A 57,671-nucleotide genomic window follows, 5' to 3' on the forward strand; every position below is an offset into this window, starting at 1 on the left:
AGCAACATTTAAGACATGTACTTTTTCTTTTTCCTTAGAAAGTAGTGATTCTAGCTCTTTTATTCGTTGTTCTGGAGTATTCTTTTGTGACATAGATGGTAATTCTTTCCAATCTAAGATACTATGTTTTCGCATCCAAACCAAAACAGTGCTTCTACCTTGAATTCCATACTTTTTTTGAGCTTGTTTATAGGTTAACTCGCCTTTTTCTACTTCGGCAACTACTTGTAATTTAAAAGCTAGGCTGTAATCTCGTTGACTACGTTTTTGTCTTTGCGGGGATTGTGATTCCATAAATTAAGTTGTTTGAGTGACAACCTATTTCAGGACGGGACAGTATCCATAAAAAAAGCGTTTGCTAAGGCAAACGCTTTTTTGTTTAATGATTATGTTAAACTATTAAGCAAGTAAGATTGATTAATAAATACGTAATAATAAAAATTACCTTAATGGTTGAAAACCTTTTGGTGTTTTAACGAATTGGCAAAGGGAAAATTGGCAAACTGGAATGTCCTAATGCATCAACGGCTTGAACAGTGAAGAAAAAGTTATCTTTAGAATACGGAATTTCAGCTTTAGTATCTTTTACAAATATTGTTTTTTCCCAATGTTGTGATGAAGTTTCTCTAATAAGAATGTTGTATCCATAAACCGATTTTCCTTCAGGAGCGGTCCAAACTAAAGTAGAAAAATTAGTCAGGTCCTTTACTTCAATTCCAACGTTTGTTGGCGCTTTTGGAGACCAAGCCAAATTGCTGAAAGTAGCCAAGTTAGAACACGTTACTTTCTTCATGTATTCAAAGTCCATAAATTCGGCAAGATCGCCGTACTGGATGTTGTTTTCTTTTCGAACGTTTTGATGTTGGTGATCGTAATTTTCATTCATTTCACAAAAACGAATGGCGGTAAATCCATTTTGACTAAAAGGAGTATGATCGCCACCACGCAAGAAACGGTCGTTGCGATAGACTAAATTGATGTCCAATTGCTCTACATATTGATTGGTAACCGTTTTGATGTATCGAGCTAATTGTCTGGATGGACTGTCATTATCACGATTGGTCGATTTACGCATTTTTGATTCGGCTTCCGTTTCTAAGAACGGAATTGTTTCACTGAAAACACGAACTTTAGTATTGTCTCTGAGTAAAGTACCACTGGATAAACTGTTTCCAATCATATCATTATTAATCATGGCTATTACATTCCATTTTCCTTCTTTGGCAACATCAGCTAAATGCTTGGCTCCGTACAATCCTTGCTCTTCACCAACTACTGCCACAAAAATCAGTGTAAAAGGGAATTCTCTCTGACTCATTATTCGGGCAAGTTCCATCATTGCGGCTACTCCAGAAGCATCGTCATTAGCGCCAGGCGCATCTGATTTAGAATCCATAACATCGGAAGCACGGGAATCTAAATGGCCGCTTATAATTAATACACGATCATCTGTAAGATCCGTTCCTTTTAAAGTTGCCATAACATTACCCAACTGACTGTCGGTGGCGATGCGTCTTCCACCGGCTTTAATGGTGAAAAAATCAATAACCGAAGTCAGTCTTCCGCCTGATGCTAAGGCATATTTATCAAATTCTGATTTTACCCAGCGTTGCGCTGCGCCAATGCCGCGGGTGTTGCTTTTAGTGTCGCTTAACGTATGTCGGGTTCCAAAAGATACGAGTTTACGAACTGTAGCTTCCATGTTTTCCGATTTTACCTCGGCTACCATTTTTTTTATTTCTGGGTCGTCAAATGTGGTTTGTGCGTAATTGGTATGGGAAATGAATAGTAGTAGGAATAAATAGAAAATTAAGGCTGGTTTCATTAATAGGATTTTTTAGTTTTTTCAAAGTTAGTAAAAAAGAAAAGGAAATTGTGGGGAAATTGGATTTTAGGAATTGTTTAGTCTCAAGATGCTTTGTTTTTTATCTAATAAATTACTATGAGAAAGAACCTTTTAATCTTTTTTATAGATGCCAAGCGAGATAATGTAATGAAGCTTTTTATGGATTATGTTTGCTAAATCTGTCTATTAAAAACTAATGTAATAAATAGAAAACTATATTTCCTATTATCACAATTGCCCGATTTCTTTTATGGTAGAAGTTTTACATTGTAAATCCTAGGTCTGAAAATCGATGCTTAATAAAGTCATTTATAGGAATCAATAAATTAATCTTAAATATCAATTTTATAATTTGTTCTTGAAGTAATAATTGATCCTGAAAATTTAAATCGTTTGATGAATCTTTACTCAATTTGATTACAATTCTATCTTTATTAATAATGGAGTAGATATCAAAAATCTCTATTGATTGGTTTTCTTGTGTTTGAAATCCAGCATTATGCATTGTATTTCTCATATAGCAATAAAATTAAAATAATTTAAAATCATTTTCATTTAGAGAGCTGAAAAGAGAAGTTTTATTTGTATTCATTAGATTTAGAAATGTTTTTGTTATGCTGGTGACATTTATTATATTATTTGGATTTTCATATTTTAAAGCAATTTGTCTAATATGGTTTTCCACATAAATAAATGAATTTAAGAAAAAAGCATTTTTTATAAATCCATCATAATTGTAGATTATAGTTGATAAATCGCTAATTTCAATTTCAAATGAAAAATTAGATTTGCAATAAGAAATGTCAAATAGATTTTCGGATAAAATTAGTGAAAACCAAAAATTTTGAGCGGTTTGAGCCAATGTATGTGTAGTAATACTTCTTACATCTTCTTTAATTTTCAAAAATATCATTACTAGAAATATAATTGACTAAGTTCTTTACGCTTAAAACTCTTTTGGTATGTTCTGTCATATCTTGTCGTTAATGAAATTGCTTTAAACTTCTTTTTACTCACTATCTATGTAGTAGTGGCTTTCCATCTATTCGTAGATTCTACGATTACATAGTTGAATACTTTTCAAAAATATAAAAAAATATTAGAAATTTTAATTATCTCTTTTGAATTAATTATAGAAAAAGTGAAACTTTGTTGATCTTGAAAAAAAGTCCTAATTTAGCCGCGATGGGAGCAAGTATCCTTTTTATAAACGCTTATAACCCTTTCAGAGTTTTGAACTCTGAAAGGGTTGCGTTTAAAAAAGATACTGCGGACAGCGGGACAACTTGTGATAGAAGAACGCAAAGTTATGCTCCAAAAAAAGAAAATAATCGTCGGATTTGGGCTTTGTGTTTTTGTGGACAGTTTCTTTATTACTATTTTCAAACTTCGTACATTTGCGCTTTAGAAATTGAAAGAAAATGATTGAAATAGGAAAATACAATACGCTTACCATTTTACGCGACACCAAAGTGGGTTTGTTTCTGGGAAATCCAGAAGAGGATCCCGAAGGAATTCATGATATTCTATTGCCTAACAAATACGTGCCAAACGAATTTGAAATAGGCGAGGAATTGATTGTTTTTGTGTATTTGGACCACGAAGAAAGACCCGTCGCCACGACATTAGAGCCGTATATATTATTGAATGAATTTGCACTTTTGCGTGTGAATTATACCAATCAGATTGGTGCTTTTATGGATTGGGGAATGGAAAAGGATATTTTGGTTCCGTTTAAAGAGCAGGCGCGTCCTATGGAAAAAGGGAAACGCTACTTGGTGTATCTTTATATGGACGAGAAAACCAATCGTTTGGTCGCTTCCAGTAAATTGAATCAGTTTTTAAAAAATGATCACTTAACGGTTGAAAAGGGGGAAGAGGTAGATTTAATCGTTTCCCATATCACTGAATTAGGAATAAACGTAATCATTAACGAAAAGTACAAAGGTTTGATGTACAAAGATGAAGTCTATGATGACGCGATTCGTACGGGAGACCGCATGCGTGGATACATTAAGACGATTCGTCCTGACAATAAAATTGATGTGGCTTTGCAGGTACAGGGATATCAGAGTATAGAACCGAATGCGGAAAAAATTCTCGACGAGCTAAGAGCTAGTAGAGGTTTCTTGCGATTGACTGATAATTCGCATCCGGAAGACATTAAAACGGTTTTGAAGATGAGTAAGAAAACCTTCAAAAAAGCCATTGGCGCTTTGTACCGAGAGAAATTAATTGAAATCAAGGAAGACGGAATTTACTTGGTTAAGGAATAAAAAAAAAGAAAGACTAATCGTAACGGTTAGTCTTTCTCTTTTTAATGCTGTTATAGAATATTAAATTCTAGCAGCACTAATTTGATTTTACTTTCAAAGTATATTTATCTACCTAATAGGAACAACAGTATGCTCTATACTATTTTAAAGTTATTAACTTAAGCGTAAATTACTTTAAAGAATAATTTGTCTTTAAATGTACAATCACTTGCTTACGAGTTAAGAAATAATGTAACGATAAGGCCTTTGGTTTTTCTATGCGTTGGAAGATAATTTTCTAAAACAATTTTTTATTAATGCCTCACTTCCGCAAGAGCAAGGAAAATAAATCTTTAATTTAACCGTAGGTGTTATTTTATTTTTTTTTGCTGGGGCAAATACTGGTATCATTTGCTCCTTTATCGGGGACTTTAAAAATGTTTATATAAGTTATTACCGTAGAAAAAGGAGCGACAATAATTTTAATCGTATTCAATGTATTCTTTTTTTAGGTTAATAAATCAGTTAAGAATCAATAATTAATCAAGATAAATAATTTGTATTCATCTGATTAGCTTATCCTAAAATTAAAAATAATTTGAATTGGCAACTGTTAAAATGCTGATTTTTTATTGTTTTTTAACATTGTAAAGCCTTTAATCAGAGAAGGATTACCATAAGCTTATCGAAATAGAATAGATAAAATGTAAAAAATGATTTATTTTTACACTAAAATAATTTAAATCAATTGTAATGGATTGGATTACTGCCAAAGAATACGAAGATATCACTTATAAGAAATGCAATGGCGTTGCCAGAATTGCTTTCAACAGACCAGATGTGCGAAATGCGTTCCGTCCAAAAACGACTGCCGAATTGTATAATGCATTTTATGACGCGCAGGAAGACACATCGATAGGAGTAGTTTTACTTTCTGCCGAAGGGCCTTCTTCTAAAGATGGTGTGTATTCTTTTTGCAGCGGTGGCGATCAAAACGCACGCGGACATCAAGGATATGTAGGCGATGACGGACAGCACCGTTTGAACATATTGGAAGTTCAACGTTTAATCCGATTCATGCCAAAAGTAGTTATTGCTGTAGTTCCCGGTTGGGCTGTAGGCGGCGGACACAGTTTGCATGTGGTTTGCGACTTGACTTTGGCGAGTAAAGAGCACGCTATTTTCAAACAAACGGATGCCGATGTAACTAGTTTTGACGGTGGATACGGTTCTGCTTATTTAGCTAAAATGGTGGGGCAGAAAAAAGCGCGCGAGATATTCTTCTTGGGACGAAATTATTCTGCTCAGGACGCAATGGATATGGGAATGGTAAACGCTGTAATTCCGCATGCTGAATTAGAAGATACGGCTTATGAATGGGCACAGGAAATTTTGCAAAAATCACCAATGGCTATTAAAATGCTGAAATTTGCCATGAATCTTACCGACGATGGAATGGTTGGACAACAAGTTTTTGCCGGTGAAGCTACAAGACTTGCGTATATGACCGAAGAAGCTAAAGAAGGTAGAAATGCTTTTCTTGAGAAAAGAAAACCAAATTTTGAAAAAAAATGGTTGCCGTAATGGAGTAATCAGTGTTCAGTTCCGAAACTTCGAGATTAGTATTCAGTCTCAAAATAATGCATAAAAAAACGTAGCGCCTTGGCGTCTTTGTGGCAAAAAAAACAGTTTAAATGGAAAATTTCACAAACGAAACAATTGATACTAGCCAACTTCCTAAATTTGAGGAAGTCACTTTTACGAAATTGCATCCTAAATACATTAGAGTGGTATTGATTAGTTTGGTGAGAATTATTGCAATAGTAGTTCTGATTCCAATACTACTTTCAATGTTTAAACCTGAATTGTTTTCAGGAAGAGTCTGGTTGATTTTGGGGATTTTAATTCCTGTATTTTCGATTATGTTAGTTGTGTTTTCTATTATTGGATTCAAAAAAAAAGGATTTGCATTCAGGGAACATGATGTGCTTTTCAGACACGGAATTATTGCTACGAACACTATCGTAATTCCTTACAATAGAGTGCAACATGTGGCATTGCATGAAGGGTTTATTTCGCGTTATTTTGGACTTGCCAAAATAGAAATTTTTACTGCCGGCGGAAGTTCCAGTGATATTGAAATTCCCGGAATCGAGAAAGAACAAGCCGAAAATATTAAACAATTGTTGATGGGTAAAATACAAAAGCAATTGTAATGGGAGCCGATTTTAGTCAGCCACAGAGGCAATCTTCAATAGGGATTTTGGTGATGTTTTTTTACACGCTTCAGCAATACGCAAGAGCGTTGTGGCCCATGATTGTGATTTGGATTTTTAAGTTTGACGAGATTAATAAACTGTATCTTACCCTTGGAATGATTACTGTCTTTGTAGGTATTGGAGTCGTTTCTTATTTGAAATATCTGAATTTTACTTTCTTTTTGGATGCTGAAAACGAGGAATTCATTATTACAGATGGTGTTTTCAATAAAACCAAAACTGCGATTCAGCTTCGTAAAATTCAACAAGTAAATATTAATCAGTCTTTTATTCAAAAGTTAATTGGCGTTTATGAACTTGATGTAGATACAGCTGGAAGCAATAAAAAAGAAGGCGCCATCAAAGCAATCTCGCATGAACTGGCTTTGGAGTTGAAATTCCGTTTGTTGGAAAATGAGACAATAAAGAGTGAAATTAGAACTGAAGAAACTTCATTGGAGGAAACGGAGCAAAAATTATTTGAGGCGGTACATCCTTTCATCAAAATTAGTTTTTTGAGTTTGCTAAAAGTAGGCGTTACGTCTAATTACGGAAGAACTATTGCTTTATTGGTGATTTTCTTTAGTACGATTTACGAAAATTTTCAAAACTTTGGAGACGAAAACAATGTTTACAAAGAAGAATTAGGTTCTTACATTGATAAAAACCTAGTGTTGCAAACTATTTTAATATCGATAGCATTTTTGTTTGGGATCGTTTTAGTTATTAATGTAATCCGAATAGTTTTTAAATATTATGATTATAAAATCGCAAGACAAAAAGGGTCTTTATTATTGTCTTTTGGCTTGTTAAATACAAAAAGCACGATAATTAAACCTGAAAAAGTTCAGATTACAACGGTTACGAGAAATTATTTCCAAAAGAAGATGGGAATTTTGGAACTAAAAATAAAACAAGCAACTAGTGGCGAAAAGGAAGAACGAAAATCAATAATAGAAATTCCCGGATGCAGTGAGACCGAAAGAGATTCGATATTGAAATTATTATTTCATCAAATTCCTCAAAAAGGATTAATGCTTCAGCCTAATTTTCGCAAACTTATTTTTTCTATTTTTCTGTCAATAGGATTACCTTTGTTGGGGTTTTTGGCGATTGGTTATTGGCTTGAAGCTGTATTTTTTGAATACAGTTATGTAGTGCCGGTTTATGTAGTTATTATTGGATTAATCCAATATTTTAAATTTATAAATAACCGATTATTCATCCACGATAATTTTATAATAAAGCAAAGTGGTGCTTGGGATATTAGCAATGATATTATTGAGCCCAATAAAATACAAGCAATTACAACTTCGCAGCTCTTCTGGCATAAAAAGTTGAATATTGGTTCGATAACATTGCATACCGCAGGAGGAAATATAGCTTTTCAGCTGGGGAATTATTTAATACTAAAACAACAAGTCAACCTTTGGTTGTACGAAATAGAAACTTCCGATAGCAATTGGATGTAGTTTTAAGAGATTATTCGATTGTTTGTTTAATGGTTTAACCGAATATCAAATAAGAAATGAGCCAAATAAACAGCTAAAATTTTTAAATAGAAAGATATGAAACATTGGATTGAAGCCGCGCGATTACGTACATTACCTTTATCGGTTTCTGGAATAATAGTTGGAAGCATGTATGCTTTAGCGCACCCAACAGACAATATATTAACGCCAACGGAAGTCTTTAATTGGCGATTGTTTGGTTTTGCAATATTAACAACATTAGGATTGCAAATACTTTCAAATTTTGCTAATGATTACGGTGATGGAATGAAAGGAACGGATAATGCGGATCGAGTAGGTCCTAAACGCGCCATACAAAGCGGTTTAATTACTCCTCGAGCCATGAAACGAGCCATTATAATCACATCTGCATTGACATTGCTGTCGGCAGTATTACTGATTTATTATGCCTTTACCGATACTAATTTATGGTATTCCTTGTTTTATTTAGTGTTGGGAATTTTATCAATTGTATCTGCGATTCGATATACGGTGGGAAATACAGCTTATGGCTACCGTGGATTTGGGGATGTATTTGTCTTTGTGTTTTTTGGGTTGGTAAGTACTTTAGGTGTGAATTTTTTATACTCTAAGCAATTGGATTTTGAATTGGTTTTACCCGCAATTGCTATTGGATTACTAAGCGTTGGTGTTTTGAATTTGAATAATATGCGAGACGAAGCATCGGATAGAAAATCTAATAAAAATACAATTGTCGTAAAAATTGGCGGAGCCAAAGCAAAAATATATCATTATACTTTGATTGTAACTGCAATGATTTTGGTGGTAATTTTTGCAATTATAGACGATTTTCACTTTGATCAATACTTGTTTTTATTGGCGTATATTCCTTTGAGTAAACATTTAATTACTGTTTATAAAAACAAGAATCCTAAGGAATTAGATCCTGAATTAAAAAAACTAGCACTCAGTACTTTTGCACTTTCGGTGTTGCTGGCATTGTGTATGATTTTCTTCTTTTCGGATTTGATCGTGAATAATTATTAAACTCAAATTAATCTATTTTAAAATTTAATTCAAATGAAAATAACATTTTACGGACACGCTTCATTGGGTATAGAAATTGGGGGCAAACACATATTAGTAGATCCTTATATTTCGGCTAATGCAAAAGCAGCGCATATCGACATAGCAACTTTAAAAGCGGATTACATCTTAGTAACGCATGCGCACGGAGATCATATTCTGGATGTTGAGGCAATTGCGAAAAGGACCAATGCGGTAATTGTTTCCAATGCTGAAATTGCCGGTTATTATGGCGCTAAAGGGTTTCAATCGCATCCGATGAATCACGGCGGAAGCTGGAATTTCGATTTTGGGAAACTTAAATATGTAAATGCCATTCATTCCAGTTCTTTTCCTGACGGAAGTTACGGAGGAAATCCGGGCGGTTTTGTCATTGAAGGTGAACATAAAAACGTTTATATTTCTGGTGATACGGCGCTTACTATGGATATGAAACTCATTCCTATGCGCACCAAACTCGACTTAGCAATTTTGCCAATAGGTGATAATTTTACCATGGATGTCGAAGATGCGATTCTTGCTTCTGATTTCTTGGATTGCGATAAAATTCTAGGATATCATTACGACACTTTTGGTTATATCGAAATCGACCATGAAGAATCCATTCGCAAATTCTTCGATAAAGGAAAAGATTTGATGTTATTGGAAATAGGGGATTTTATCGAATTGTAATTTTTATTTGGAGCTAATCCAGCTATTCGTTGCAATCTTTTATCACTATTTCAGGGTTCCAAACCCTGAAATAATGATAAAAGGATTTTCACTGCTATCTGGGCTAGGGCTTGATAGTGTAAATTGATAAGTGAACTTTGCGAAAACTTCGTGCGCTTAGTGTTTAAATTTTATATCAATCATGCATAAAAAGAATTTCATCGTTTTATTTCTGTTTCTAATTATTTCAAATACCGTTTTCTCTCAACAAGACGGCTATTGGGATAAAACTCGCGCTACAACCGAAGAAATAACGGTTTCCGCCAGAGACAGAATCATTATAAAAACACAAGATTTCCCTGAAGGAACCACTGAAGTCGTATATAGAATAACGCTTTTGGATAAAAATCAGCAAATGGCAGGTAGTTTAGTATCGGTTTTAAAAGCCATTCCGGATCCTACAGGAATCAGTCAAGGTTCGGCAGGAGCGGTTTTTATCTTGTCTAAAATCTCTGGAGAAGACAAATGCAAGTATGCGGTTTTTTCAAGCGCTGACTTAACCACAAAATACAAAGAAAACGGAAAAACAGATGAAGCTTGTTTACTTCAAGATATGCCAATCAGCAAAGATGCCAAGCGACTTTCTGTAGAAAAATCTGCTTGTATGCAATCGAATTCCGGTAATTTATGGTTTGGTTTCGAAAGTAAAAACTGGATCATGAATCAAAAAATTATTCTCGAAGTGGTGCCGTGGGTCGATAACAAACTGAGTCGTGGCTGGACGCTTGAAAACAGAAAAGCAATTATTGATCAATGTAAGACCTCTAATTTGGCTCAAAAAATGACCAATTCAGATGATTTTTGCGTTTGTATTCTCGATAAAATCCAATCGAAGTACAAGTTTAAGGAATTCCAGAAATTATTGGCTGTAGAACGTGCTAAATCGTTCAAGGATTTTGGTATTAGTTGTTTTGGTGAAAGTAGTCTTTCTAAAAGTGTTTATGACGATTTACGCAAGCAAGCTACTGTTTTAGCAAAACAAGGAAAGCAAGGCGAAGCTATCACCAAATTGACTACAATAATTAATGATGGAAAAGCAACTGCTTTGGATTACAATGCAATAGGAAATAGTTATCTTTTGACAAAGCAATACGGAAAAGCAATTAAATTCCTGCAAGAAGGCGAGAAGCTGGATGTTACAGAGTTACTGATACAAATGAATTTGGCGCACGCCTATTTATTGAGTGATAATTATTCGTCAGCAAAAGCGATTTACAAAAAGTATCATTCGCAAAATGTAATGGACAGTTTGAGCTGGACTCAAAAAGTAAAAGAAGATTTCGCTGCTTTCAAGAAAGAGGGAATAACTTCCAATGATTTTGAAAGAGTTTTGAAGTTAATGGATAAATAGATTTAAGTTTTGATAAAATTAGTCAGATACAAGTTTACTAGATTAAAATAACTCATAATTCATAATTTCTTGAAAGCAACGTGCCACAAATACATCCTTAATTTCAAACGTCCATCAGGAACTTCTCGTGGCGTTATGACTGAAAAAGAAACTTGGTTTATTATTTTGGAAAAAGACGATAAAAAAGGAATAGGAGAATGCGGAATCCTTCGCGGATTGAGTATTGATGATCGACCTGATTATGAAGAAAAATTACAATGGACTTGCAACAACATTCACCTTGGAAAAGACCAACTTTGGGAAGCGTTATTGGAGTTTCCTTCGATACAATTTGGAATGGAAATGGCGTTCCAATCTTTGGAGAGTGAAACTCCTTTTTTGCTCTTTCCTTCGGAGTTTACAAAGGGTGTAAAATCCATCTTAATAAACGGTTTAGTTTGGATGGGCGAGGAGTCGTTTATGAAGCAGCAAATCGAGGAAAAATTAGCGCAGGGTTTTCGATGCATTAAACTTAAAATTGGAGCGATAGATTTCGATAAAGAACTGCAATTATTACGGTTTATTCGGCAACATTTTACTCCGGAACAAGTAGAAATACGCGTCGATGCCAATGGTGCTTTTGCTATAGATTTAGCTTTAGATAAAATAATTCAATTATCTGAATTTAAACTACATAGTATTGAGCAACCAATACAAAAAAACCACACTGACAGTATGGCAGAGCTGTGTAAAACTACTCCTTTTCCTATTGCTTTGGATGAAGAGCTGATCGGTGTGTTTACTTTGGCAGAAAAAGAGCAATTACTGGAGAAAATCCAGCCACAATACATTATTTTAAAACCAAGTTTTGTGGGCGGTTTTCGAGGTACTCAAGAATGGATTTCATTGGCTGAAAAGCATAAAATTGGTTGGTGGATTACCTCCGCTTTAGAGAGCAATATTGGCTTGAATGCAATCGCACAATGGACTTTTTTGCAGCACAATTTAATGCCTCAGGGATTAGGAACCGGAGCACTTTATACCAATAATTTTGACTGTCCGCTAGAAGTTTCAGTAGGGCAGTTGTGGTACAAGAAAGAGTTGGATTGGACGTTTGATTTTGGCCTTTTGAAATAGATTATTTTGAAGTTTTCTTTTGGTCACCATCTCCCAATAAAACGGATAATGTCTTTAAGCTAGGTGTACGGTCCGCAATCAACTTGATGATGCTGATGAATGGAATAAACAGAATCATTCCTGCTGCTCCCCAAATAATGCCTCCAACGATTACTACAATAATAATGACAAGTGTATTTATTTTTAAACGGCTTCCTACTGCAAAAGGAAATATAATATAGGCTTCAAGTGCTTGAACAATAGAAAAAACAGCAATAACGGCTAATGGATACCAAATAGAATTGTACGTTATCCAGGAAACTGCAATGGGCAAGAGCGAAGATATCATGATTCCAACATACGGAATAAAAGTGAGGATTGAGGCGATAAAACCAAACAGAAAGGGATTTGGCACTCCAATTATCCAAAGTCCAATGCTGTTTAATAATCCAACTATTAAATAAACTATTAACATTCCTCTGATGAAATTGTAATATTCATGAATGGTTTCAATGAGAATTTCGTGAATGGTATTTTTTCGCTCCGGAGGGAAAAGCTCATATAAAGCATTTGATAATAACTGGCGATGGAAAAGTATCAATGCCGAAAAAACAGGAATCATTATTAAAAAAAATACTGCTGTAGATAACGAGTATGCGGTATTTCGTAACATGGAAAAAGCTAGGGAACCAGAATCGTTGAGCGTATTATTAATGAACTCCGTTTGTTTTTCCAGACTAATATTAAATCTTTCTACGATAAAAATACTTAATTGATGTATCGATTCGTTCAGTTTGGCTCTTAAAGATTCCCATTCTTGAAGAAATTCGGAGAACTGTACGAACAATAAATAAATAATAGAACCCGCTAAAAGTGTCACACCTAAAATAGAGATAAAAATGGCTGTACCTTTGTAAATGCCTTTTGTTTCCATGTATTTGCAAACGGGGTATAGAATAAAACCAATGAGTAATGAAAAACTCAACGGAATAAATAGTGTTTTTCCAAAATAGAGTAGTAAAGAAACTACTACTATAAACTGGAGTATCTCTAAAATGGAATATCTCCTGTTGGATTGAAAAGGAATGGGTATCTTAGATTGTAGCATACAAATAGGTATTATCACCGTTATTTGAATTTTATTTTTTCAAGTTTTTGATTAATGTCATATTTTTTGATAATAAAAAATGACGTTTTTATGGTGTAACAAAGATAGCGGATTAAAATTAACTCACCTAATTGTCTAAATTTTAGTTATTTAAATTTAGTAATTATTTTTTATAAGAAAACAAATTATTACATAATTAACCGAACACCGCCTAATTCAGAAACTCTGTAAGAGAAACGATTACCAGGAGAACCAATGAACATGAAATTTTTTGGAATATTCCATTTTTTTGATAATTCGTCAATGATTTCCGGGCCGAAAGTACCTTCTAATTCAATAAATTCAATGTCAATTTCAGGATAAGCACGGTCCAGAACTTTAAGGTCAATTATGAGTAAATCATTATTTTCACCTTCACTCTTTACATTTACAATTTTTAATTTCTTCGTCGTTTCATTATTTTCTACATATTGCATTACCTTGTTTAAAATTGCCACATCATCTCCTTTTGTAAAAAAAACAAATTCCTGCGAGTGAATTTTTTTATTCATTTGTACCAGATAACGATTGCTGAATATCACGAATCTTCTCAAGGGTTTGTAAAAATATTCTAACGCATCAATTGACAGCTGAATTAAAAAAGATCTATTTAACATGATTGCTATAAATAGCAATGCAGGAACTAAGTATTTAATAAAAGTATAAAAGGAATTAACGTTTAATTGTATATTTCCCACAAAAGCAACAATCACTAATGATACAGCAATAACTACCGAAATTCCACGAGCTCTTTCAGGTCTAGGCAGTTTTTTTCGTTTAAATTTCAATAATAAATTTCCAATACCAAATAACCCCATTACGGCCAGAAACGAGAATGTGTAAACGCCTGCAAGTGAAACAAGATTACCGCCAGTAACAAATAATATAGAAATGCATAATATTAGAAAACTAATTATTATTCTGTAATTAGAACCTCGCCTATTTTGCTTTAAAAAGTAATTGGGTAATATTCTGTCTAAAGTCATACGATTTAATAACCCGGAGACCCCAACAAAGGAAGTTAATACAGCTCCACACAACACCAAAACAGCATCGATGGAAATAAGATAAGCAAGCCACGATCCGCCGGTTGTTTGTCCCAAATACGCAAGTAAGGATTCTCTATGTTCTCCGACTTCTGCCAGTGGAATGATGCAAATTAGTAATAATGCTAACATAGGGTTGAAAAAACTTACTATAGCCCACATATTACGAAGCGTTTTTGGAAAGACACCGTGTTCTTGTTCTTCAACAAAATTTGCAGAACTTTCAAAACCCGAAATCCCTAACATAGCGGCAGAAAAACCTAAGAAAAGCGCTCTAACAATCCCGCCCGAAGTAACTGGAAGATTCCAGTTAATATGGAACGTTTGTAAACCGTGATTAAAAAGAAACCAGCCAGATGCAAATACTAATAAGCTAAGTGTGATTAAATGAATTAAAAATATAAAAACAGCGACAATAGCTGATTCTCCAATTCCTAAAATAGCCAAGCCGGTAAAAGCTACTAAAACAATTACTGTAGTTATAGTGATGTCAATTCCTGGCGCAATTAAATGGAGATAATGCATGCCTTCAGAAGCTGAGATTACCGCTGTAGCCATATAAGACAAAACTGTTAATGTCGCCGCGAGAGATGCCATCCTTTTGGACGAAGTGTTTAACAATACGTTATAAGCGCCACCGTTTAGTGGAATAGCGCCAACTACTTCACCATATATTTTTCTGAATAAAAAAAGGACCACTGCTACAAAAAGCAACGAAATCCAAGCGTACTGGCCCGCATACATAATGGTAAGCGCAGATACATAAAGACACGATGAACTAATATCATTTCCGCAAATAGCAGTGGCTTGTAATTCATTTAATTTTTTATGCAGTACTGTTTTCATTGTATATTTTTTAATTGATCTCAATTTTTTTATGTAGGCTTACTAATTAAGCTTTTTTAACCCCTAATTAAAAATACAGAAAAACAAATCCTCTTATTTTTTTATTGAAAATCAAATATTGATTTTTGCGGCTATTTTTAAAATTAAATTCCTATTAATTGCCTGTGCTAATTAATTCTTCTCAAATGATAAGCTAATTGTGTGGTCAGATGGATCAGCATAAACTCAGTAAAAGTTTTTAAAGCTAAAACTTTAGGCAAATATTCTATTTCCAAATCTGTTTTTGATAGTTTAGCATGCGCATTTAACAACAACAACTTTTTATTCGATTTTTGATAATAATTTGGATCTCGGAATATCTTTCTGAAAAAAGAATAGAGCTCTGTTTCCTATATTTTCGGTGTTTCCAAATTCAACACCACTGTATATATTGTCCTTTTAATGCAAATATAAATTCTCGGCTGGATCAATTATTTCTTTTTGGATTTTCCAAACATCAATTTCATTTTAATACGAATCAATTACGGCTTTAATTGATTTAAATCCCAATTAAATCGTGTTTTTAAACATTCAAGTAGCATTTTTAGTTTCTATATATTTCTTTAATGAGAGCCGTGCTTGTTTTTGTATTTTTTTCTGAAAAAAGCCAGTCCAACCTAATAAATATCCGGTAGTTCCAAAAGCTTGTTTGGACCATTTCCAAATATCAAACTCATCGGTTTGCTTTATAATTAATCCGTCTTTAAACTGAAATTGAGACTGAATAATATTTACTAATTTTCTATTGGTTTTACTAAAATCGTAGGTAGCAATCGATTGTGCGGAACCCAAGTATTCATCCGCTTTAATGTCTGAGAATTCAATCTTTATGTTTCCTTTACTTTTTTCAATCAACATTTTCCACATTTGGCAAACATCATTTCCTTTTAATAAACCGAAAGCAGGATCTCGAAACTGAATGATGGGAGAATAACATTCACACATTGTTGCCGCGTCAGCATTTCCAAAAGCAGTATAAAATTTGACAAGTATTTGTTCGTTTGAAGTCATGTTTTACATAAAGTGAATAGTAAAAATACTATTTTTTTTGCTTTAATCTACTGTTTGAAATTGAAATTGGAAAATACAAAATCTAATCAGATGCTTTTTTATCACTATTATTTAAAAGAATTAATTCTTGTTCATGGAGTTACTATAGATTCATGAGTTAAATTTTGGCACAAAAAAAAAGGATAGACTTTTAAGTTTCTATCCTTTTATGTTACCTACAAAATGTATTCCCTGCTAATTTGAATTATTTAGCAGCAGGAATAATATCAATAATTACGGTACGATTGTAAAAACGTTCCTCAGGAGTTTTATTGTTAAAAGGAGAATTATTTTCATTTTCACCGTAACCAGATACTTCGAATTTAACATCGTTTCTACCGGTTTTAGCTAAAGAACTTTCAATGATACGTTTCACATCGTTTGCACGTTCAAGAGATAATCCTTGATTGTAAACTTCTTCACCAATAATATCAGTATGACCTTTGATAACTACCGTTGCTCCAGCAGGAATTTTCGGTGTTACTACTTCAGTAAGGTATTTTTCATACATCGTAATTGCTTTTGAGCTATTAAATTCATAGATGATACTGTATCGCATACCTTCGTCCATTTTTGCAGGAGTCCAAAGCACCATGTGAACCGGAGTTTCTTTCTCTACAATTTTACCACTTTTAGTTTGACCAATCATTTTTACTTTATAATCTCCTTCTGGACGACTACCCAAAATTAAATTTCCAGGAATTTTAACTTCTTCCTCAGTATAAGGTCCAAAAGATTGTACTTTTCCTTGTTCGTCAGCGATTTGTAATGACCAAGAAGATAAAGCTTCGCCAGCTCCTTTATTATTAAATGTCACATAACTTTCAACAGGTGCCACTTGTGATGGAACAATTTGTACTGGTTTCAATGGAGCATTAGGGCCACTTTGAAATTCCATCAATAAATCTGGAGAGTTACTTTCGATAGAAACTCTACGATCTCCTTCACGTAGCAACACTAATTCTTGTGTTCCTCCTGGTTGTTCAGATGGAATATTTGGTTTATTTTGACCTTTGGTTGTAATTCTAGCTGCATTAATAGCAAAAACATTTACCAAATATGTTTTAACAGATTCTGCCATAGTAAGACCATCTGTATTGCCATTATTTGATGAACCGACCAAAGTAATTGTCGCTGAAGGATTTTTTTGCATACGGTCTCCAAGTATATTCAGAACGTTATAATAAACAGTCATTTGACGTTTAGAACGATCTGATAAGTTTGTAGGAGCAAATGTTTCCAATTGATCTTCTTTAAAGTCTTTTACTTGAGCTTTCGTTAATAAAACATAACGATTTGGAATTTCAGTTGATCCTTCATCAAAGAAAACATAATTTCTAAGTGGGAAAATTTCAGTCATTCTATTTTCTCCACGAACATTGCTAGGAGAATTTACGGAGAAATCAACCTCACGGTCATTAACCATATCAGTAGCCTGTTGGATGTTTTTTCCTTGTCCAAATTTAAGTGCTACTCCTGCTCTTATAGTAGTTATGTTCCAAGTTTCTGTTGCACGTGGATTTTGACCAAAATAAGGTTGGAAAGATACAAAAGGAGACAATACAAATTGTGTTTTGTTCGTATCCGATGAAAGTGGAATATCATAACCAGCACCAATTTGCATTGACAAAATAGTTTCTTCAATTTCACTAAAATCACCTGTTACAGCAGCAGAAGGCGCTTGATCAGGGAAAGCTGGATTAATACCTAATTGATACGTAAATGATTTATCCATATTGAAAGCCAAACGTGGACCTCCATAAAGGTAAAAATTAGATTTAAACGGAGCAAAACGCACGCTTGGTTCTACCGTGATGTAACTAAGATCAGTAGATAAATCTGCAGGGCAGTCGCATGCTGTAAGCACTTGGTCAAAAGTACCTTTACGGCTATCATATCCTGCTTGTAGCATTACACCCCATCTTGAAGTAGCAGGACGGTATTCTAAAAGTGGCGCAATAAAAAGACCAGCACCATCTCCATCGTGAAATGTAGCAGGAGGTGTAAAAGCAGCATTCAACTGATTTGTAGATCCACGATAAAAATTAGCATTAACTCCACCAGCAACTCCAAAGTACCACGAAGGTTTTGCATATTTTATTACTTGAGCTTCTTGAGCTTGAACCGTTGTTTGTAAACTTAACCATGATAAAGCAATAATTGCAGCTCCTTTAACGGTTAGTTTACTAGGCGACAATGAAATACATAATGTCTCTTTATAAATATTTTTTGATATCATTTTTATATATTTTAATATTAGATTTTATTTAAATGAATCCCGCCCAAAGACGGGATATTTAAACTTTATATTAAGTGCTTAATTTGCAGGAACATTAATAATGGTATTTACCATAGTTACCGAAGCGATTAATGAAATTGCTCTTCCGTTTAATACCGTTTCTTGTCCTGGTAAAGTTGTGCTACTACCTGGAGAAGATAACGTAACACCGTCTTCTGCGATTATGTTTCCTGTCATAATACCACCACCGGCGTAGTTAATGACTGCTGCGCTACCTACGTACCAATAAACATTTTTAGCCAAAGCTCCACCTATTAATTTAACATTTCTTGTAGCTGCTGGAGAACCTACTGTTAATGAAGCTTCTGCTTGGAAAATCCAAACATCAGTTGCGCTTCCAGATAAAGTCAAATCTCCATTTGTGATTTTATATGTACCACTGGCTGATTTATAAACACCTGCCGCTAAAGTTAGTCCACCTAGCTCACCTGATCCTTGGTCACTTCCACCTGGTTTTGCAGCGGGAGAAATACTGTTCCATAGCGCTCTTGCTTCATTTAATCCTTCAAGTGCTTTTTGTGCTTTCAAAGCATTTCCTGGAGGTGGTGCATCGGTGTAAATTCCACCAAATACTAGTCCATTATTAAGTGGTGTAACTGTATAAACCTCATCAGGCGAAGCTAATTTATCAGTGAAACCAGTTATTAATGTGGAAGCAGCTGTTGTTCCTATACCTCCATTGTTAATCCTGGTATTTAAACCTTGATTTGTAATTCCTGCATTTCCACCAAATACTCCGAAGAATAGACCTGTAGTAGGAGCGGGAGCATTTGAAACCAGTGTGGTAAAGTTCCATACATAGTCATTGGCTAAAGGTACTCCGGCAGCACTTTTTGCACCAGTTGTAATTGTAGCAGTATAAATTTTACCTTCTAATAAAGCATTAGTGGGCTTAAAAGAGGCAGTAGACCCTGTGTAAGAAACTACTCCTGCAATAACAGTTGTACCTTGTTTTAAAGTGAAAGTAGTGCCAGTAATAGTCAAAGGATCCATCACTGTGCTAAAGGTAGCAGTAACCGTTTTGTTTAAATTTATTCCTGTAGCATTATTAAGAGGGTCAGTTGCAATTACTGTTGGAGCAACTGCGGTCGTGAATTTCCAAACGTAATTACTAGCTAAAGGTAAACCTGATACACTTTTTGCACCTGTGGTAATAGTAACTGTGTATTCATTATTTGCAACATATCCATTAGTAGCTGTAAAAGATACTGTTGAACCTGCATAAGTAATTACACCAGGTACTGTAAAAGTTCCATGTTTTACTATAAATGTTGTACTGTTTAAAGTTAATGGATCCATTGGTACACTAAAAGTTGCAGTAACTATTTTGTTTAAACTTACTCCTGTAGCATTATTTGTAGGGTCAGTTGCAGTCACTGTTGGAGGTGCTTCTGTAGTGAATTTCCAAACGTAATTACTAGCTAAAGGTGTTCCGTCTAAATTTTTAGCACCATTAGTAATAGTAACCGTATAAATTGTATTGGAAGTTAATGGCGCAGTCGGTGTAAAAGATACCATTGAACCAGCATAAGTAATCGTTCCAGCAACTGAATTAGTTCCTTGATTCACAATAAAAGTAAAGTTATTTAATGTCAATGGATCCATTGGCATACTAAATGTCGCAGTAATTGTTTTATTTAAAGGAACATTTGTAGCATTATTTGCAGGATCTGTTGTAATAACAGTAGGTACGATAAGCATTCCAGTACTAAATGTCCAAACATAATCCGTTTGAAGCGCATTACCCATCACATCTTTTGCACCAGTTTTAATTCTTCCGATGTAAGTAGTATTTGGTTTCAAAAAACTTGAAGGAGTAAATGTAGCAGTTGTTCCGCTGTAAGTAACAGCACCTGTAACAACCGTACCGTTAGCTTCTGTTACAATGAAAGTAGCTGCATTGATAGTTGTTGGGTTCATTTCTTCATTGAATGTTGCAGAAATAATTTGTCTTAAAGGAACTCCTAAAGCTCCGTTAAGTGGGATTGTAGAGATAACTACCGGACAAACGCCCTCGGTCTCGATAAAATTGTCTTCTGCACAACCAGAAATTAATGCAATAATCAGTATTGCAAAGGTTAGTAGTAGTTTTTTGGTATTCATTTTTTAATATTTAGGGGATTAATAATTTTACAGTAAAATTAACACTTTTAATTACGAAATGCATTACACAATTAGTTTAATAAGTTGTAAAATTCACTTATTTTATTTGTTAAAAAAAATAATTAGATTATTTAAAATCAATCTTTTAAGATTTTAAAAATGTTAACATTGCATTATTTCATTTAATTGTTGTAAATAAAAAGAATATAAATGAATAAGATTGGTAGAAAAAGAAAAATAGGGGAGTATTCATTTTCTAAAACTTTATTTTAAAATATTAGAAACTAAAAATACTACTCGTACCGCATGAAATAACAGCGTTACAAATAATTGATTTAGATAATCAAGATAAATAGGGTTGGGAGTAAAACTAAAAATTATCTTTAAAAAGCTTTAAATTAAAATTCATTAACATTCAACTTTTTTTCTTTTTGTTTTAAATTGGATATGAAAATGGTTAATTCTACAGTAAAAGTATCGAGCGTCAAGGCAGATTGTTTACTGAAATCTAAACATTCTTTAACCCCCTCTGGAGAATTATAGGATTCATCCAGTTGATAAGATATTCCCAAAATATATGTAACCGGCTTTCTGATTCTGTGTGAGGTAATGAACATAATTTCTTTTAGTCCATTACTTTATTTCTTTGATATTCTTCAGCGATACTTGGTTCAGCATTAGCTTTTGTTAATTCTGAGGCTCGCTTTTCTTCTTTTTGATTTTGAAAAGCCAGTAGATTGTTTTTAGGTATTAAATCTTCTTTTTTAATTCTTTTAATTATTATATTTCACATTAAAATTTTCAACGTAAAAAATTTTTGAGTTGATTACAAAGGGTTTCCAACTGCTTGTGAAAAAAAAGAGATAAGAATTAAATTGAGTAAGAATTTTAAAAAGTTTAAAAATAATCAATCGACAATTAGAAGTTTTGTAGGTCGTTATCTATTTTTTTTTCAGATTGTTTTGTAACAATATTAGTTATAGCAAATTGTAAAATTGTTCCCAATATTCTTTTAATTGGATTGTGAGTACCTCCTAATAACACTCTTTTAGTCAAATATCCTGTTGTCATGCCCAGAACATTGCTTAGAATATTTCCTTTTATTTCAGGTGAAGTAGCTACTAATCCAAAAACCTTTTTTATTAAATTCAAAGGTTTTAAACTTTCAAGAGTGTAGTGATACTGATCTTTAAGTTGTACTAATTCATCAGCTTGCTTCATTTTCATTAATAAGATAGTTTCCTTAAGAATGTCTGTCTGATTTATCTTTTTCATATTAATTTTTTTTAAGCATTTTAACAATCATAAAATTGCTGATAGGCATTTTAAGCCATTCATCTTTAAATATGTAAAGAATAATTGCAACCAGTAAATAAAAACTTGATACTATAAAAAAGCCATAATATAGTTTCCCTACTAATTCCCCAATCCATAGAGAAAGGCCAATATTTACCAAAAAGGCAAACATTGCAAAAACAATAGAAACAGCCAATCGAGAGATAAGAGAAGACATAACATCAGCAGTTTTATCCACTGCATGTAACTTCGCCAGTTCTACTGTTGTTCTTGTGTAATCCTCTGCTCTTTTAAAAAGCATTTCTATTGTTGTTGCGTTGTTCTCCATGATATAATTTATAAACGGAATTAGATTAAAATTTAAAAATTAAATATCTAATTAGATATTTGTATTTTTAACCTCGTTTTTTGTATCGTAAAATTTAGATTTTCCTTCAGCAAGTAAAGTTTCGCCTTCACTTTTTGCATCGTAAAATTTCGATTTTCCTTCGGATACTAAAGATTCTCCTTCTTTCCAGATTTTCTCGTATTTTTGAGTAATTGAACCTAGTAAAGTATCTAACTTACCTTTTAATTCGTCAGCATAGTCATTACTTTTATCCATTATTTTTGTTCTTGTTTTGTCTCCTTTTTCAGGTGCAAACAATATTCCTAATAATGCTCCTACAGCTACTCCACCCAAAACTCCTAATATTATTTTATCTGCTTTCATAATTATTTATTTTAATTATTATTTATTAATTTAAAAATGAATTAAATACCTCTTCCTTGAATAAGTCTGAAAAGTATTGCTATAACTGCAATTACAAGAAGTACGTGAATTATTGATCCTAAGCTGAATGCAAAAAATCCTATTGCCCAAAAGATAACAAGTATTACTGCGATTGTATAAAGAAGATTGCCCATTTTTTTATTTTTTTTAATGATTTTATTATTTATGTAATTTTTTTAATAACGATTTAATTAGATTTTTCTACCTGAGATAAGTCTAAATAAGATTGCGATTACAGCAATAACAAGAAGGATGTGAATAATTGATCCTGCACTGTATGCAAAGAATCCAATTGCCCAAAAAATAACTAAGATTACTGCGATGGTGTAAAGAAGGTTGCTCATGATTTTTAGTTTTAGTGATTAGTTTATTTGTTTGTTTTTATTTTTTTAAAAATTTAATAAACCTTTACAGGAGTGTTAAATGTTTACCCTCAAAAAAATTGAGATATATTTATTTGTATTCTCGCACTAATTAAAATCCAAATGCAGCATAAACACTCAAGACACTGTTTTTAGCATCTGAAGAAGTAAAATCTGAATTGTCTTTTCCAATTTTAGTCAGTCCGTAATTGTAACGCACACCAAAACTTACAGGTTCTAAATCTAAACCTACACCTCCCGCAAGACCTGCATCAAATCTGTTGAAATCATCAACATTAATCTTGTCTTCAAAGTTGTAGTTACCGTTATCAGATTTGTTAGTAGTTTTACCACTTATCAAATAAGCAACATAAGGACCAGCGTGAATATTAAAGTTTTTGGTAACATTTACCATTAATAAAAGAGGTACTTCAATGTAATCTAATTTGAATTGTGCGGTTCCACTAACTAGCGCATTGTTGTAAACTAATTCAGATCCTTTTCCAGTATAAGAAATCTCAGGCTGTAAAAAGATGTTGTCTGAAATAGGTAATTTAGCAAAAAAGCCAAAATTAAATCCTGCTAAAACATTTTTATCATCAACATCATCAGTGTAGAAATTAGAGAAGTTTGTACCCCCTTTTACACCAAATTTAGTTACATTTTCTTGAGCTTGAACACTTGTGAAAGTCATTAAACTTAATACTAATGAAGCAAAAATTAGTTTTTTTGAATTTTTCATTTTGTTTGTTTTTATTGAATAATTATAGTACAAATATCTGCATCTTGTGCAGGTAAGTTGTTACATTACTTTTATTTAAAGTTACATTATTCACACTTCGATGCAATAAAATCAGTATTCGTATTGTTAAAAAACTACTAATTATACAAAAAAAGGCGAGTTTTTCAACTCGCCTTTTTAAATTACTATTTATTGTCTACTGTCATGTTTTTCATAGCAGTTCCTAATTCATCCATGTCTCGATTGTATTCTTCTTTAAAAGATTCCCAGTCACTATTAGTGTCGTTTTTGTACTCTTGCACTTTTAGTTTGATGTTCTTGTTTTTTTGCTCTAATTCTTCGATTTGTTTAGCATATATTTCATCAATTGATTTACCGGTTCTTTTCATTTTAGTTTTCATTTCCGCAATGCGAATTTCATTTTGCTTGATAGTGGAATCAGTGCTTTCTTTAAAATCATTCCATTCTTTCTCGGTAGCGGCAGCTCTTACATCTGACAATTCTTCTTTAGCATCATCAAGATTATCTCTTGCTTCTTCTACATTATCTTTAGCAGCTTCTTCTTTCTTGGAGGTATTTTGACATCCTACTAAGACAGTTCCAGCCAAGAATGTTGTTATGGCGAGTGTAAAAATTATTTTTTTCATTTTGGGTTATTTTTATTGTTTGTTTTGGAATTATATTTTAATTTTTAAAGGTAATTTGTTTATTATGAGTTCATTAAAGGTAATAAAATTATTTTTGTCAAGCAAAATTTTTAATTTCAAATCCTTTTATCTGATAGTAGTTTCTAGAATATTACGAATTAAATTCCTTGGAATATTTTAAGTAATTCTTCTCTGGTTATCCCTAGTTTTGCTTGATATTTTTTAAACATTTCTTCTTTTTTCTCTTCAGAAAAAAGTGCTTTATTATTCGTTAAAGCAGCAAACTTTTCTTTTAACTCTTTTTTTTGTTCTTCCCAGTTTCCCTCACGCTCTATCGGATCCATGTATTTATTGTGTATTGTATGCGAAATAGTTTTCACTTTACAAATTTGGGACTTTTACAAGCTGAAGCAGTTATATAACTTTAAAGATTAGTTTCATTATTCACTGATTCGATAGATTATAATACAGATTAGGAAAAAATCTAAAGAAATAAAATAGTATTTTTTAAATATTAAGAATTTAACTGAGAATAACGTTGTGTATTTGTATATTTATTTATGGCTCTGACTATATTTTTTTAGTAAATTTTCGAGAGATTCTTGATAATCGCTCAGTACTTTAATAGTTACTTCCGGATGATCAACATCAGGAATCGTCACTGGCATTTCTGATAAATACTTAATTAATTCAGGGTATTCATTGCGTATTTTCGTAGTAATTTCGAGTATTGCCTGATTTATTTCTTTTTCTGTTTTCATGATGATTTAAATTTTAAGAATGTTTTTAGTAGCATTTTTGTTTAAACCTAAAAAATAAAATCATTAAAACCATCATAATATTGAATGATGGTTTTAATAATTTTAGATTTTTTAGGTTATATATAAACACTGTTTTTAAGTTTAAAAAAACAGCATTTTAAGCAATCATCTTATAATATAATAAAAGCTCCAATGTCAGTTGTGATACCAGCTGTCACTACTATATTAGTTTTTGTTACAGGTAATGAGGGTAGAGCAGGAGTGATGGTAATAGTGTAAGTTCCCGGAGAAAGTCCCATTACTAAGAAATCACCGTTTTCATTAACATTACTCGTATAACTTACAGCTGTCGCTGAAGTTGCTTCAACTACCGCCATTTTTCCTATTGGAGTAATTTTACCTTTTATAGAACCGCTAATTGCTTTTTCAATGGTTCTAATAACCGGTTTCAGTTGATATTCCCCATTTCCTAATTTCACCACTGATTTATTGGCATCAAAGTCCAAAAGAACAGTGTACAATATACCTTCCTGAAGTGTTTGGTTAACTTTAAGTTTTAAACCACTTTGTTCTGCACTTGGAGTCCTCAAAGGGTAACTTACACCATCAAGAACTACTGTATTATTAGCACCGAGAATAAGTCTAATTTGTTTTACTGAAGAAATTTCCAGTGAATCAGTTGCAAGTAATGTATCGACACCATTAGAAAATTCAAGCAAGTTAAAAATCCCTTTTTTTACATTAAGTACTACAGTTTTGCCATCTTCACCAATAACTTCTACACCTTGAATATCAACATTCACTTCATCGTATGGTCCGGGTGCATCAGTCAATCTTACTGAATATGGATAACTCGCATTGTTATCATCATTGTTGCATGAATTGATTATTAATCCAAGCATGATGAAAGACAGAATAATTTTAATTTTTTTCATTATCATTTAATTTAGGGTTCAAAATATTTATAGATTTGTAAAGATACTTCGTGCTTTAAAAATAAATGTTATAAAACTTTATTATAAAGTTGTAGAATTTTAACTTTTAAGTATTTAAAAAATAAGAATTTTATTAATTAAGAGCGCTTTAGAGTAAATTTTTTTCGATATCTCTATTCAAAGGTATTTGTTAAAAAAACTATTTTAAAGAATCATTTTTAGCACCTATTTTTAATTCTTTTTTCATTTCCTCTTCTTCTAAATCAACTGCATCTTCCAGTTTTTGTTCTTCTGCTTTTTTCTTTTTATTGAAGTATCCTCTCAATAAAAAATTATTTTTGGCAGCTTCAATAACTTCATTCATTCCTTTCGTCGCAGATTTAACGTTTGTTAAAGATGAATCTATAACTTTCCCCATTCTTTCATCGCTAACCAGTTTAGACAAAGCTCCTTTTCCATTATTCATATTTAAGGTAAATTTTTTGAATTCAGTAGAGCTATTTTCAAGATTAGTAACCATCATTTTTATGCTATTTCCAAATTCCTCATCAGAAACTAATCTGGATAATGCACCGTTCCCATTGTTCATGCTGTAGCTGAATTGAGCAAGTTGTGCTGTAATAATTCCGGCGTTATCGACACTTTTTTTGACACTTACCATTAAATCATCCATTTCTATAGATTGTTTGGAAGCAATGTAATTGCTGTTTTCTACCATTACTTTAGAGTTTTTACCTGAGGAAATGGTAAGTACTTTATCGCCCATCAAACCATCTGAGTTAATACTGGCTATAGCATCTTTTTTAATGTATTTACGAACTTCGTCTTTGATGACTAATTTAATTACTACAGAAGTGTCCGTCAAAAATTCAATTTCATCAACAGTACCAATATTGATACCTGATAAACGAACATTATTTCCTACTTCAAGCCCATTAACCGAATTAAACTTTGAATATAATTCAAACGTAGATCCAAATAAATTTTTTTGTTTTCCAACAAAATAGATGGTCCCTACAAAAAGTATTAATCCTATGATTACAAACATTCCCAATTTCCATTGGTATCCCGATCCTTTATTCATTTTTTATTTTTTTATTGGTTATATGAAAAAAGAGCGAACCCATTCATCGTCGCTTTTTTCTAATTCTTCGTACGTTCCTTCTGCATGTATTATGCCTTCTTTTAAAATAATGATACGGTCACCAGTATGTTTGGCACAAGGCATATCATGCGTAATTATTATAGAAGATGTTTTATTTTTCTTTTGGATTTCTAATATAAGTTCACTTATTTCTCTGGAAGTTATAGTGTCTAATCCTGTCGTGGGTTCATCGTATAAAATTATTTCAGGTTTTAATATAAGTGTTCTTGCAAGTCCAATTCTTTTGCGCATACCACCGGATAATTCTGAAGGCATCTTATCAATAGCTTCGCTCAAACCTACACTTTCCAAAACATCTTTTATTTGATTTTCCACTTCCTCAGCAGATAAATCCTTAGCATGTCTTTTCAAAGTAAAGCCTAGGTTTTCTCGAACACTCATCGAATCATACAAAGCTGCATTTTGAAATAAAAATCCAATGCGAACCCTAATTTTGTTTAGTTCATTATTGTCTAATTTGGTGATATCAGTTCCAAAAACATTTATTTCGCCTTTATCAACTTCGACTAAACCAACTAAGCATTTTATAGCAATTGATTTCCCTGAACCGGATTTTCCTAATACAACTAAGTTTTCTCCCTTGTTGACAGAAAAAGTAACGCCTTTCAAAACCTCGTTTTTACCGAAGGATTTATAAATTTCTTTAACTTCTATAACTGGTGCATTAGTGTCAACCCTTGAAATACCATTTATTGGTGTCTTTTCTTGTATCATTTTAAAAGAATAAATCAGTTATTTGTACAGCAAGCATATCAATAATAAATATTGTCAGCGATGCAGTGACAACTGCAGAGTTAGCGGCTTTACCAACACTTTCCGTTCCATTAGCAGCATTAAATCCTTTGTAACAGCCAATCATTCCAATAAAAAAGCCAAAGAAAAAAGTTTTTATGGTTGCTGGAAAAATGTCTAAAAAGGCTATGGATTCTAAAACTTGAGCCAGGTATCGGTATAAGCCCACTTCACTATGGATATTGATTCCAACATATCCTCCTAAAACTCCCACGCCGTCAGCATAAATTACTAATAACGGAATCATAAAAGTTGTTGCTAAAATTCGGGTAACCACTAAATATTTAAAAGGATTTATGGCTGAAACTTCCATAGCATCAATTTGTTCTGTTACTTTCATGGATCCTAATTCGGCACCAATACCTGAGGAAACTTTTCCTGCACAAATTAAAGCGGTTATTACAGGAGCTATTTCTCTTATAAGGGATAACGCAACCATGCTTGGTAACCAGGATTCTGCACCAAACTTAGCCAAAGTAGGTCTCGATTGCAATGTAAGAACTAGTCCCATTATGAAACCCGTGATAGTCACTAATGGTAGTGATTTGTAGCCAATAACATAACATTGTTTAATGAACTCCTTCATTTCATACGGAGGCTTAACTACTTCTTTAAAAAAGCGTGCAGCAAACATTGTAACTTTGCCTACATCATTAAAAGTTTCTTTTAGATAGATAGTTATATTCTCCTTTTTTGTGGTTACTATGTTATTCATTTATCATTAATATTATTTTTTGATTTTTTGAAGGCAAATGATTTCGTCTGTTTGTAAATAAAGGATATTGTCAAGGAAATTTAGGTTACTCAGTCTAATTACTTATCATAATTATCTTTGCGGAGCTGTAAATCCGTGAAATTCTTTTTCTATTGTTTAAAATATTCAGAAGAAAAACAATTCTGAGAAATTTTTTTTTAATTTATGTTAAGCATGCATTTGGATTTTTATAAAATTAATTATCAGGATTACTAGGTAATAATCTTGAAAAATTTGTATTTAAATTTGAAATATGCACTTGATTCTAATAACTATCAAATTCTAATTGTTTGAAAATTTTAAGTAATTGAATTACAATAAAATAAAATTTGCAGCATATTTGTTTTACGATAACATCAAATCACCTAATTTTTTAACTTTATCATGATGTGCTGTCAACAAAAGTTGTTGTGATTTAAGCATAATATGAAGCTCAGCAGTAAGATGATCCAGGTTATCAGACAAGGTGTCTTTATAACTTTTTATAGCCACAAATTCATTGTATTCAAGCGTGTTTAAAATATCTTCTCTGTCTTGCCCGATAAGTTTTGCTTTAAAATTAATCCAGAGTCTTACTAATAAACTGTTATTTCTGGCCACATCAACAGGAACTACTCCCATTTTCTGAAGCTCTTCAACGAGTTCTGATTTGAAAATTGCGCTTGTTTTCTGGAATTCGGAAAATAAATCTTTTAAATCGTTCTCTTCAGTTACTTTTTTAGCTGTTTCATAAATCTCAATTCTTTCGTTGTTGATTTCAAGGAGATTATTTAAAACTACGATTGATTTCTCTTTATTCATCATCTTAATTATTAGGTATTAAACGAACTGAAAGTATATTTTTCGGGAGAGAACTGTTGATTAATAAAAAGACATAAAACATAATTATTTAATCAATTTATTCAAACTGCTTGGAAAGTCATTTCTCAGTTTTAAATAGTAATATTATTATAAGTTTCTTTTTAGATTGTTACTATAACCGAAGAAGTAATTCAACAAGAATAGTAATGGATATGGCTCAATTTTACATGAAACTAAAATTTATTTGTTGTAAGAACAAGTTGCATTCCCGGGTACTGAACATCTGCGTTGTCTTCAGCTGTAATAAATATTTTTACAGGCTCAAATGATGTAACCGTTTCAAAACTCGCTTTAAGTTTTGAAGACATAAAACCAGTGTCGCTTTTAATTTGTCCAATATTTTTCACAACAGAATCTTCCGTTTCCATCCAAACAACGTACACATTTTTAGAAGGTTGTAATCTAGTTACTTCTGCTAAATTTGTGATTTCTATTTTAATCGAATTGTTCTTATTACTGTCTTTTTTAACACTCACTTTTCCTTGTGCAGCCGGAACTACTGAAGATTTTTGAAAAGCAATATTTTTGCCGCAAGAAGCAAATGATAAAAATATGATTAAGGATAGAGCGCAAATGAATATTTTTTTAATATCTGAATTTAATTGAATTGTCATTGTATGTTTTTTTTAAATTATTATACAGCACAAATTTCACAATCAAAGCAATAAATATGTTATATAAATATTGTAAAAAGTTACATTATTCACACGTAAATAAAAATGATTTCCTTGGTTTATGCATTTTTTTTATTACCAACCACCAGTAAAACAACGCCACCTACAGCAAGTACAATTCCTATTATTGGCGACCAGGCTATTGGATGATTTACTTCTTTATTTATTTCAATAGGTCCTATGTCAACTACTTTTTCTGTAGTTGTAAAATTAAAGCTATTGTAAAGCAACATTAGTACTCCTAAAACAATCAGTATAATTCCTATGGTTTTGCTTTTCATTTTTATTTATTTAAAAGTTAATTTGTTTAAAAGTTATTTTTTAGTATTTAAATTATGCTTTAGAAAAATATTCTTTGACAAAATTATGTTGCTGATTTAAGGTCATCTTATCAATTTCTTTGTTTTCGAATTCAATTTTAAGAAAATGTTTATCTCCACTTACTAGATCCAACAAATCTACTTTTGCATCATTAAGACCATAAAGAATTACGCGTTTATGGTTTTTAATTGTTTCACCAATTTTTTGTATTAGTTGTACAATTGTTTTTGGTCTTTGTCAGGCATTAAATTTTCGTTTTTTGCTAAACATTTATTTTTTTCCTTGCTTGAAAACTTTGATTCGGTAGTTTCAATTTCAAAATATTTTAATGTAAGTTCCATTAGATCCGCTAGTACTGATCCATCTAAAAACCTAATTATTTCGATGCTGTCATGATGATTTTTTTTTAGATTTAGTAATGTTACGTGATTTAATATAGGTAATAATTAATTGTAAAAGTCTAAAGTTCAGTCGTTTATTTATTATAATTATCGTATAAATTTACATAAAAATTATATAATTACATGTTTGTAAATCATATTAATGGGTGAGATTGCTTTTATCTGAAGGAAATTTTGTTACTTTATTTGTATTTCAAATTTTTATAGGAATGTTTCTTTTTTCTCTTTTCAAAGATTTTTCTAAAGTTAATCTCGCCATCAAATAGCTCACAGTTGACTCCGCACCTTGATTTAGATTTACATAATTATCTTCTAATCCATCATAACATCCTCCAGTGCATGGATTGTAAATAATTTGGTATAAATGATTGTTTCCCAAAAACCAATTAAATGCGATTTCCATTTTTTGGAGGTATTGTTCATTTTCAAAAACAATAGCAAATTTGCTTAAAGCAAGAATAGTATATGCCACATCAATAGGTTGTTCTCCACCTATAGGACTCGGAGCCAATTTATTTTCTTTGTTAAGCCATCCTTTATTAGAAATTACCCGAATCTTGTTTTCTACAAAAATTTCAGAAAGAAGAAAGTCAAAAGATGTTTTTGCAATTTCCTTATAAATTAATTTTCCTGTGACTAACCAAGCACAAAGCATAGCTTCAGGCAAAATACTGTTACCATAAGTAAGATAACTTTCAAACCAAGTCCATTCTTTTTCTGCTTCGTGTGTATACATTTGTACTAACCTGTTGGTCAGTTTTGTAATTGTAGAGATGTTTTGCTTTGATGCTTTTTTTATATTGTAATAATAAATCCCTTTAATTATAAAAGCCATAGCTCGCGTGGAATGAATTTCAAGCACTTTTAATAAGGCTCGTTGCATTGTAACATCAGCATCCTTTGCTAAATCATCTGGAAGAATAGCACCGATTGAATTTAAATAGCCTAAAGCCCATATCGCTCTTCCATTCGAATCTTCCAAGTTTGTAGTATAATTTTGCGCTGTAAAAAGGTATTCTTCATCTACATAATTTAGAAAATACCCGTCAGGCTGTAAACAATACTTTATAAAATCAAAATAGATCTGAATGTATTTTAAATTCTCTTCGTCCTTTGTTAATTCATACTGTTGACACATAGCTACCATTGCTCTGGCATTGTCATCTAAAGTGTATCCCGAATCAATATCAGGTTGATTAATATTCGAAAACTGAATCATTCCAAAAGGTGTGGTTAGCTTTTTTATATGATCAAGATTGACTTTTGGAATTTTATAACGCAAGCTGAAGTTTTCTTCTCCAATTTTCTCAAATAACATAGCGTGAGCAATTGCTGCATTTTCCCAAGCGGTAGGAGCTATTTTATGCAAACCGTTTGATCCCATATTTTTTCTCAATTGCTCATTTAGCAACAGGATATTTGTTTTTTTAGCTAATTGTTTCGGATTGTCAAAATCAATGATAATTCCAACATCATTTTTTAATACTTCACACACATGGGGGATAGGTGTTGAAATAATTGGGCAGCCACAACTAATAGCGTACGAAAAGGTTCCGCTTACCGCTTGATTCGGATCTTTGGAAGTAAATAAATAAATATCAGTAAGTTGTAAATATTCTAAAAGATTCGGTAAAGGTAGAAAATGATTTATAAAGTGAACATGTTCCTGAAGTTGTAAGTCTTCAATCTTAGCTTGAAGCATCAAACGGTATTTTTCGCCTTCTTCTTTTACAACAGATGGATGGGTTTTTCCAATAATTAAAAATATCACGTCTTTATTCTTTTTTACTATTTCCGGTAATGCATCTAAAGTGGTTTCAATGCTTTTCCCGGAGCTTAACAATCCAAAAGTCGAAAGTATTTTTTTTCCAGTTAATTTGTATTTAATTTTTAATTCCTCTTTGTCAGAATGAGGAACTAAATGAGTTCCATGTTGAATTATTGTGATTTTATCTACAGCAACACCATAATCTTTAACTAATAGATCAGCAGCGGAATTCGTCATTACAATAATGGAATGCGCTTCTTGTACTATTTCTTGAACATTTGCTTCCAAGGATGGATTTGGTCTGGGTAGTACTGTATGGAAAACAATGATAACAGGTTTTTGAACTACTTTTAAAAACTGTTTTAAATCAGATTCATTATTTTTAAATAATCCGAATTCATGCTGAATCAATACCATCTGAAGATTGATATTAGTATTAATTTTATTCGCCAAATTGCTAAAACCATTCGGATGATCTGTATTAAGTATATATTTTATAGAATCAGTATAAACATGTTGCTCATTATTAGATTCTAAAGGGCAAATTGTTATTTTAAAACAATCCTTGAATTTATTATTTAAAGCTTTGATCAAATCTTGGGAATAGGTTGCGATACCGCATTCTCGAGCAGGGTACGTTGTAATAAATAGGATTTCCGGCAACTCTTTTTTAATATCTATAAGGAGTAAATTATTCAACTCATTCACATAAGCTTTTGAGGGGATACTTTTGGATTGGATATTTTGACGTTTAACCTTGATTTTATTAAGCATTATCTATAATTTAGGATTAATTCTTTGCGTAATTGTAATTAATTAAGTAACAGCCTACTCATTTATAGACGGTATCATAATTGATATAAAGCTTATTTTTAAATAAAGCAGCATCTAAAGGGAAACAAACTTTATTCACTTCTCCTTTTAATTCTCAACTTAATTAGGTTTTAAATATGAGGATAAGGTGATTGTGCTATTTTTTTCTGGGGTCATGTAAATCAAACAATGCTTTGAAAACTGAATAAATAAAGAATTTCGTAATATTTTTAAAATCGATATATTATTAACCAGTCAAATTCTTTTTCAATCGAAGGACGTTCTTAACCATGAAACGGTAAGTGGTCCATTAAATTTAATGTAATATTATAAGCTTACGATCCTGAAAAACAAATTGAAATTATTTCCTTCTTTTATTTATGCAGGATTTAAATCTCCTTCATTTTTAAAATCGAATAACGTTTTCTGAATTTTAATACCTTTTTTTTTTACAGCTATCGTTTGAGTTGCATGAAAATCTCATTGATAAAAATTTTTTTTAAAAAAACATCATATGCATTAAGTCCATTAGAATTTCAAGATATAAAGATCTGTTTCTTATTTGCTTAAAGTGTTATATAAATTTTAAAATTAGTTATATTATTTACAGTTTTATATGCTAAGTTTATTTGCTTTATAAAAAACTCAGTAATAATGCGAATCAAGGGTTTAAAGATTAAGTTTATAAAGGCAGCTCCAATCTTATTAAACAGATGTATTAATAATCCTTTTGTGGATCTGACTTTACATGCTCTTTGAATATTTGTTTTTTCCATCAACCAATTAAAAAGAGATTCTGTAGGTTGTGTAACTCTAAACACTGCTGTTAAATAAATGTCATTTGAAGCTTGGATATACTAATTTAGCATGGAGACAGAGTTAAGATAAAAATTTATTACAAATAAAAAAATACAGTAATTAAACAATCTTTCTTTAAAACAAATAAAACCTCAAAATTCTCGCTAAACACAATATCTTCGCAAAAAAAAATATCCTAAAAATGACAACTCATCTCGCATTACTTCGTGGCATCAATGTTTCCGGTCACAGTATGATAAAAATGGAGGCGCTAAAAACGACTTTGGAAGCTATTGGTTTTCAAAATGTGCAAACCTATATTCAATCGGGAAATGTTTTTGTAGATACCGAAGAAGAGAATGCCGCAGCTGTTGGTTTCAAAATAAAGCAGGAAATTTTCAAGGCTTTTGGTCATGAAGTGCCTGTTGTGGTTATTGGTTCCGCAGATTTAGAAGCGTGTTTTAAGAACAATTCTTTCTTGAAGGAAAAAGATATTGAGACTAAGAAGTTATACGTGGCTTTTATTTCGACCACTTTGCAAAGTAGCAGTATGAATGATTTGAGAATTAGCCAATTCAAACCGGATGAAGCAAGTATTGATGGCAATAAAATTTTTATTAAATACGCTATTGGAGCCGGAAAAACCCGATTTGACCAAAAATACATCGAGAAAAAACTAAATGTTATTGCAACGATACGAAATTGGAATACAGTGACGCAATTGCTGAAAATATATAAAGAAAGGTAGTAAATTTACGACTTTAAGTCCTTTATGACCGCTAATTTGCTAATTATAAATGGTATTATCTTTCTTCAATTTGCATATTAGCTTTATTTTTTTTGAAGTAAAATCCACATGATTGATAGTCCATTTTTCACCTTAGAAAAAAATATTTATAATTTGACGCAACCTTTTGCATAAAAAATCATTTTATCAATATCTGTAAAATCAGATGCATAAAAAACCAAATTATTCTCGTTGTTTTCCTTATTGTTTTTAATTCCTGTTCAAAGCAAACAATAACAATAGATAATTCTGGTTATTATGGAAAATGGAATTTAGTAGCAATGTCGGGATCTACACCTAATTCTGAAGTTACAGGCGCAGCAATGGCTGGCAAGAATTTTATTTGTTCAATGCCAACGGGACATTCACAAAAACGAGAGAAGCAAATTCGGTAAATACAACATTTTCGAGAACTTACACAACTACGAAACAATCGGACGGAATATCTTTTGAACTTATCTATCCGAGAGACAGCGAGATTATAGGCAGCTGTTTCGGAAATCAAAAAGAAGTATTATTTTTAACTTCCAATAATTCCTTGTCGAGCACTTGGAATTTTTGTGATGGTCCCGGATTAAAATATAAAAAGTAAATTACAAGTGCTTATTAAAACATTTTCGTAAGGTTTAGTTTTGGTTAATTTTAAGATTATAAAGCACTTTTGCTAAAGAGTACTCAGAAGTTGAAAAACTTTTGACGCTCTTTTTCTATTTTTAAACCATTATTATAAAAATTAAATTCATCGTAAAGCGGTGAATTTATTAGCCTTTAAAGAGATTATTTTCCAACCAAATCACAATACCAAAATCCATAATCAAAGGCATCAGAAACACTTGTATCACAGGCGGTGTCTGAGGAATCTTCTTTTTTTGGTTTTTCGTATTTTCGGTACACTACTTCTCCAATTTCAAAATCAATTGGTTTGGCGAAAATGGGACCGTCAAATGTGAAGGTGTGAAATTCACCATTTTCGCCACAAACATCTACATTTTGAGGTAAATCGTTTATGAAATCCTGGTCGATAACGCGACCAACGAAGCTTTTATCTAAAAACCGTTCATTTACACAAACCACAATTGTTTTAAAACCTAAACTGATAAATTCCTGAATGAGTTCGTGCGTTGGCATTTTCCAAAGTGGGAAAATACCTTCGAAACCTATTTCTGCTAATTTATCTTCCCGGTATTTACGTAAATCTTCCAGAAAAATATCTCCAAAAATAGAGTGGGTGACACCTCGGTTTTTTAGTGTAGCCAATGTTTCCCGCATCACATTTTCGTATACTTCCATGGTGGGCATTTCAGGAATTTGCATAATTTTAAGTGGTAACCCTATGCTTTTGGCTTGCTGTTGTAATAATTCAACTCTAACACCATGCATAGAAACACGCTGATATTGTTGGTTTACACTGGTTAGTAAACAGGCAATTTCAATTTTTGGATTTTGTAGGGTTTTATATAATGCCAGCGCAGAATCCTTGCCGCTGCTCCAATTAAATAACGCTTTCTTTTTCAATTTAATTTTCTTGTAATTTTCTGGAGGTAAACTTACAAAATTAGTCGGATTAGTTTGAGAAACCTTTGTAACTTTGAAAATCGCAGGATTAAATGCCCTAATAATGAAATACCTATTTTTTTTTATTTCCTCATTCACATTTGCCCAACAAACCCAATTTGTTGATTTTAAATCGGTTCTGGGAAAAATTGCAGTAAATCCAATTGAAAAAACTGTTTCGGGAACTATTGATTATGATTTCGAAGTTTTAAAATCCATCGATACCATTAAAATTGATGCTCAAAACATTGAATTTTCGGACATGAAATTGAATGGAAAAACGATTAATTACATCAATACACAGAAACAATTACAAATTATTTTTCCGTTTAAAAAAGGAAAAAATAACCTGACTTTTCAGTATTTGGCTAAGCCAAAGCAAACGATGTATTTCGTTGGCTCAGAAGCAAATTATAATGTGCAAATCTGGACGCAGGGACAGGGAAAATATACCAGTCATTGGTTTCCTAGTTTTGATGATGTGAATGAAAAAGTGGTTTTCAATTTGAATATTTCATATAATAAAGAGTATCAGGTAATTTCAAATGGAACGTTGAAGTTTAAATCAGGACTTGATGGACTTTCGGTTTGGCAATACCAAATGCAAAAACCAATGAGTTCCTATGTATTGATGCTTGCCATCGGAAAATTTGAAAAAAATGTCCAAAAATCAAAGTCGAGAATTCCTTTAGAAATGTATTTGGAACCAAAAGACGTTACCAAATTTGAACCAACCTATCGCGATTCTAAAAAGATGTTTGATTTTTTAGAAAAAGAAATAGGAGTGAAGTATCCGTGGGAGATTTACAAACAAGCACCCGTTCGGGATTTTTTATATGCTGGAATGGAGAATACATCTGCAACGCTTTTCAACACGCGTTATGTGGTGGATTCTACAGGTTTTGAGGACAGAAGTTACACGAACGTCAATGCGCATGAATTAGCGCATCAGTGGTTTGGGAATTTAATCACTGCCGAAAGTAGCAAGCATCATTGGCTGCAGGAAGGTTTTGCCACCTATTATGCGTTGCTGGCCGAAAAGGAAATTTATGGAGAAGATTATTTTTATTCCAAATTACACGAGTCCGCGCAACAACTGAAATATGCTTCCCGAACGGATACGATTCCTGTTTTGAATGCCAAAGCCAGTTCGTTGGCGTTTTATCAGAAAGGCGCTTGGGCACTTTTTGTTTTACACGAAGAAATAGGCGATAAGGCGTTCAAAAAAGCAATAAAAAACTATTTGAAAAAACATGCGTTTCAGAGTGTAAATACACAAGATTTTTTTGCTGAAATCAAAAAAGTATCAAGTTATGATTTGGATAATTTCAGTAAAGTATGGCTTGAAACTACCGTTTTCAATACACAACAGGCCAATAATTTATTGCTTAAAAATAAAGCAATTCAAATGCTGTTTGAAGTAGATAAATTAAAAAATAAACCGTTGTCAGAGAAAAGAGATTTTCTAAAAAAAATAATGCAATCTGATGTGCATTTTTCAGTAAAAGAAGCGATTCTGAATCAATTAAAAAATGAAAAATGGGAAGACAAAAAGAATCTTTTTACTTTCGCTTTAGAAACTAAAAATGTGCAATTACGGCAAACAGTTGCCGCTTCATTTAATGAAATTCCGGAGAGTTTCAGAACGCAATATGAAACTTTATTAGAGGACAAATCATATCAAACACAAGAATTGGCGCTGTATAATTTATGGAATAATTTTCCGGAACAACGCATTCACTATTTGGAAAAATCAAAAACCTGGATGGGTTTTAATGATTTTAATTTAAGGACGTTATGGCTGACATTGGCTTTGTCGACGCCGGATTATGCTTTTGATAAACAAGTTTTCGAAACCGAATTAATACAGTATTCATCAATTGATTATGAAGCGAATACCAGACAAAATGCGTTGGAGAAATTGCTTGCTTTCAAAATAACAAATGATGTTGTTTTGGGAAATCTGGTAAATGCCACTACGCATCACATGTGGCAATTCACTAAATTTGGTAGAGATAGCATTCGAAAACTATTGAAAAATCCAGAAATGAGAGCTTCTTTGGAAAGAATCGTTCCAAATTTAAATGAAGCCGAGGAATTTCAATTGAATCGGTTGTTAAAGGAATGAATTTTAAATCAATAAGGATTTTATTAACCACTAATTCACTAATTTCTAAAGATTATTTTTTTATAAACGAGTGAATTTTAGTTTTTTTTGTAACGTTGTATTTTTACCACATTTGACTCACTTCGTTTTTGATGTACGCCAAAGCCGCATTGCTAGGAGATTGTTTTTCCATCAAATCACTTAAAACTACTTCACGTAATTTATCGGCATTATCTACACGATCACTCATATTAGCTTTTCGAATCATTTGAATAGTACTGTTTTTTGCTGTGACAATGATCGTCCAGCATCCATCAGACATGTATATTTGCTGCGTTAAATTGTGTTCAAATTCTTGTTCGATTTGTGAAATAATCAGGTTTCCGTAATCATTTTTATCATTAGAAATGGGAGCAATCCGAATCAATAATTTAGTAGGATTGATGCGTTCCATATATAAAACCATGCGTTCATAGGCTTGTAAACGTAGTGGTAAAGTGTCTTTTTGAGCCTCTTTCTGCAACAACCAGCGTCTTGTATTTTGTTGATCTTTAAAATAAGAGTTAAATAAATAATAAGCCACTCCACCGGTAATTAGTGAAGGTATTGTGTACGCCAGAATTTCTATGATTTTTGTTGAATCCATTTTGATATGAAAAATTTAAAAGCAAAAATATACTTTTTTGAGTACAAAACAATTTCTATTTAATAGCAATAAATCAAACCGAATAGTATTTTTGCTATTCGTAACAGGAATATTTTAATTGAATACTATAATGGAGACTTATGTTCTAGTTTTACTTTGTTTAGCGGCCTTTGCTGCAGGATTTATTGACGCAATTGTTGGAGGTGGCGGATTGATTCAAACGCCCATGGGATTAATTTTATTGCCTAATCTTCCTGTTTCATCCGTAATTGGAACCTTGAAAGTTCCTGCTTTTAGTGGTACTTCCTTTGCAGCGTATCAGTATCTGAAAAAGGTAGAAATGAACTGGAAACTATTGTCGATTATGATGCTTTTGGCATTTCCATCGGCATTTTTGGGTTCTACTTTGTTGACGTATGTCCGTAATGATTTCATGAAACCGTTATTGTTGGTTGTCCTTTCATTTTTAGTGATTTACACCTATGCGAAGAAAAATTTTGGACAACACATCGAAAAAAATCATTCACCAAGAACCCAAATTTGGAATGCTATAGGAATCAGTTTTGTAGTTGGTTTGTACGATGGATTTATCGGTCCAGGAACCGGAAGTTTTTTGGTTGTGGCTTTTATTGCCATTATGGGTTTCGATTTTCTGCACGCTTCCGCAAATGCCAAAATGGTGAATCTGGCTACAAATTTCGGTTCTATATGTTTGTTTATTTTAAAAGGCAAAATCATATGGGCAATTGCACTGCCAATGGCTGCCAGTAATGCTCTTGGCGGTTGGATAGGTGCAAAACTGGCCATTAATAAAGGAAATAGTTTTATTCGAATTTTCTTTTTAGTTGTGGTCGTAGGGACTTTAATCCGTTTTGCATACGATGTATTTTTTAAATAATTTTTATATCAAATTAGCAATTTAGGAGATTATGACTTAAATATTTTTCCCTTTTTTAATAATTCTTTAGTGCAATACAGCGTTAAAATAAATTTAAATTCCTTGTAAGTTAGAACAATTAAAGATTGGTTTTTTAGCTTCATTTAAAATTACACTTTTACATCTTTAATGCTTATTTTTGCATACAATATTATAAAAATTTCCATGCACAAATATATCGATCAACTTAATGAAGCCCAACGCGAACCCGTTCTCCAAAAAGACGGACCCATGATAATTATTGCGGGTGCCGGTTCCGGTAAAACGCGGGTGTTGACTATTAGAATTGCTTATTTGATGAGTCAGGGTATCGATGCGTTTAGTATACTATCCCTTACATTTACCAACAAGGCAGCGCGAGAAATGAAAAAACGGATCTCGGATATCGTGGGTGCCGGTGAAGCAAAAAATCTTTGGATGGGAACATTTCACTCGGTTTTTGCTCGAATTTTACGATCGGAAGCCGAACATCTCGGATATCCTTCAAACTTTACTATATATGATTCTCAGGATTCGTTGCGTGCTATTTCCGGGATCATAAAAGAAATGCAATTGGATCGGGATGTTTACAAACCAAAACAGGTTTTAAGCCGAATTTCAAATTTCAAAAACAGTTTGATTACGGTGAAAGCTTATTTTAATAATCCGGATCTACAAGAAGCGGATGCGATGTCTAAAAAGCCTCGAATGGGGGAAATTTATCAAAATTATGTCGACCGATGTTTCAAAGCAGGCGCTATGGATTTTGATGATTTATTATTAAAAACCAACGAATTACTGACTCGTTTTCCGGAAGTTCTGGCCAAATATCAAAATCGTTTTCGTTATATTTTGGTAGATGAGTACCAAGATACCAATCACTCGCAGTATTTAATCGTTCGGGCTTTGTCCGATAAATTTCAGAATATCTGTGTGGTGGGGGATGATGCGCAAAGTATCTATGCGTTTCGTGGTGCCAACATCAATAATATATTGAATTTTCAGAAAGATTATGAAGGCGTAAAAACTTTCAGATTGGAACAAAATTACCGTTCCACAAAAAATATTGTTGAAGCAGCAAACACAATTATTGATAAAAATAAAGTAAAACTGGATAAAATAGTTTGGACCGCGAATGATTTTGGTCCAAAAATAAAAGTCCACCGCAGTTTAACAGATAACGAAGAAGGCCGTTTTGTGGCGAGTACCATTTGGGAGCAAAAAATGCAAAACCAGTTACCTAATGGAGCGTTTGCAATTTTGTATCGGACCAATGCACAATCCCGTGCGATGGAGGATGCATTGAGAAAAAGAGATATTCCGTACCGAATTTATGGCGGACTTTCTTTTTATCAAAGAAAAGAAGTAAAGGATGTTTTATGCTATTTGCGATTGGTTATCAATCCAAAAGATGAAGAAGCTTTGGTTCGGGTGATTAATTATCCGGCACGTGGAATTGGGAATACAACTATTGAAAAACTGACCATTGCAGCGAACCATTACAAGCGCTCAATGTTTGAAGTCATGCAAAACATAGAACGAATTGACTTAAAACTGAATTCGGGAACCAAGCAAAAACTACTCGATTTTGTTACAATGATTCAGAGTTTTCAGGCTATAAATGAAAATCAGGATGCGTTTTATTTGGCTGATCATGTTGCCAAAAAAACAGGATTGATACAAGAATTAAAAAAAGATGCTACTCCTGAAGGAATGGCTAAAATTCAGAATATTGAGGAATTACTAAACGGTATTAAGGATTTCACTGATGGCCAAAAAGAAGTGGATGGAGCCCGTGGTGCCTTATCAGAATTTATGGAGGATGTGGCTCTGGCAACAGACTTAGATAAAGATACTAGTGATGAAGATCGTGTTGCGTTGATGACGATTCACTTGGCAAAAGGATTAGAGTTTCCTCATGTTTTTGTGGTGGGAATGGAAGAAGACTTGTTTCCGAGTGCCATGAGTATGAGTACCAGAAGTGAACTCGAAGAAGAACGACGCTTATTTTATGTGGCTTTGACCCGTGCTGAGCACCAAGCGTATTTGACCTATGCACAATCTCGTTACCGTTGGGGGAAATTGACGGATAGTGAACCTTCGCGTTTTATTGAGGAAATCGACAGTCAGTATTTAGAATATATGACACCTCCTGAAAATAATTACAGATACAAGCCTATGATTGACAGTGATATTTTTGGAGATGTGGATAAATCCAAATTGCGTCTGGCAAAACCAGCTAATGGAACACCGCCCAAATATGTTACTGATAATGAACCCAAATCAGATATAAGTATACGTAAATTAAAACCTGTTAGCAATAATGTTGCTTCAGGAAATGCTAATTTATTTGATAATAAACTGGTTGCCGGAAATATAGTTATGCACGAACGTTTTGGAAAAGGGGAAGTAGTAAATCTTGAAGGGGTAGGAGCAGATAAAAAAGCCGAAATCAAATTTGAAGTTGGCGGAATCAAAAAATTACTGTTGCGTTTTGCGAAATTGGATATTATAGGGTAAAAATTTGTTTCAAGTTTAAGGGTTAAAATTGTCAGTTAAAAGAACTTTAAACCTTAAATATTTTAAACTTTAAACTAAAAAAAATGGCTCAATTTATAAAAATATACGAAGACAAACCTAATGAAGCAGCAATTGCTAAAGTGGTTAAGGTTTTAAAAGAAGGTGGTTTAGTAATTTATCCAACCGATACCATTTACGGTTTGGGTTGTGATATTACCAATACGAAAGCTTTGGAACGCATTGCGAAGATAAAAGGAGTGAAGCTCGACAAAGCTAATTTTTCCTTCATTTGCCATGATTTAAGTAATATCTCTGATTATGTGAGACAAATAGACACTGCTACTTTTAAAATCTTAAAAAGAGCTTTACCAGGACCTTATACCTTTATTTTGCCGGGAAATAACAACTTACCTAAAGAATTCAAAAAGAAAACGACTGTCGGAATAAGAGTTCCTGATAATACGATTGCTTTAGAAATTGTAAAGTTGCTTGGAAATCCTATTGTTTCGACCTCAATTCATGATGAAGATGATGTAATAGAATATACTACTGATCCGGAACTTATTTTTGAGAAATGGCAAAATCTGGTTGATTTGGTTATTGATGGAGGTTACGGTGATAATGTAGGTTCTACCATTATCGACTTATCAGGTGACGAGCCAATTGTAGTGAGAGAAGGTAAAGGAAGTTTAGATATTTTATAAAATTCAAATCTTTGGCAAAATATTTGCACATCTACAATAAAACTTTATATTTACCAATAAATAACAATTTCTTTAATTACAGTATAATAGTATGTTATTCTTGATTATATTTAATTGGTTGTTAAAAAACAATTGAGGATACATTGAGGCAGGTCAATTGGCCTGCTTTTTTTGTTTTTATACCAAATCAGTTTTTGAAAAACAGTTTATCACCTAATAGTAAATCATAAAAAAAACGCCTCAATTTTGAGGCGTTTACTTTTTGATAATTAAAACAAATTACGGTCTTTGTTTTTTCATTTCTTTTTCAATCATTTCATAGAATTGATCAATTTTAGGTAAAACTACAATACGAGTTCTTCTGTTACGAGATCTGTTTTCAGCAGAATCATTCGCCACTAATGGAATGTAAGAACTTCTTCCTGCAGCAATTAATTGCTCTGGTTTAACACCCAGTTGATTTGTTAATACACGGATAATAGAAGTAGAACGTTTTACACTTAAATCCCAGTTGTCTAACAATACACCTGAACCATTGTAAGGAACGTTATCAGTGTGTCCTTCTACCATACATTCGAAGTCTGGTTTGTCATTCACTACTTTTGCAACTTTCGCCAAAACCATTTTAGCTCTGTCCGTCACTTCGTAGCTTCCGCTTTTAAATAATAATTTGTCTGCAATAGAGATAAAAACTACACCTTTTTCTACATTTATTTCGATATCTGGATCGGATATTCCTACTGAACTTTTCAAGCTTGTTACTAGTGCAAGTGTTACACTATCTTTTTTAGTTAAAGCATCTTGCATTCTACTTATTTTTAAATCTTTCTCTTTGATAGATTCTAATGCTTTTTCAATATTTTGAGCACCCTTAGTCGACAATACCGTCATGTCTTTTGAAACACTAATTAAACCTTGATTTTGTTCTTTTAAAGCAGCCACTGTTGCCGCAAAACCTGCTTTTTCTTCTAAGCAAGAATTTAATTTTACAGTCGCAGTATTTAATAAATCTTGGGTTTCTTTATTTCTAGTTTCTAAATCCGTGTATTTCTTTTTAGAAACACAAGAAGTTAAAAGGGCCATTACTGATAAGGCAATTATGATTTTTTTCATAGATTGTTTAAATTTAGATTAAGGGTTAGTGACAAATTTAGCTTTTTAAAATTTATTTGATTCTAAATAAATCGTTAAAAACTTTTATTTTTCTGATAAAGTACAAGTAAACAATACTTTTTACACTATGGTATTTATCATTTTGAAATTCAGCTCTTTTTTTATAAAAGCGAAAAAAAAGAATATAAAAGGACGAATGAGCCTTCAGTATTGCCGCAAAATGTTTAGGTTTTTTTTGTATTAAAAATTGAAATCCTGCAATTCCGTCCAAAATCATTCTGCCTAAAAGTATCGAATATAATTTTTCTTTTGGAAGGTTTTTGGTTAACATCAGTAAGGAATTTCTAAAATTTAAATACGTTTTAGTTGGGTGGCCTTGCTGCAAAGTGGCACCGCCTACGTGATATACCACGGACCTTGAAATGTATTTTATTTTATATCCGTTGTTAATCGCACGCCAACACAAATCAATTTCCTCCTGATGCGCAAAAAAATCATCGTCAAAACCGTGTAATGCTTTATAAACCGAGCTTCGGATAAAAAAACATGCTCCTGATGCCCAAAATATCTCTCGTGTGTCATCATATTGTCCGTTGTCTTTTTCTAAAGTATCAAAAATTCGACCCCGACAAAAAGGATATCCATATTGATCAATAAATCCACCGGCAGCACCTGCATATTCAAAATATTCTTTGCGTTTATAATCTAATATTTTAGGTTGGATAATAGCCGTTTTGGATTCATTTTCGAAAGTTTCAAGAATGGGTTTCAACCAATGCTCTGTTACTTGTATATCAGAATTCACTAAAGCATAAATATCTGCATTAACCTGTTTTAATGCTTCATTATAGCCACTGGCAAAACCAAGATTACTGTCATTTTTAATAATTGTTACCGAAGGAAAAAAAGCTTTGAGATAGGAAATAGAATCATCAGTAGAAGCATTATCAGCAACATAAATTACAGCTTCCGGAGAATATTGTACAACCGACGGCAAAAATTTTTCCAATAATAATATTCCGTTCCAATTAAGTATGACAACTGCTATTCTCATTATGAGGCTTTGTTTTATAGACTATTTAGTTTGTAATTCGGTAATTCTTCCAGAAAATGATATTTTTCATTCTCGAAATCCATTTGACAAAAGTAATGATTCAAACCATTGGTCACCATCAAAAAACTAGCTCTCATGGTCATGTTGTAACGGGCAATTTGGTCAAAGGTGGCTTGTGCAATTTTTATTTCGGGTGCTTTACATTCTATCAAAATGAAAATTGAACCATCCGGATTGTAAACCACGACATCGTATCTTTTGCGCAATCCGTTGACTTTTAATACTTTTTCTACATTAATTAAGGAGTGCGGATACTTTTTTTCTTCCAATAAAAATTGGACAACATGTTGTCGAACCCATTCTTCAGGAGTAAGAATGATGAATTTTTTCCTGATTGCATCAAAAATGGAAACTTTATTTTCGCTATTTTTGAACCGAAAGTTATAAAGTTGAAAATTGAGTTTTCGCATGAAGCAAAAGTAAGACTTTTAGATAATAGATTTAAAAGAGAATAGATAATATGGACGAAGTATTGAAAATTGTAAATGATATAAAAAGCGGCAACATTAAACCTATCTATTTTTTGATGGGAGAAGAACCGTATTATATTGACAAATTATCGGATTATATTGAGAAAAAAGTCTTATCGGAAGAGGAAAAAGGTTTCAACCAAACCGTTTTATATGGAAGAGATGTCACTATAGAAGATATCATTTCCACCGCTAAGCGTTATCCGATGATGGCAGATCGTCAAGTGGTTATTGTCAAAGAAGCACAGGATTTAATCCGAACCATAGATAAACTGGAAAGTTATGCTGATAATCCGATGCCTTCAACCGTTTTGGTTTTTTGCTACAAATACAAAACATTGGATAAACGTAAAAAAGTAACGAAGTTATTGGCGAAAAACGGTGTTGTTTATGAGAGTAAAAAACTATATGAAAACCAAGTAGGAGAGTGGATAAAACGTGTTTTATCAGGTAAAAAATATTTAATTGAGCCTAAAGCAAATGCCATGTTGGTTGAATTTTTAGGAACAGATTTGAGTAAAATAAATAATGAACTTGAGAAATTGCAAATCATCTTGCCGATAGGAAGTACAATAACTCCAAAAGATATTGAAGAAAATATAGGTTTTAGTAAAGATTTTAATGTATTTGAATTGCGAAAAGCACTTGGTGAACGCAACCAGTTAAAAGCGTACACGATTGCTGAAAACTTTGCCCAAAATCCAAAAGACAACCCAATGGTGGTAACAACAAGTCTGGTTTTTGGATTTTTTATTCAATTATTAAAATACCATGGATTAAAAGATAAAAACCCCAAGAATGTTGCGGCGGTTATAGGTGTAAATCCTTTCTTTTTGAAAGAATATGATGTGGCTTTGAAGAATTATCCTATGAAAAAGGTAAGTCAAATTGTAGGTGCTTTAAGAGATATTGATGTAAAGAGTAAAGGTGTTGGCGCTAATGCGATGTCTCAATCTGACTTATTACGAGAAATGCTGTATAAAATATTTAATTAAAAGGCAAAATTTCCGATATTTGCATTCCAAAAATTAGTGATTTAAAAATAAATACCAAGACTATGTCAATGAATAAAAATACTATTTTAGGTTGGGCTACTTTAATTATGATCGTAATGGGTTTATTGCTGATTGCATTAGGTGCATTTAGATATGATGACGTAGCAGGGTGGGGATTTGTTGCAGTGGGTGTGGGTTTTTTGGCTAACGCTTGGGTCTTTAGTTCCCTTAAGGGAAGAGTCTAATAGGGGTACAAATTAAGGAAAGAGCCTTAATGGCATAAAAGAAATAATTTTAAATTATAAAAAATGGCAGACGATAAAAAAGTGATATTCTCAATGTCAAAATTGAGTAAAACGTATCAAGGAGCAGATAAACCAGTCCTTAAAAACATCTATTTAAGTTTCTTTTATGGAGCTAAGATTGGTATTTTGGGTTTAAATGGTTCTGGAAAATCTTCCTTATTAAAAATTATAGCTGGTGTTGACAAAAACTACCAAGGTGACGTAGTTTTTGCGCCGGGTTATACAGTAGGTTATTTAGAACAAGAACCTATTTTAGATGATAGCAAAACAGTTATCGAAATTGTAAGAGAAGGAGTTGCTGAAACAATGGCAGTTTTAGATGAGTTCAATAAAATCAATGATAGTTTTGGTTTGCCGGAAGTCTATGAAAATGCTGATAAAATGGAGCAATTGATGGATCGTCAAGCGCTTTTACAAGATAAAATAGATGCATTGGGCGCTTGGGAAATTGATACCAAACTGGAAATCGCAATGGATGCTTTACGTACCCCTGAAGGTGATACGCCAATTAAGAATTTATCAGGTGGTGAGCGTCGTCGCGTAGCTTTATGTCGTTTATTGTTGCAAAAACCTGACGTTTTGCTTCTGGATGAGCCTACGAATCACTTGGATGCTGAAAGTGTACTTTGGTTAGAACAACATTTAGCACAATACGCCGGAACTGTGATCGCTGTAACGCATGATAGATATTTCTTGGATAATGTTGCCGGTTGGATTTTGGAATTAGACAGAGGTGAGGGTATTCCATGGAAAGGGAACTATTCTTCTTGGTTAGACCAAAAATCAAGCCGTATGGCATTGGAAGAAAAAGTAGCCTCGAAACGCAGAAAGAATTTAGAACGTGAGTTGGATTGGGTTCGTCAAGGTGCCAAAGGGCGTCAAACAAAACAAAAAGCGCGTTTGCAGAATTACGATAAATTACTGAATGAAGATCAAAAACAATTGGATGAAAATCTGGAAATATACATTCCAAATGGACCACGTTTAGGAACGAATGTAATTGAAGCCAAAAATGTTGCCAAAGCATTTGGAGATAAATTGTTGTATGATAATTTAAATTTCACCCTGCCACAAGCTGGAATTGTTGGAATTATTGGGCCAAATGGTGCTGGTAAATCAACCATTTTCAAAATGATAATGGGCGAAGAAAAGCCAGATTCAGGTGAGTTCTTAATTGGGGATACTGTAAAAATCGCTTATGTTGATCAAGCACACTCGAATATAAATCCGGAAAAATCAATTTGGGAAAACTTCGCTGACGGTCAGGAATTGATTATGATGGGCGGAAAGCAAGTAAATTCAAGAGCTTATTTATCACGGTTTAATTTTGGTGGTGGAGAACAAAACAAGAAAGTTTCTATGCTTTCCGGAGGAGAACGCAACCGTTTACATCTTGCGATGACTTTGAAAGAAGAAGGAAACGTATTGTTACTGGATGAGCCTACGAATGATTTGGATATCAATACACTACGTGCATTAGAAGAAGGTCTGGAAAATTTCGCAGGTTGTGCGGTAGTAATTTCTCACGACAGATGGTTCTTGGACAGAATTTGTACACACATTCTGGCGTTCGAAGGAAACTCTGAAGTATATTGTTTTGAAGGTGGTTTTACTGATTATGAGGAAAATAAGAAAAAACGTTTAGGTGGTGATTTGACACCAAAACGATTGAAATACAGAAAATTAATTAGAAGTTAGTCATCTAAATTATAGATTTATCAGCCAGAGGATGTCCCATAAAGACATCCTCTTTTTTTACGCTGTTATTTAATTTTTTTATCAGAATTCATCATAATTAAAACTGCAGCAACCAGTCCTATGATTACTAATGCAAATACAACAACCATTATAAAAGTTCCGTTATCCCAAGAAAAAAGTGTAGTGTCTTTCATAATTAATTAAGTTTTAAGATTGTTCAAATTTATAATTCCTACTAAATAAAAGGTATGATAATTATCATGATTATTATTTTATTCTAAAAACTTAGCTTGCATTTCTTTGGTGGGAATCAGACAAGCTTCTTTTTTTCCGTACCATTTGTAGCGGTTTTTAGCGATATAATCGTAAATATAGTTGTTAAAAGAAGTGGGTAACATCGTAAACAGTGTCGCAAAATAAAATATTCCTCCCAAATTTTTAGCAATTTCTAAAGCAGCTTCTGATTTTAAGTAGTAAGCAAAACCAGGGTGATACAGGATAATACTGTCTGTTTTTTGAATATCAATTCCCAAATGTTGGATGATTTTTTGACCCAAATCAGATTGTAAAGCAACAAACCGAAAAATATCTTCAGTATCATGCTTAACTATCATCTGCACTGCTGAATCACACAAGTTGCAAACGCCGTCAAAGAGAATGATTTTTTTGTCTACAGGAATATTGAGCATAATTTAAACTTTATAATTCAACCGGATAGAAATTTCTCCTTCTTCGAAATGACAAAACGTGAGACGAGACTGAAAACTGCAAACTAAATACTGTTTATTTCTTCCCGGCTTCTACAAACTCCAGCGCTTCCAGACTCACTTTTGAAGTAAATACACCATAATTTACAGTTGCTTTATTTTTTTCGATAGCATCAATCGTTCCCACCGCTTTTCCATCAAACATTCGTACGCGATCGCCTAATTTTAGAACTGGTTTTGGTTTTTCAATTACTACTTTTAATTTCTTCTCTTTCTTTTCTTTTCTAATTTCCTCAACCTGAACTGTGATTTCTTCAATTACTTCTTTTTTCTTTTCTGTTAGTGCTTTAGTTTCTTTAACAGTTGCTTTTTTTCGTTTTGAATTTTCTATTTCAATGATTTTCAAAAATTCACCTAGCAACTCTTTCTTGTTTTTATTATTAAAATATTTCTCCGAAATATCTTCAATTTTTTGACCGATGTATATTGTTTTCTGGTTGCTGTCATATAATTCCTGATAGCTTTCCAGTTTTTGTTTGATTTTCACATTGATAGTCTCCATTTTCTTGCCCTCTTCGCGTGCTTTTGTTTCTTCTTCTTTGAGGTTTTGTGATGTTTTTTCCATCTTTGAACGCTCTTTTTGAAGTGTGGCAATCGTTTTATCAAAACGTACTTTTCCAACTTCAATTTTCTTTTTGGCTCGATTTATTAAACTAAATGGAATTCCGTTTTTTAAAGCGACTTCAAAAGTAAAGGAACTTCCCGCTTGACCCATAGCCAATTTATACATGGGTTCTAATGATTTTTCATCAAAAAGCATATTCGCATTGGTGGCAAAAGGCAATTCATTGGCCAGAATTTTTAGGTTTGAATAGTGAGTGGTAATAATCCCAAAAGCTTCTCGGTGATAAAACTCTTCTAAGAAAATTTCTGCTAAAGCACCTCCTAATTCTGGATCAGAACCGGTACCAAATTCATCAATCAGGAACATGGTTTTTCTATTGCACTTCTTTAGGAAGTAGTTCATGTTCTTTAGTCGGTAACTATATGTACTTAAATGATTTTCAATTGATTGATTGTCTCCAATATCTGTTAAAATCCTATCGAATAAAAAAGTTTCACTGCGTTCATGAACTGGAATTAACATCCCAGATTGCAGCATCAGTTGCAACAACCCAACGGTTTTCAAAGAGATCGTTTTTCCTCCTGCGTTAGGTCCGGAAATTACAATAATTCTGCTTTCCTGACTGAGTTCAATAGTCTGCGGATGTGTTATTTCGTTTTTCTGTTTGTTATTCAAATATAAAATAGGATGGTACGCATCTCTAAAATAAACACGACGTTCCTCGGTAATTGTTGGCAAAATTCCGTTAATTCTGTTGGCGTATTTTGCTTTGGCAGCGATTACATCAATATCACTCAAGAAGTCCTGATATTGAATCAATAACGGTAAAAAAGGACGAATGTAATTGGACAGCTGTTTTAAAATCCGGGTGATTTCTTCTTTTTCTTCATATTCTAAATTACTCAACTCACGAGAATATTGTAAGGTAGCTTCAGGTTCAATATAGGCGATACTTCCAGTCTTAGAACTACCCAAAATAGAACCTTTTACTTTACGACGGTACATTGCCATAACAGCTAGAACACGTCTGTTTTGTACAAAACTTTCTTTGATATCATCTAAATATCCCAAAGCAGCGTATTGCGTCAACGCAGATCCGAAACTTTGATTGACTTTGCCTCGAACCGCATTCATATTTCTGCGGATATTCAGTAAATCCGGCGACGCATTGTCTTTTATTTCGCCATATTTATCAACTACTTCATCGACCATCGTGATGATTTCTTTAGTGAGTTCAACTTGGTTAGCCCTTGCATTTAAATTTGGATAATAATCCTCGAATTTTCTCAAAAAAGTCAAAAGGAAATTTACCGTTGAAGAAATAGTTGCAATCTTTCTAAAACTGCCCACTTCTAAAAAACTGTCCTCTATTGCAAGAAATTTTATCTCGTGCGTGATGGCGTCAAAACCATGATTGGGAATGGCATTGTTATTTTGAAAAGACGAAACATACTCTGATGTTTGCATTAATGCTTGCATTAACGTTTCCTTATCTTTAAAAGGGGTTATTTCGAAAGCTTTTTGTTTTCCAATATCAGTGTTGCAAATGGTCGAAATGGTTTCGAGTACAGCAGGAAATTGTAAATCTTGTAATGTTTTTTCGGTGATTGATATCATTTATCGTTTAATTCTTTTCAAGACAAAAATAACTAATAGTTAAGATAATTTAACAGACTTTCACAAAGAATTAAAGAATGTTTATTGTCCTTTTTAGGTTTTAAAAAAAAAATCCCTTTGTATCTTTGCTTTCTAATACACAACTATGCAAATCACTCTAAATCCATCTTGGCAATCCATTTTATTAAACGAAATCAAGAAACCCTATTTTCCAGATTTAATGGAAACTGTTGATGAGGAGTATAAAAATCATACTTGTTATCCCCCAAAAGAATTAATTTTTGCCGCGTTTAATTATTGCAGTTTCAAAGAGGTAAAAGTGGTTATCATTGGCCAGGATCCGTATCACGGCAAAGGCGAAGCCAATGGTTTGTGTTTTTCTGTGAATGAAGGTGTGCGAATTCCTCCTTCGTTGCGCAATATTTTTCGGGAAATGAGTGAGGATTTAGGGACTATTTTCATGCCCACTTCCGGTAATTTAGAAGCTTGGGCAAAACAAGGCGTTTTATTGTTGAATGCTTCTCTGACCGTTAGAGAAGACCATGCGAACAGCCACAAACACTTGAAATGGAATGTTTTCACGGATGCTGTAATTCAAAAAATTTCCGAAGAAAAAGAACATGTCGTCTTCTTGCTTTGGGGGAATTTTGCCCATAAAAAAGGGCTTAAAATCGACCGAAACAAACATTTAGTTCTAGAATCCGGGCACCCGTCGCCTATGAGCGCAAATCAGGGGAAATGGTTTGGGAATAAACATTTCAGTAAAACGAATACGTATTTAAAACAAAACGGGTTAGAGTTAATTAACTGGATTTCATTAGATTAATTAAGTGATTTGAAGATGTAAATAGTTGTTTTACACAGTTTTGCGTGAGTGATGGTAGTGGAGCTCTTTTTTAAGAGGCGTTTCAGCCTGTAAAAAAAGCGGGAACGTACAGCACGACCTGAAGTTTTTACGTAAGGTCACGCCCAAATTAAAATATTGTTATTGGAAAAATTCAACCGTAAATAGGACTAAATAAATGTCTTACTTTTTAATAATATCCTCTAAAATAGCTTTATCTGAGTAATTAATGACTTTCAGGGTAACCTCTTGGTTTTTGATTGTTTTACCTTCGATGATGTATAACTTTCCTTTTTTTAGTTCGATATTGCTTTTGTCAAAATCTACATCACCAAATTGTAGTGTGTTTTTTATATCGGCAGTATCAATCCATTTTTCAGCCAAAATCACAGAAGCCTTATCCGAATAATAAAAAGGTTTGTTTCTTAAATCATTTAAAACTCTTGCATTTGGAAAATAATTACAGCGGGTGTCTTTGCCACTGAAAACTAACGCTACAAAAAACAGTCCTATTACTAAACCTACCAAATAATAGGCAAAACGATGTATAAACTTCATGAATTAAATTTTTTGCAAAGGTAGAAGAAAGTTTTCTTAAAAAACAATTAAATTAATGTCGTTATAAGGTAGATCGAACCATTCGCCGATAGAACAATTAGTAAGGATTCCGTGGTACATGTAAACGCCGTTTTTCAATCCTTTATCACAACGGATAGCGCTTTCGATGCCTCCGTCCTCCGCAATTTTCATTAAATAAGGGGAAATTATATTACTTATGGAAAGCGATGCAGTTTTTGAATATCGGGAAGGGATATTGGGTACGCAATAATGCAAAACATTGTTTTTGATAAACGTAGGTTTCTCATGCGAAGTCACTTCCGAAGTCTCAAAACAACCGCCGGTATCAATACTTACATCGACAATTACGGCACCATTTTTCATGTGCTCCACCATCGTTTCCGTAACAATTACAGGACAACGTTCTTTGCCTCGCATAGCGCCAATAGCCACGTCACAACGTCTCAACGCTTTGAGTAAAGCTTTAGGTTGAATCGTGGAAGTAAATATCCGTTGGTTCAAATTATTCTGTAAACGACGTAATTTGGTGATAGAATTATCAAAAACTTTTACACTGGCACCTAAACCAATAGCGGTTTTGGCAGCAAATTCTCCAACGGTTCCTGCGCCCAAAATAACTACATCAGTAGGAGGAACTCCGGTAATGTTCCCGAATAATAATCCTTTTCCGAATTCATTGGTAATCATCAACTCGGCAGCAATTAAAATCGAGGCCGTTCCCGCAATTTCGCTCAAGGATTTAACCGCAGGATACGTTCCGTCTTCATCCTTGATGTATTCAAAAGCGAGAGCGGTAATTTTCTTTTTGGTCAAAGCTTCAAAATACGTTTTCTTGCGGGTTTTCAACTGAATCGCGGACAGCAAAATCGTCTGCGGATTCATCATTTCTATTTCAGCAAGGGTGGCTGGTTCCACTTTCAAAATCATGGGGCAACTGAAGACTTTCTTGGTGTCATTAGTGATTTGGGCACCTGCATCAGAATATTCTTTATCGGTATAACTTGAACTCAATCCCGCTCCTGCTTCAATCATTACGCGATGGCCATGATAGGTAAGCGAGTTAACAGCATCTGGGGTAAGACAAATTCGGCGTTCCTGATAACTCGTTTCCTTTGGAATACCAATAAAAAGTTCGCTTTTTTGTCTTGCAATTTCCAGTTTTTCCTCTTGTGGTAAAAGCTGCTGTTTGGTGAATGGCGTTATAGTTATTGACATTGATGTTGTTAAATTAAGGGTACAATTTACGTAAAAAGATTTATAAACGGCACAAATTCAATCTTGTTAAATTCACATGGAATGCAACAAATCTTTGCGAATGATTCTTTCCATTTTTATATCGGCTCGTTCATAAACTCCATCCTCTAAAGGAATTTCTACGAAACCAAATTTTTCATACAAATGTATCGCTGACAGTAATTTCCGGTTTGAATATAAAATCAGTTTCTCTATTCCTTTTGCTTCAGCAATATCAAAGCAATGCAAAATCAGTTTTTTACCAATTCCTAATCCTTGTGCGCTATCTGTTACACCCATTTTGCTCAATTCGAAGGTTGTGCTGTCAATTTTAATTAAGGATACGGTACCAACGATTTCATCTTTATATTTCGCGTAAAAAATCATTCCGCCTTTGTCAATAATCTGACCTTGCGGATCCGAAAGTACGATTTCATCTTTGGGTTCAACCCTAAAATGTTTTTGCAGCCATTCCAGATTTAATATTTTTACAGCTTCTTTGTAAGTTGGAGAAAAAGGAATTATTGCTATAGTATTGTCTACATTCATAATTACTTTTAGCTTAAAGTTAATAAACGTTTTCCGTCCGCGAGTAGTGAAATACTGATAACGGAATGGGTTTTCGGAATCAAATTTGGAATCTTCTCTGCCCATTCTATAAAACACCAATTGCCGGAATACAAATAATCGTCAATTCCCATATCCAGCGCTTCCACTTCATCATTCAATCTGTAAAAATCAAAATGATAAACCAACTGATTGTCATTAGCTTCATATTCATTAACTAAAGAAAAGGTTGGGCTGCTTGTTGCACCGGTTACTCCAAGCGTTTTGCACAATTGCTTAATTAAAGTTGTTTTTCCAACGCCCATTTCTCCGTGAAAAAGAATCACTTTTTTGGGGTTATTTGCCATGATTTTTTGAGCAACTTCCTCGAGTTGATCTAAAGAAAAAGTAACATTCATTCTTTTATATTTGTTTAAAAGTTTAAGGCTCTCGCCGAAAACTGAGACTGGAATTTCCTATCGAGGGTTAAAAACTAAAAACGGAATAATCATTTCTTCCAATGAAATTCCACCGTGCTGATAAGTGTTTTTGTAATAACTCACATAATGATTGTAGTTATTGACATACGCTAAAAACAAATCATTTTTTGCAAAAATATAAGAACTGCTCATATTTATGGTCGGCAAACCAATATTTTTGGGTTCTTTTACGGCATAAACATCTTTGTGTTCGTAAGTCAAACTGCGTCCGGTTTTGTAACGTAAATTCAAACTGGTGTTTTTGTCACCTACCACTTTCGATGGATTTTTTACATTTATCGTTCCGTGATCCGTGGTCAAAATCAATTTAAAACCCATTTTTTGAGCCTGTTGAATGATTTCTAACAGCGGGGAATTCTTAAACCAACTCAACGTCAATGAGCGATACGCTTTGTTATCGGAGGCCAATTCTTTCACGACATCCATCTCCGTTTTGGCGTGCGAAAGCATATCAACAAAGTTGTATACTACTGTCACTAAATCATTATCTTTTAATGATTTAAAACTCTCAGCTAATTTTTTTCCGCTGGCAAGACTGGTTATTTTAAAATATTCTTGCTTGATATTTAAACCTAATCGTTTCAAGTGCGCCGTCAAAAATTCCGCTTCAAAAAGATTTTTTCCGCCTTCTTCCGGGTCATTTTTCCAGTATTGTGGAAACTGTTTTTCCATTTCCAATGGCGTCAAACCGGAGAAAATAGCGTTTCTCGCGTATTGAGTGGCAGTAGGAAGGATAGAGTAGTAAGGCACTTCTTTTTCCAGTTTGTAGTAATTTCCAACTACACTTTCAAAGGTTTTCCACTGATCGTAGCGAAGATTATCAACCACGACAAACAAAATGGGCTTGTCTTTTTTCTTGAGTTCAGGAAGCACTAATTCTTTGAATAAGGTATGCGATTGAACGGGTTTGTCCGCTTTTGGTGCAAACCAATCCTCATAATTGCGCTCAATAAATTTTCCAAATTGGGAATTAGCTTCTGTTTTCTGGGATTCCAAAATTTCAATCATGCTCTGATCGTCGATGTTTTCCAATTCCAGTTCCCAAAAAATCAATTTCTTATACAACTCAATCCAATCTTCATAGGAATTCACCATTGCCATTTCCAAGGTGATTTTTCTAAATTCTTTCTGATAATCCAGCGTAGTTTTTTGCGAAATCAATCGGGAATGATCCAGATTTTTCTTCAAACTCAACAAAATTTGGTTTGGATTCACAGGTTTGATTAAATAATCGGCAATTTTAGAACCTATGGCTTCCTCCATAATGTATTCTTCCTCGCTTTTCGTAATCATAATCGTTGGAACCGAAGATTTTTTTTCCTTCATTTCTGACAGCGTTTCCAAGCCGCTCATTCCGGGCATATTTTCATCCAGAAAAACAATATCAAAATTATTTTCTTCAAAAATACCAATGGCGTCCAACCCGTTATTGCAGGTTGTTACCTCGTAATTTTTCTTTTCCAGAAATAATATATGTGGTTTCAAAAGGTCGATTTCATCATCTACCCAAAGTATTTTTATTTTATCCATAATTGAATCAACAAGTGTTGTAACATACTAAATTAAAGTGCCAAATTACATTTTTTTGCAACGGCTCCCTGCTAATATTATGATAATTTTATAAC

58 protein-coding genes are annotated in these 57,671 nt (G+C 33.0%); 18 read left to right on the top strand and 40 right to left on the bottom strand.

Annotated elements, in window-relative coordinates:
- From BMZ76_RS16235 to BMZ76_RS14055, 4 genes are all read right to left on the bottom strand, one after another.
- Positions 1 to 294: helix-turn-helix domain-containing protein (locus BMZ76_RS16235; protein ID WP_244281828.1), on the bottom strand; the 294-nt coding region annotated here is incomplete at its 3' end.
- A 178-nt stretch (positions 295 to 472) separates the two neighbouring features.
- Positions 473 to 1,825 (bottom strand): M28 family metallopeptidase, encoded by a 1,353-nt coding sequence (locus BMZ76_RS14045; protein ID WP_091208208.1) that lies wholly within the window; start codon positions 1,823 to 1,825, stop codon positions 473 to 475.
- Between the two features lie 283 nt (positions 1,826 to 2,108).
- Positions 2,109 to 2,363, bottom strand: a complete 255-nt coding sequence (locus BMZ76_RS14050; protein WP_091208212.1) for a hypothetical protein — start codon at positions 2,361 to 2,363, stop codon at positions 2,109 to 2,111.
- Positions 2,364 to 2,375: 12 nt separating this feature from the next.
- Positions 2,376 to 2,750 carry a hypothetical protein gene (locus BMZ76_RS14055; protein ID WP_143071102.1) on the bottom strand — a complete coding sequence of 125 codons (375 nt, stop codon included), beginning with the start codon at positions 2,748 to 2,750 and terminating at the stop codon, positions 2,376 to 2,378.
- Between the two features lie 517 nt (positions 2,751 to 3,267).
- On the opposite strand from BMZ76_RS14055, the gene BMZ76_RS14065 reads away from it, so the two are divergent.
- The 8 genes from BMZ76_RS14065 to BMZ76_RS14100 all read left to right on the top strand — a co-directional run bounded on the left by BMZ76_RS14065 (position 3,268) and on the right by BMZ76_RS14100 (position 12,095).
- Positions 3,268 to 4,122 (top strand): CvfB family protein, encoded by an 855-nt coding sequence (locus BMZ76_RS14065; protein ID WP_091208223.1) that lies wholly within the window; start codon positions 3,268 to 3,270, stop codon positions 4,120 to 4,122.
- Positions 4,123 to 4,854: 732 nt separating this feature from the next.
- A complete protein-coding gene (locus BMZ76_RS14070) occupies positions 4,855 to 5,685 on the top strand; it encodes a 1,4-dihydroxy-2-naphthoyl-CoA synthase (protein ID WP_091170323.1) in 831 nt (276 codons plus the stop codon).
- Between the two features lie 110 nt (positions 5,686 to 5,795).
- Entirely contained in the window at positions 5,796 to 6,317 is a 522-nt protein-coding gene (locus BMZ76_RS14075; RefSeq protein ID WP_091208227.1) for a PH domain-containing protein, read from the top strand.
- A complete protein-coding gene (locus BMZ76_RS14080; RefSeq protein WP_091208232.1) occupies positions 6,317 to 7,831 on the top strand; it encodes a PH domain-containing protein in 1,515 nt (504 codons plus the stop codon). The genes BMZ76_RS14075 and BMZ76_RS14080 overlap by 1 nt, the downstream gene beginning before the upstream one ends.
- A gap of 96 nt (positions 7,832 to 7,927) precedes the next feature.
- Positions 7,928 to 8,878 carry a 1,4-dihydroxy-2-naphthoate octaprenyltransferase gene (gene menA, locus BMZ76_RS14085; RefSeq protein ID WP_091208236.1) on the top strand — a complete coding sequence of 317 codons (951 nt, stop codon included), beginning with the start codon at positions 7,928 to 7,930 and terminating at the stop codon, positions 8,876 to 8,878.
- Between the two features lie 33 nt (positions 8,879 to 8,911).
- Positions 8,912 to 9,589, top strand: coding sequence for a metal-dependent hydrolase (locus BMZ76_RS14090; protein WP_091208241.1), 678 nt, complete (start codon positions 8,912 to 8,914; stop codon positions 9,587 to 9,589).
- Positions 9,590 to 9,770: 181 nt separating this feature from the next.
- Positions 9,771 to 10,979: a tetratricopeptide repeat protein gene (locus BMZ76_RS14095; RefSeq protein WP_091208245.1), complete on the top strand. Its 1,209-nt coding sequence runs from the start codon at positions 9,771 to 9,773 to the stop codon at positions 10,977 to 10,979.
- A 69-nt stretch (positions 10,980 to 11,048) separates the two neighbouring features.
- Positions 11,049 to 12,095 carry an o-succinylbenzoate synthase gene (locus tag BMZ76_RS14100; protein ID WP_091208249.1) on the top strand — a complete coding sequence of 349 codons (1,047 nt, stop codon included), beginning with the start codon at positions 11,049 to 11,051 and terminating at the stop codon, positions 12,093 to 12,095.
- Position 12,096: 1 nt separating this feature from the next.
- Here BMZ76_RS14100 and BMZ76_RS14105 read toward each other — a convergent pair whose 3' ends face one another.
- The 23 genes from BMZ76_RS14105 to BMZ76_RS14205 form a co-directional block, all read right to left on the bottom strand.
- Entirely contained in the window at positions 12,097 to 13,182 is a 1,086-nt protein-coding gene (locus BMZ76_RS14105; protein WP_091208252.1) for an AI-2E family transporter, read from the bottom strand.
- 188 nt (positions 13,183 to 13,370) lie between these two features.
- Positions 13,371 to 15,113, bottom strand: coding sequence for an APC family permease (locus BMZ76_RS14110; RefSeq protein ID WP_091208254.1), 1,743 nt, complete (start codon positions 15,111 to 15,113; stop codon positions 13,371 to 13,373).
- A 570-nt stretch (positions 15,114 to 15,683) separates the two neighbouring features.
- On the bottom strand, positions 15,684 to 16,163 hold the full coding sequence (locus BMZ76_RS14115) for a nuclear transport factor 2 family protein (RefSeq protein WP_091208257.1): 480 nt from the start codon (positions 16,161 to 16,163) through the stop codon (positions 15,684 to 15,686).
- 244 nt (positions 16,164 to 16,407) lie between these two features.
- Positions 16,408 to 18,441 carry an OmpA family protein gene (locus BMZ76_RS14120; RefSeq protein ID WP_091208261.1) on the bottom strand — a complete coding sequence of 678 codons (2,034 nt, stop codon included), beginning with the start codon at positions 18,439 to 18,441 and terminating at the stop codon, positions 16,408 to 16,410.
- Positions 18,442 to 18,519: 78 nt separating this feature from the next.
- On the bottom strand, positions 18,520 to 20,604 hold the full coding sequence (locus tag BMZ76_RS14125; protein WP_091208264.1) for an Ig-like domain-containing protein: 2,085 nt from the start codon (positions 20,602 to 20,604) through the stop codon (positions 18,520 to 18,522).
- Positions 20,605 to 21,002: 398 nt separating this feature from the next.
- Entirely contained in the window at positions 21,003 to 21,221 is a 219-nt protein-coding gene (locus tag BMZ76_RS14130) for a hypothetical protein (protein ID WP_091208267.1), read from the bottom strand.
- Positions 21,222 to 21,522: 301 nt separating this feature from the next.
- On the bottom strand, positions 21,523 to 21,879 hold the full coding sequence (locus tag BMZ76_RS14135) for a hypothetical protein (RefSeq protein WP_091208271.1): 357 nt from the start codon (positions 21,877 to 21,879) through the stop codon (positions 21,523 to 21,525).
- Between the two features lies 1 nt (position 21,880).
- Complete coding sequence (locus BMZ76_RS14140; RefSeq protein WP_091208275.1) at positions 21,881 to 22,228, bottom strand: hypothetical protein; 348 nt, start codon at positions 22,226 to 22,228, stop codon at positions 21,881 to 21,883.
- Positions 22,229 to 22,279: 51 nt separating this feature from the next.
- The gene (locus BMZ76_RS14145) at positions 22,280 to 22,612 is read right to left on the bottom strand and encodes a YtxH domain-containing protein (protein ID WP_091208278.1); all 333 of its coding nucleotides are present in this window, start codon (positions 22,610 to 22,612) and stop codon (positions 22,280 to 22,282) included.
- A 41-nt stretch (positions 22,613 to 22,653) separates the two neighbouring features.
- A complete protein-coding gene (locus BMZ76_RS15785) occupies positions 22,654 to 22,806 on the bottom strand; it encodes a lmo0937 family membrane protein (RefSeq protein WP_113633709.1) in 153 nt (50 codons plus the stop codon).
- Between the two features lie 57 nt (positions 22,807 to 22,863).
- Positions 22,864 to 23,016, bottom strand: a complete 153-nt coding sequence (locus BMZ76_RS15790; RefSeq protein WP_121365230.1) for a lmo0937 family membrane protein — start codon at positions 23,014 to 23,016, stop codon at positions 22,864 to 22,866.
- Between the two features lie 130 nt (positions 23,017 to 23,146).
- Positions 23,147 to 23,776, bottom strand: a complete 630-nt coding sequence (locus BMZ76_RS14150) for a porin family protein (protein WP_091208282.1) — start codon at positions 23,774 to 23,776, stop codon at positions 23,147 to 23,149.
- A 185-nt stretch (positions 23,777 to 23,961) separates the two neighbouring features.
- Positions 23,962 to 24,423 carry a sll1863 family stress response protein gene (locus BMZ76_RS14155; RefSeq protein ID WP_143071103.1) on the bottom strand — a complete coding sequence of 154 codons (462 nt, stop codon included), beginning with the start codon at positions 24,421 to 24,423 and terminating at the stop codon, positions 23,962 to 23,964.
- 158 nt (positions 24,424 to 24,581) lie between these two features.
- Positions 24,582 to 24,767 (bottom strand): general stress protein CsbD, encoded by a 186-nt coding sequence (locus BMZ76_RS14160; RefSeq protein WP_091208290.1) that lies wholly within the window; start codon positions 24,765 to 24,767, stop codon positions 24,582 to 24,584.
- A gap of 210 nt (positions 24,768 to 24,977) precedes the next feature.
- Positions 24,978 to 25,184, bottom strand: coding sequence for a hypothetical protein (locus BMZ76_RS14165; protein ID WP_208857678.1), 207 nt, complete (start codon positions 25,182 to 25,184; stop codon positions 24,978 to 24,980).
- 170 nt (positions 25,185 to 25,354) lie between these two features.
- A complete protein-coding gene (locus tag BMZ76_RS14170) occupies positions 25,355 to 26,119 on the bottom strand; it encodes a DUF4382 domain-containing protein (RefSeq protein ID WP_244281829.1) in 765 nt (254 codons plus the stop codon).
- Positions 26,120 to 26,318: 199 nt separating this feature from the next.
- Positions 26,319 to 27,203 carry an MlaD family protein gene (locus BMZ76_RS14175; protein WP_091208300.1) on the bottom strand — a complete coding sequence of 295 codons (885 nt, stop codon included), beginning with the start codon at positions 27,201 to 27,203 and terminating at the stop codon, positions 26,319 to 26,321.
- 18 nt (positions 27,204 to 27,221) lie between these two features.
- Positions 27,222 to 27,998 (bottom strand): ABC transporter ATP-binding protein, encoded by a 777-nt coding sequence (locus tag BMZ76_RS14180; RefSeq protein WP_091208304.1) that lies wholly within the window; start codon positions 27,996 to 27,998, stop codon positions 27,222 to 27,224.
- 1 nt (position 27,999) lies between these two features.
- The gene (locus BMZ76_RS14185) at positions 28,000 to 28,791 is read right to left on the bottom strand and encodes an MlaE family ABC transporter permease (RefSeq protein WP_396230412.1); all 792 of its coding nucleotides are present in this window, start codon (positions 28,789 to 28,791) and stop codon (positions 28,000 to 28,002) included.
- Between the two features lie 384 nt (positions 28,792 to 29,175).
- Positions 29,176 to 29,634, bottom strand: a complete 459-nt coding sequence (locus tag BMZ76_RS14190; protein ID WP_091208308.1) for a PA2169 family four-helix-bundle protein — start codon at positions 29,632 to 29,634, stop codon at positions 29,176 to 29,178.
- A 230-nt stretch (positions 29,635 to 29,864) separates the two neighbouring features.
- Positions 29,865 to 30,305 carry a hypothetical protein gene (locus tag BMZ76_RS14195; protein ID WP_091208311.1) on the bottom strand — a complete coding sequence of 147 codons (441 nt, stop codon included), beginning with the start codon at positions 30,303 to 30,305 and terminating at the stop codon, positions 29,865 to 29,867.
- A 119-nt stretch (positions 30,306 to 30,424) separates the two neighbouring features.
- Positions 30,425 to 30,646, bottom strand: a complete 222-nt coding sequence (locus BMZ76_RS14200) for a hypothetical protein (RefSeq protein WP_091208316.1) — start codon at positions 30,644 to 30,646, stop codon at positions 30,425 to 30,427.
- A gap of 634 nt (positions 30,647 to 31,280) precedes the next feature.
- Positions 31,281 to 33,629, bottom strand: a complete 2,349-nt coding sequence (locus BMZ76_RS14205) for a glycosyltransferase (protein WP_091208320.1) — start codon at positions 33,627 to 33,629, stop codon at positions 31,281 to 31,283.
- 1,039 nt (positions 33,630 to 34,668) lie between these two features.
- Here BMZ76_RS14205 and BMZ76_RS14215 point away from each other — a divergent pair.
- A complete protein-coding gene (locus BMZ76_RS14215) occupies positions 34,669 to 35,214 on the top strand; it encodes a DUF1697 domain-containing protein (protein WP_091208325.1) in 546 nt (181 codons plus the stop codon).
- 382 nt (positions 35,215 to 35,596) lie between these two features.
- Positions 35,597 to 35,845, top strand: coding sequence for a hypothetical protein (locus BMZ76_RS15955; protein WP_091208329.1), 249 nt, complete (start codon positions 35,597 to 35,599; stop codon positions 35,843 to 35,845).
- Between the two features lie 185 nt (positions 35,846 to 36,030).
- Here the strand turns inward: BMZ76_RS15955 and BMZ76_RS14225 are convergent, their stop codons facing one another.
- Positions 36,031 to 36,768, bottom strand: a complete 738-nt coding sequence (locus tag BMZ76_RS14225; protein WP_091208332.1) for a Dph6-related ATP pyrophosphatase — start codon at positions 36,766 to 36,768, stop codon at positions 36,031 to 36,033.
- 103 nt (positions 36,769 to 36,871) lie between these two features.
- On the opposite strand from BMZ76_RS14225, the gene BMZ76_RS14230 reads away from it, so the two are divergent.
- Complete coding sequence (locus BMZ76_RS14230) at positions 36,872 to 38,935, top strand: M1 family metallopeptidase (protein ID WP_091208335.1); 2,064 nt, start codon at positions 36,872 to 36,874, stop codon at positions 38,933 to 38,935.
- A 103-nt stretch (positions 38,936 to 39,038) separates the two neighbouring features.
- Here BMZ76_RS14230 and BMZ76_RS14235 read toward each other — a convergent pair whose 3' ends face one another.
- Positions 39,039 to 39,560 (bottom strand): DUF7935 family protein, encoded by a 522-nt coding sequence (locus tag BMZ76_RS14235; RefSeq protein WP_091208338.1) that lies wholly within the window; start codon positions 39,558 to 39,560, stop codon positions 39,039 to 39,041.
- 130 nt (positions 39,561 to 39,690) lie between these two features.
- On the opposite strand from BMZ76_RS14235, the gene BMZ76_RS14240 reads away from it, so the two are divergent.
- From BMZ76_RS14240 to BMZ76_RS14250, 3 genes are all read left to right on the top strand, one after another.
- Positions 39,691 to 40,458 (top strand): sulfite exporter TauE/SafE family protein, encoded by a 768-nt coding sequence (locus tag BMZ76_RS14240; protein ID WP_091208341.1) that lies wholly within the window; start codon positions 39,691 to 39,693, stop codon positions 40,456 to 40,458.
- 204 nt (positions 40,459 to 40,662) lie between these two features.
- Positions 40,663 to 42,996, top strand: coding sequence for an ATP-dependent helicase (locus BMZ76_RS14245; protein WP_091208344.1), 2,334 nt, complete (start codon positions 40,663 to 40,665; stop codon positions 42,994 to 42,996).
- A gap of 83 nt (positions 42,997 to 43,079) precedes the next feature.
- Entirely contained in the window at positions 43,080 to 43,700 is a 621-nt protein-coding gene (locus BMZ76_RS14250) for an L-threonylcarbamoyladenylate synthase (RefSeq protein WP_091208347.1), read from the top strand.
- 279 nt (positions 43,701 to 43,979) lie between these two features.
- Here BMZ76_RS14250 and BMZ76_RS14255 read toward each other — a convergent pair whose 3' ends face one another.
- Genes BMZ76_RS14255 through BMZ76_RS14265 form a run of 3 tightly spaced genes read right to left on the bottom strand, consistent with a single transcriptional unit; the run spans position 43,980 to position 46,337 of the window.
- The gene (locus tag BMZ76_RS14255) at positions 43,980 to 44,813 is read right to left on the bottom strand and encodes an OmpA/MotB family protein (RefSeq protein ID WP_091208350.1); all 834 of its coding nucleotides are present in this window, start codon (positions 44,811 to 44,813) and stop codon (positions 43,980 to 43,982) included.
- A gap of 52 nt (positions 44,814 to 44,865) precedes the next feature.
- Positions 44,866 to 45,870 carry a glycosyltransferase family 2 protein gene (locus BMZ76_RS14260; RefSeq protein WP_167547473.1) on the bottom strand — a complete coding sequence of 335 codons (1,005 nt, stop codon included), beginning with the start codon at positions 45,868 to 45,870 and terminating at the stop codon, positions 44,866 to 44,868.
- Positions 45,871 to 45,881: 11 nt separating this feature from the next.
- The gene (locus BMZ76_RS14265) at positions 45,882 to 46,337 is read right to left on the bottom strand and encodes a type I restriction enzyme HsdR N-terminal domain-containing protein (RefSeq protein WP_091208357.1); all 456 of its coding nucleotides are present in this window, start codon (positions 46,335 to 46,337) and stop codon (positions 45,882 to 45,884) included.
- Between the two features lie 50 nt (positions 46,338 to 46,387).
- Between BMZ76_RS14265 and holA the strand changes: the two genes are divergently transcribed.
- The 3 genes from holA (at position 46,388) to ettA (ending at position 49,395) form a co-directional block, all read left to right on the top strand.
- Positions 46,388 to 47,392 carry a DNA polymerase III subunit delta gene (holA, locus tag BMZ76_RS14270; protein ID WP_091208360.1) on the top strand — a complete coding sequence of 335 codons (1,005 nt, stop codon included), beginning with the start codon at positions 46,388 to 46,390 and terminating at the stop codon, positions 47,390 to 47,392.
- A 62-nt stretch (positions 47,393 to 47,454) separates the two neighbouring features.
- Positions 47,455 to 47,637, top strand: a complete 183-nt coding sequence (locus tag BMZ76_RS14275; protein WP_091208365.1) for a CAL67264 family membrane protein — start codon at positions 47,455 to 47,457, stop codon at positions 47,635 to 47,637.
- A gap of 63 nt (positions 47,638 to 47,700) precedes the next feature.
- Positions 47,701 to 49,395 (top strand): energy-dependent translational throttle protein EttA, encoded by a 1,695-nt coding sequence (gene ettA, locus BMZ76_RS14280; RefSeq protein WP_091208370.1) that lies wholly within the window; start codon positions 47,701 to 47,703, stop codon positions 49,393 to 49,395.
- A gap of 65 nt (positions 49,396 to 49,460) precedes the next feature.
- On the opposite strand, the gene BMZ76_RS16325 is transcribed toward ettA, so the two are convergent.
- The 3 genes from BMZ76_RS16325 to BMZ76_RS14295 form a co-directional block, all read right to left on the bottom strand.
- The gene (locus tag BMZ76_RS16325; RefSeq protein ID WP_091208374.1) at positions 49,461 to 49,589 is read right to left on the bottom strand and encodes a hypothetical protein; all 129 of its coding nucleotides are present in this window, start codon (positions 49,587 to 49,589) and stop codon (positions 49,461 to 49,463) included.
- Between the two features lie 78 nt (positions 49,590 to 49,667).
- Positions 49,668 to 50,084, bottom strand: coding sequence for a thiol-disulfide oxidoreductase DCC family protein (locus BMZ76_RS14290; RefSeq protein ID WP_091208377.1), 417 nt, complete (start codon positions 50,082 to 50,084; stop codon positions 49,668 to 49,670).
- A gap of 94 nt (positions 50,085 to 50,178) precedes the next feature.
- Positions 50,179 to 52,344: an endonuclease MutS2 gene (locus tag BMZ76_RS14295; RefSeq protein WP_091208381.1), complete on the bottom strand. Its 2,166-nt coding sequence runs from the start codon at positions 52,342 to 52,344 to the stop codon at positions 50,179 to 50,181.
- Between the two features lie 145 nt (positions 52,345 to 52,489).
- On the opposite strand from BMZ76_RS14295, the gene ung reads away from it, so the two are divergent.
- Positions 52,490 to 53,170 carry a uracil-DNA glycosylase gene (gene ung, locus BMZ76_RS14300; protein ID WP_091208384.1) on the top strand — a complete coding sequence of 227 codons (681 nt, stop codon included), beginning with the start codon at positions 52,490 to 52,492 and terminating at the stop codon, positions 53,168 to 53,170.
- A 201-nt stretch (positions 53,171 to 53,371) separates the two neighbouring features.
- Here the strand turns inward: ung and BMZ76_RS14305 are convergent, their stop codons facing one another.
- From BMZ76_RS14305 to porX, 5 genes are all read right to left on the bottom strand, one after another.
- Positions 53,372 to 53,746 carry a DUF4258 domain-containing protein gene (locus BMZ76_RS14305; RefSeq protein WP_091208387.1) on the bottom strand — a complete coding sequence of 125 codons (375 nt, stop codon included), beginning with the start codon at positions 53,744 to 53,746 and terminating at the stop codon, positions 53,372 to 53,374.
- Between the two features lie 36 nt (positions 53,747 to 53,782).
- On the bottom strand, positions 53,783 to 54,982 hold the full coding sequence (locus tag BMZ76_RS14310; protein ID WP_167547472.1) for an alanine dehydrogenase: 1,200 nt from the start codon (positions 54,980 to 54,982) through the stop codon (positions 53,783 to 53,785).
- A gap of 72 nt (positions 54,983 to 55,054) precedes the next feature.
- On the bottom strand, positions 55,055 to 55,549 hold the full coding sequence (locus BMZ76_RS14315; protein ID WP_091208391.1) for a GNAT family N-acetyltransferase: 495 nt from the start codon (positions 55,547 to 55,549) through the stop codon (positions 55,055 to 55,057).
- An 8-nt stretch (positions 55,550 to 55,557) separates the two neighbouring features.
- On the bottom strand, positions 55,558 to 55,965 hold the full coding sequence (gene tsaE / locus BMZ76_RS14320; RefSeq protein ID WP_091208395.1) for a tRNA (adenosine(37)-N6)-threonylcarbamoyltransferase complex ATPase subunit type 1 TsaE: 408 nt from the start codon (positions 55,963 to 55,965) through the stop codon (positions 55,558 to 55,560).
- Positions 55,966 to 56,022: 57 nt separating this feature from the next.
- Positions 56,023 to 57,576 carry a T9SS response regulator signal transducer PorX gene (gene porX / locus BMZ76_RS14325; protein WP_091208399.1) on the bottom strand — a complete coding sequence of 518 codons (1,554 nt, stop codon included), beginning with the start codon at positions 57,574 to 57,576 and terminating at the stop codon, positions 56,023 to 56,025.
- Positions 57,577 to 57,671: the final 95 nt, after the last annotated feature.

Origin of the sequence: Flavobacterium xueshanense (assembly GCF_900112975.1) — a bacterium.
GTDB classification, from domain to species: Bacteria; Bacteroidota; Bacteroidia; order Flavobacteriales; family Flavobacteriaceae; genus Flavobacterium; species Flavobacterium xueshanense.

Coding starts and splice junctions, on each gene's coding strand:
- BMZ76_RS14125 (WP_091208264.1), bottom strand. CDS start 20,604: ATGAATACCAAAAAACTACTACTAACCTTTGCAATACTGATTATTGCA.
- ung (WP_091208384.1), top strand. CDS start 52,490: ATGCAAATCACTCTAAATCCATCTTGGCAATCCATTTTATTAAACGAA.
- tsaE (WP_091208395.1), bottom strand. CDS start 55,965: ATGAATGTTACTTTTTCTTTAGATCAACTCGAGGAAGTTGCTCAAAAA.
- BMZ76_RS14145 (WP_091208278.1), bottom strand. CDS start 22,612: ATGAAAGCAGATAAAATAATATTAGGAGTTTTGGGTGGAGTAGCTGTA.
- BMZ76_RS14105 (WP_091208252.1), bottom strand. CDS start 13,182: ATGCTACAATCTAAGATACCCATTCCTTTTCAATCCAACAGGAGATAT.
- BMZ76_RS14170 (WP_244281829.1), bottom strand. CDS start 26,119: ATGAAAAAAATTAAAATTATTCTGTCTTTCATCATGCTTGGATTAATA.
- BMZ76_RS14310 (WP_167547472.1), bottom strand. CDS start 54,982: ATGTCAATAACTATAACGCCATTCACCAAACAGCAGCTTTTACCACAA.
- BMZ76_RS14315 (WP_091208391.1), bottom strand. CDS start 55,549: ATGAATGTAGACAATACTATAGCAATAATTCCTTTTTCTCCAACTTAC.
- BMZ76_RS14290 (WP_091208377.1), bottom strand. CDS start 50,084: ATGCTCAATATTCCTGTAGACAAAAAAATCATTCTCTTTGACGGCGTT.
- BMZ76_RS14130 (WP_091208267.1), bottom strand. CDS start 21,221: ATGTTCATTACCTCACACAGAATCAGAAAGCCGGTTACATATATTTTG.
- BMZ76_RS14080 (WP_091208232.1), top strand. CDS start 6,317: ATGGGAGCCGATTTTAGTCAGCCACAGAGGCAATCTTCAATAGGGATT.
- BMZ76_RS14255 (WP_091208350.1), bottom strand. CDS start 44,813: ATGAAAAAAATCATAATTGCCTTATCAGTAATGGCCCTTTTAACTTCT.
- BMZ76_RS14090 (WP_091208241.1), top strand. CDS start 8,912: ATGAAAATAACATTTTACGGACACGCTTCATTGGGTATAGAAATTGGG.
- BMZ76_RS14110 (WP_091208254.1), bottom strand. CDS start 15,113: ATGAAAACAGTACTGCATAAAAAATTAAATGAATTACAAGCCACTGCT.
- BMZ76_RS14195 (WP_091208311.1), bottom strand. CDS start 30,305: ATGACAATTCAATTAAATTCAGATATTAAAAAAATATTCATTTGCGCT.
- BMZ76_RS14185 (WP_396230412.1), bottom strand. CDS start 28,791: ATGAATAACATAGTAACCACAAAAAAGGAGAATATAACTATCTATCTA.
- BMZ76_RS14295 (WP_091208381.1), bottom strand. CDS start 52,344: ATGATATCAATCACCGAAAAAACATTACAAGATTTACAATTTCCTGCT.
- ettA (WP_091208370.1), top strand. CDS start 47,701: ATGGCAGACGATAAAAAAGTGATATTCTCAATGTCAAAATTGAGTAAA.
- BMZ76_RS14115 (WP_091208257.1), bottom strand. CDS start 16,163: ATGACTTCAAACGAACAAATACTTGTCAAATTTTATACTGCTTTTGGA.
- BMZ76_RS14135 (WP_091208271.1), bottom strand. CDS start 21,879: ATGAAAAAGATAAATCAGACAGACATTCTTAAGGAAACTATCTTATTA.
- menA (WP_091208236.1), top strand. CDS start 7,928: ATGAAACATTGGATTGAAGCCGCGCGATTACGTACATTACCTTTATCG.
- BMZ76_RS14205 (WP_091208320.1), bottom strand. CDS start 33,629: ATGCTTAATAAAATCAAGGTTAAACGTCAAAATATCCAATCCAAAAGT.
- BMZ76_RS14305 (WP_091208387.1), bottom strand. CDS start 53,746: ATGAAGTTTATACATCGTTTTGCCTATTATTTGGTAGGTTTAGTAATA.
- BMZ76_RS15785 (WP_113633709.1), bottom strand. CDS start 22,806: ATGGGCAATCTTCTTTATACAATCGCAGTAATACTTGTTATCTTTTGG.
- BMZ76_RS15790 (WP_121365230.1), bottom strand. CDS start 23,016: ATGAGCAACCTTCTTTACACCATCGCAGTAATCTTAGTTATTTTTTGG.
- BMZ76_RS14275 (WP_091208365.1), top strand. CDS start 47,455: ATGTCAATGAATAAAAATACTATTTTAGGTTGGGCTACTTTAATTATG.
- BMZ76_RS14245 (WP_091208344.1), top strand. CDS start 40,663: ATGCACAAATATATCGATCAACTTAATGAAGCCCAACGCGAACCCGTT.
- BMZ76_RS14265 (WP_091208357.1), bottom strand. CDS start 46,337: ATGCGAAAACTCAATTTTCAACTTTATAACTTTCGGTTCAAAAATAGC.
- BMZ76_RS14165 (WP_208857678.1), bottom strand. CDS start 25,184: ATGAAAACAGAAAAAGAAATAAATCAGGCAATACTCGAAATTACTACG.
- BMZ76_RS14075 (WP_091208227.1), top strand. CDS start 5,796: ATGGAAAATTTCACAAACGAAACAATTGATACTAGCCAACTTCCTAAA.
- BMZ76_RS14200 (WP_091208316.1), bottom strand. CDS start 30,646: ATGAAAAGCAAAACCATAGGAATTATACTGATTGTTTTAGGAGTACTA.
- BMZ76_RS14250 (WP_091208347.1), top strand. CDS start 43,080: ATGGCTCAATTTATAAAAATATACGAAGACAAACCTAATGAAGCAGCA.
- BMZ76_RS14190 (WP_091208308.1), bottom strand. CDS start 29,634: ATGATGAATAAAGAGAAATCAATCGTAGTTTTAAATAATCTCCTTGAA.
- holA (WP_091208360.1), top strand. CDS start 46,388: ATGGACGAAGTATTGAAAATTGTAAATGATATAAAAAGCGGCAACATT.
- BMZ76_RS14175 (WP_091208300.1), bottom strand. CDS start 27,203: ATGAATAAAGGATCGGGATACCAATGGAAATTGGGAATGTTTGTAATC.
- BMZ76_RS14155 (WP_143071103.1), bottom strand. CDS start 24,423: ATGAAAAAAATAATTTTTACACTCGCCATAACAACATTCTTGGCTGGA.
- BMZ76_RS14180 (WP_091208304.1), bottom strand. CDS start 27,998: ATGATACAAGAAAAGACACCAATAAATGGTATTTCAAGGGTTGACACT.
- BMZ76_RS14215 (WP_091208325.1), top strand. CDS start 34,669: ATGACAACTCATCTCGCATTACTTCGTGGCATCAATGTTTCCGGTCAC.
- BMZ76_RS14120 (WP_091208261.1), bottom strand. CDS start 18,441: ATGATATCAAAAAATATTTATAAAGAGACATTATGTATTTCATTGTCG.
- BMZ76_RS14070 (WP_091170323.1), top strand. CDS start 4,855: ATGGATTGGATTACTGCCAAAGAATACGAAGATATCACTTATAAGAAA.
- BMZ76_RS16325 (WP_091208374.1), bottom strand. CDS start 49,589: ATGAAAGACACTACACTTTTTTCTTGGGATAACGGAACTTTTATAATG.
- porX (WP_091208399.1), bottom strand. CDS start 57,576: ATGGATAAAATAAAAATACTTTGGGTAGATGATGAAATCGACCTTTTG.
- BMZ76_RS14240 (WP_091208341.1), top strand. CDS start 39,691: ATGGAGACTTATGTTCTAGTTTTACTTTGTTTAGCGGCCTTTGCTGCA.
- BMZ76_RS14140 (WP_091208275.1), bottom strand. CDS start 22,228: ATGGAGAACAACGCAACAACAATAGAAATGCTTTTTAAAAGAGCAGAG.
- BMZ76_RS14150 (WP_091208282.1), bottom strand. CDS start 23,776: ATGAAAAATTCAAAAAAACTAATTTTTGCTTCATTAGTATTAAGTTTA.
- BMZ76_RS14050 (WP_091208212.1), bottom strand. CDS start 2,363: ATGAGAAATACAATGCATAATGCTGGATTTCAAACACAAGAAAACCAA.
- BMZ76_RS14045 (WP_091208208.1), bottom strand. CDS start 1,825: ATGAAACCAGCCTTAATTTTCTATTTATTCCTACTACTATTCATTTCC.
- BMZ76_RS14235 (WP_091208338.1), bottom strand. CDS start 39,560: ATGGATTCAACAAAAATCATAGAAATTCTGGCGTACACAATACCTTCA.
- BMZ76_RS14095 (WP_091208245.1), top strand. CDS start 9,771: ATGCATAAAAAGAATTTCATCGTTTTATTTCTGTTTCTAATTATTTCA.
- BMZ76_RS14065 (WP_091208223.1), top strand. CDS start 3,268: ATGATTGAAATAGGAAAATACAATACGCTTACCATTTTACGCGACACC.
- BMZ76_RS14230 (WP_091208335.1), top strand. CDS start 36,872: ATGAAATACCTATTTTTTTTTATTTCCTCATTCACATTTGCCCAACAA.
- BMZ76_RS14160 (WP_091208290.1), bottom strand. CDS start 24,767: ATGGATCCGATAGAGCGTGAGGGAAACTGGGAAGAACAAAAAAAAGAG.